45 protein-coding genes and 1 pseudogene (1 of these 46 running past the window's edge) are annotated in these 57,671 nt (G+C 70.6%); 33 read left to right on the top strand and 13 right to left on the bottom strand.

What is annotated here, in order from left to right; translation table 11 throughout:
• Both aceB and ACIQZO_RS37455 read right to left on the bottom strand, forming a co-directional pair.
• Positions 1–445: the 5' portion of a malate synthase A gene (gene aceB / locus ACIQZO_RS37460; RefSeq protein ID WP_403635454.1), read on the bottom strand. The gene continues 1,175 nt to the left of window position 1, outside the view; the window shows 445 of its 1,620 coding nt (coding positions 1–445); its start codon is at positions 443–445; its stop codon lies beyond the left edge, outside the window.
• Positions 446–697: 252 nt separating this feature from the next.
• Positions 698–1,312 carry an NTP transferase domain-containing protein gene (locus ACIQZO_RS37455; RefSeq protein ID WP_403635453.1) on the bottom strand — a complete coding sequence of 205 codons (615 nt, stop codon included), beginning with the start codon at positions 1,310–1,312 and terminating at the stop codon, positions 698–700.
• A gap of 291 nt (positions 1,313–1,603) precedes the next feature.
• Between ACIQZO_RS37455 and ACIQZO_RS37450 the strand changes: the two genes are divergently transcribed.
• Positions 1,604–3,091 (top strand): PLP-dependent aminotransferase family protein, encoded by a 1,488-nt coding sequence (locus tag ACIQZO_RS37450; protein ID WP_403635451.1) that lies wholly within the window; start codon positions 1,604–1,606, stop codon positions 3,089–3,091.
• A 230-nt stretch (positions 3,092–3,321) separates the two neighbouring features.
• On the opposite strand, the gene ACIQZO_RS37445 is transcribed toward ACIQZO_RS37450, so the two are convergent.
• Complete coding sequence (locus ACIQZO_RS37445; protein ID WP_403635450.1) at positions 3,322–3,954, bottom strand: response regulator; 633 nt, start codon at positions 3,952–3,954, stop codon at positions 3,322–3,324.
• Complete coding sequence (locus ACIQZO_RS37440) at positions 3,951–5,249, bottom strand: sensor histidine kinase (RefSeq protein WP_403635449.1); 1,299 nt, start codon at positions 5,247–5,249, stop codon at positions 3,951–3,953. The genes ACIQZO_RS37445 and ACIQZO_RS37440 overlap by 4 nt, the downstream gene beginning before the upstream one ends.
• A 134-nt stretch (positions 5,250–5,383) precedes the next feature.
• Here ACIQZO_RS37440 and ACIQZO_RS37435 point away from each other — a divergent pair, with 134 nt between their 5' ends.
• Entirely contained in the window at positions 5,384–6,469 is a 1,086-nt protein-coding gene (locus ACIQZO_RS37435) for an ABC transporter permease (protein WP_403635447.1), read from the top strand.
• Positions 6,466–7,176: an ABC transporter ATP-binding protein gene (locus ACIQZO_RS37430; RefSeq protein WP_403635446.1), complete on the top strand. Its 711-nt coding sequence runs from the start codon at positions 6,466–6,468 to the stop codon at positions 7,174–7,176. The genes ACIQZO_RS37435 and ACIQZO_RS37430 overlap by 4 nt, the downstream gene beginning before the upstream one ends.
• A gap of 75 nt (positions 7,177–7,251) precedes the next feature.
• Here the strand turns inward: ACIQZO_RS37430 and ACIQZO_RS37425 are convergent, their stop codons facing one another.
• The gene (locus ACIQZO_RS37425; protein WP_397733705.1) at positions 7,252–8,055 is read right to left on the bottom strand and encodes an IclR family transcriptional regulator; all 804 of its coding nucleotides are present in this window, start codon (positions 8,053–8,055) and stop codon (positions 7,252–7,254) included.
• A gap of 336 nt (positions 8,056–8,391) precedes the next feature.
• Between ACIQZO_RS37425 and allB the strand changes: the two genes are divergently transcribed.
• Positions 8,392–9,726, top strand: coding sequence for an allantoinase AllB (allB, locus tag ACIQZO_RS37420; protein ID WP_403635468.1), 1,335 nt, complete (start codon positions 8,392–8,394; stop codon positions 9,724–9,726).
• Positions 9,727–9,729: 3 nt separating this feature from the next.
• Entirely contained in the window at positions 9,730–10,848 is a 1,119-nt protein-coding gene (gene alc, locus ACIQZO_RS37415) for an allantoicase (RefSeq protein ID WP_403635444.1), read from the top strand.
• Between the two features lie 171 nt (positions 10,849–11,019).
• Here the strand turns inward: alc and ACIQZO_RS37410 are convergent, their stop codons facing one another.
• Positions 11,020–11,757, bottom strand: coding sequence for a 3-oxoacyl-ACP reductase family protein (locus ACIQZO_RS37410; protein WP_403635442.1), 738 nt, complete (start codon positions 11,755–11,757; stop codon positions 11,020–11,022).
• A 170-nt stretch (positions 11,758–11,927) separates the two neighbouring features.
• A complete protein-coding gene (locus ACIQZO_RS37405; protein WP_403635440.1) occupies positions 11,928–15,023 on the bottom strand; it encodes a DNRLRE domain-containing protein in 3,096 nt (1,031 codons plus the stop codon).
• Positions 15,024–15,601: 578 nt separating this feature from the next.
• Here ACIQZO_RS37405 and ACIQZO_RS37400 point away from each other — a divergent pair.
• The 3 genes from ACIQZO_RS37400 to ACIQZO_RS37390 all read left to right on the top strand — a co-directional run bounded on the left by ACIQZO_RS37400 (position 15,602) and on the right by ACIQZO_RS37390 (position 24,974).
• Complete coding sequence (locus tag ACIQZO_RS37400) at positions 15,602–22,948, top strand: polymorphic toxin-type HINT domain-containing protein (RefSeq protein WP_403635438.1); 7,347 nt, start codon at positions 15,602–15,604, stop codon at positions 22,946–22,948.
• A complete protein-coding gene (locus tag ACIQZO_RS37395) occupies positions 22,945–23,796 on the top strand; it encodes a hypothetical protein (protein ID WP_403635437.1) in 852 nt (283 codons plus the stop codon). The genes ACIQZO_RS37400 and ACIQZO_RS37395 overlap by 4 nt, the downstream gene beginning before the upstream one ends.
• A 563-nt stretch (positions 23,797–24,359) precedes the next feature.
• Positions 24,360–24,974: a dihydrofolate reductase family protein gene (locus ACIQZO_RS37390; protein ID WP_403635435.1), complete on the top strand. Its 615-nt coding sequence runs from the start codon at positions 24,360–24,362 to the stop codon at positions 24,972–24,974.
• A 304-nt stretch (positions 24,975–25,278) separates the two neighbouring features.
• Here ACIQZO_RS37390 and ACIQZO_RS37385 read toward each other — a convergent pair whose 3' ends face one another.
• On the bottom strand, positions 25,279–25,650 hold the full coding sequence (locus ACIQZO_RS37385; protein WP_403635433.1) for a hypothetical protein: 372 nt from the start codon (positions 25,648–25,650) through the stop codon (positions 25,279–25,281).
• A gap of 132 nt (positions 25,651–25,782) precedes the next feature.
• On the opposite strand from ACIQZO_RS37385, the gene ACIQZO_RS37380 reads away from it, so the two are divergent.
• The gene (locus tag ACIQZO_RS37380) at positions 25,783–26,697 is read left to right on the top strand and encodes a DMT family transporter (RefSeq protein WP_403635431.1); all 915 of its coding nucleotides are present in this window, start codon (positions 25,783–25,785) and stop codon (positions 26,695–26,697) included.
• 84 nt (positions 26,698–26,781) lie between these two features.
• Here ACIQZO_RS37380 and ACIQZO_RS37375 read toward each other — a convergent pair whose 3' ends face one another.
• On the bottom strand, positions 26,782–27,807 hold the full coding sequence (locus tag ACIQZO_RS37375) for a Gfo/Idh/MocA family oxidoreductase (protein ID WP_403635430.1): 1,026 nt from the start codon (positions 27,805–27,807) through the stop codon (positions 26,782–26,784).
• A gap of 262 nt (positions 27,808–28,069) precedes the next feature.
• On the opposite strand from ACIQZO_RS37375, the gene ACIQZO_RS37370 reads away from it, so the two are divergent.
• From ACIQZO_RS37370 to ACIQZO_RS37330, 9 genes are all read left to right on the top strand, one after another.
• The gene (locus ACIQZO_RS37370) at positions 28,070–29,050 is read left to right on the top strand and encodes a sugar ABC transporter substrate-binding protein (protein WP_403635428.1); all 981 of its coding nucleotides are present in this window, start codon (positions 28,070–28,072) and stop codon (positions 29,048–29,050) included.
• Positions 29,047–30,090 (top strand): ABC transporter permease, encoded by a 1,044-nt coding sequence (locus tag ACIQZO_RS37365; RefSeq protein WP_403635426.1) that lies wholly within the window; start codon positions 29,047–29,049, stop codon positions 30,088–30,090. Before ACIQZO_RS37370 ends, ACIQZO_RS37365 begins: the two co-directional genes overlap by 4 nt.
• Positions 30,057–31,034 carry an ATP-binding cassette domain-containing protein gene (locus ACIQZO_RS37360; RefSeq protein WP_403635425.1) on the top strand — a complete coding sequence of 326 codons (978 nt, stop codon included), beginning with the start codon at positions 30,057–30,059 and terminating at the stop codon, positions 31,032–31,034. The genes ACIQZO_RS37365 and ACIQZO_RS37360 overlap by 34 nt, the downstream gene beginning before the upstream one ends.
• Positions 31,031–32,203, top strand: coding sequence for an ROK family glucokinase (locus tag ACIQZO_RS37355; RefSeq protein ID WP_403635424.1), 1,173 nt, complete (start codon positions 31,031–31,033; stop codon positions 32,201–32,203). The genes ACIQZO_RS37360 and ACIQZO_RS37355 overlap by 4 nt, the downstream gene beginning before the upstream one ends.
• Complete coding sequence (locus ACIQZO_RS37350; protein ID WP_403635422.1) at positions 32,200–32,790, top strand: hypothetical protein; 591 nt, start codon at positions 32,200–32,202, stop codon at positions 32,788–32,790. The genes ACIQZO_RS37355 and ACIQZO_RS37350 overlap by 4 nt, the downstream gene beginning before the upstream one ends.
• A gap of 44 nt (positions 32,791–32,834) precedes the next feature.
• Positions 32,835–33,467: an MBL fold metallo-hydrolase gene (locus ACIQZO_RS37345; protein WP_403635421.1), complete on the top strand. Its 633-nt coding sequence runs from the start codon at positions 32,835–32,837 to the stop codon at positions 33,465–33,467.
• Between the two features lie 30 nt (positions 33,468–33,497).
• Positions 33,498–34,280, top strand: coding sequence for an exodeoxyribonuclease III (locus tag ACIQZO_RS37340; RefSeq protein ID WP_403635420.1), 783 nt, complete (start codon positions 33,498–33,500; stop codon positions 34,278–34,280).
• A 68-nt stretch (positions 34,281–34,348) separates the two neighbouring features.
• Complete coding sequence (locus ACIQZO_RS37335; protein WP_403635419.1) at positions 34,349–34,789, top strand: DUF6278 family protein; 441 nt, start codon at positions 34,349–34,351, stop codon at positions 34,787–34,789.
• A 168-nt stretch (positions 34,790–34,957) separates the two neighbouring features.
• Positions 34,958–35,701, top strand: coding sequence for an amino acid ABC transporter ATP-binding protein (locus ACIQZO_RS37330; protein ID WP_403635466.1), 744 nt, complete (start codon positions 34,958–34,960; stop codon positions 35,699–35,701).
• Between the two features lie 87 nt (positions 35,702–35,788).
• Here the strand turns inward: ACIQZO_RS37330 and ACIQZO_RS37325 are convergent, their stop codons facing one another.
• Together ACIQZO_RS37325 and ACIQZO_RS37320 are read right to left on the bottom strand one after the other, a co-directional pair.
• The gene (locus ACIQZO_RS37325) at positions 35,789–37,375 is read right to left on the bottom strand and encodes a CocE/NonD family hydrolase (RefSeq protein ID WP_403635418.1); all 1,587 of its coding nucleotides are present in this window, start codon (positions 37,373–37,375) and stop codon (positions 35,789–35,791) included.
• 136 nt (positions 37,376–37,511) lie between these two features.
• Positions 37,512–38,681, bottom strand: a complete 1,170-nt coding sequence (locus ACIQZO_RS37320) for an Ig-like domain-containing protein (protein WP_403635464.1) — start codon at positions 38,679–38,681, stop codon at positions 37,512–37,514.
• Positions 38,682–38,928: 247 nt separating this feature from the next.
• On the opposite strand from ACIQZO_RS37320, the gene ACIQZO_RS37315 reads away from it, so the two are divergent.
• The 6 genes from ACIQZO_RS37315 (at position 38,929) to ACIQZO_RS37290 (ending at position 45,909) form a co-directional block, all read left to right on the top strand.
• Positions 38,929–40,104: a lipid II:glycine glycyltransferase FemX gene (locus tag ACIQZO_RS37315; protein WP_403635416.1), complete on the top strand. Its 1,176-nt coding sequence runs from the start codon at positions 38,929–38,931 to the stop codon at positions 40,102–40,104.
• Positions 40,105–40,133: 29 nt separating this feature from the next.
• Entirely contained in the window at positions 40,134–41,822 is a 1,689-nt protein-coding gene (gene murJ, locus ACIQZO_RS37310) for a murein biosynthesis integral membrane protein MurJ (protein ID WP_403635462.1), read from the top strand.
• A 42-nt stretch (positions 41,823–41,864) separates the two neighbouring features.
• The gene (locus ACIQZO_RS37305; RefSeq protein ID WP_403635414.1) at positions 41,865–42,548 is read left to right on the top strand and encodes a response regulator; all 684 of its coding nucleotides are present in this window, start codon (positions 41,865–41,867) and stop codon (positions 42,546–42,548) included.
• A gap of 6 nt (positions 42,549–42,554) precedes the next feature.
• Positions 42,555–44,000, top strand: coding sequence for an ATP-binding protein (locus tag ACIQZO_RS37300; protein ID WP_403635412.1), 1,446 nt, complete (start codon positions 42,555–42,557; stop codon positions 43,998–44,000).
• Complete coding sequence (locus ACIQZO_RS37295) at positions 43,997–44,536, top strand: GerMN domain-containing protein (protein ID WP_403635411.1); 540 nt, start codon at positions 43,997–43,999, stop codon at positions 44,534–44,536. Before ACIQZO_RS37300 ends, ACIQZO_RS37295 begins: the two co-directional genes overlap by 4 nt.
• Before the next feature lie 113 nt (positions 44,537–44,649).
• Positions 44,650–45,909: a cytochrome P450 gene (locus tag ACIQZO_RS37290; RefSeq protein ID WP_403635409.1), complete on the top strand. Its 1,260-nt coding sequence runs from the start codon at positions 44,650–44,652 to the stop codon at positions 45,907–45,909.
• Here the strand turns inward: ACIQZO_RS37290 and ACIQZO_RS37285 are convergent.
• Positions 45,869–46,594, bottom strand: a complete 726-nt coding sequence (locus ACIQZO_RS37285) for a hypothetical protein (protein WP_403635407.1) — start codon at positions 46,592–46,594, stop codon at positions 45,869–45,871. The genes ACIQZO_RS37290 and ACIQZO_RS37285 overlap by 41 nt on opposite strands.
• A 101-nt stretch (positions 46,595–46,695) precedes the next feature.
• Here ACIQZO_RS37285 and ggt point away from each other — a divergent pair, with 101 nt between their 5' ends.
• On the top strand, positions 46,696–48,495 hold the full coding sequence (gene ggt, locus ACIQZO_RS37280; RefSeq protein ID WP_403635405.1) for a gamma-glutamyltransferase: 1,800 nt from the start codon (positions 46,696–46,698) through the stop codon (positions 48,493–48,495).
• Positions 48,496–48,516: 21 nt separating this feature from the next.
• Here ggt and map read toward each other — a convergent pair whose 3' ends face one another.
• Entirely contained in the window at positions 48,517–49,284 is a 768-nt protein-coding gene (gene map / locus ACIQZO_RS37275; RefSeq protein WP_403635404.1) for a type I methionyl aminopeptidase, read from the bottom strand.
• A gap of 64 nt (positions 49,285–49,348) precedes the next feature.
• Between map and ACIQZO_RS37270 the strand changes: the two genes are divergently transcribed.
• From ACIQZO_RS37270 to ACIQZO_RS37235, 8 genes and pseudogenes are all read left to right on the top strand, one after another.
• Positions 49,349–49,600, top strand: a complete 252-nt coding sequence (locus tag ACIQZO_RS37270) for a helix-turn-helix domain-containing protein (protein ID WP_403635402.1) — start codon at positions 49,349–49,351, stop codon at positions 49,598–49,600.
• 625 nt (positions 49,601–50,225) lie between these two features.
• The gene (locus tag ACIQZO_RS37265) at positions 50,226–50,606 is read left to right on the top strand and encodes a PPOX class F420-dependent oxidoreductase (RefSeq protein ID WP_403635400.1); all 381 of its coding nucleotides are present in this window, start codon (positions 50,226–50,228) and stop codon (positions 50,604–50,606) included.
• 99 nt (positions 50,607–50,705) lie between these two features.
• Complete coding sequence (locus ACIQZO_RS37260) at positions 50,706–52,166, top strand: hypothetical protein (RefSeq protein WP_403635398.1); 1,461 nt, start codon at positions 50,706–50,708, stop codon at positions 52,164–52,166.
• Between the two features lie 173 nt (positions 52,167–52,339).
• Complete coding sequence (locus tag ACIQZO_RS37255) at positions 52,340–53,182, top strand: nitrilase-related carbon-nitrogen hydrolase (protein WP_403635396.1); 843 nt, start codon at positions 52,340–52,342, stop codon at positions 53,180–53,182.
• Entirely contained in the window at positions 53,179–54,483 is a 1,305-nt protein-coding gene (locus tag ACIQZO_RS37250; protein ID WP_403635395.1) for an aspartate aminotransferase family protein, read from the top strand. The genes ACIQZO_RS37255 and ACIQZO_RS37250 overlap by 4 nt, the downstream gene beginning before the upstream one ends.
• Before the next feature lie 9 nt (positions 54,484–54,492).
• Positions 54,493–54,960: pseudogene (locus ACIQZO_RS37245) on the top strand (amidohydrolase family protein); the annotation flags it as partial.
• Positions 54,961–55,171: 211 nt separating this feature from the next.
• Entirely contained in the window at positions 55,172–56,560 is a 1,389-nt protein-coding gene (gene hydA, locus ACIQZO_RS37240; RefSeq protein ID WP_403635394.1) for a dihydropyrimidinase, read from the top strand.
• 18 nt (positions 56,561–56,578) lie between these two features.
• Positions 56,579–57,577 (top strand): TIGR03842 family LLM class F420-dependent oxidoreductase, encoded by a 999-nt coding sequence (locus ACIQZO_RS37235; protein WP_403635393.1) that lies wholly within the window; start codon positions 56,579–56,581, stop codon positions 57,575–57,577.
• The last annotated feature ends 94 nt before the right edge of the window (positions 57,578–57,671 follow it).

Below are 57,671 nucleotides of genomic sequence, written 5' to 3'. Positions count from 1 at the left end.
GGGGGTCGGTGAAGTCGATGCGACGCTCGTAGGCGTCGATGAGGTTCAGCTGGCCGAGGACGACGTTCTCCCAGGTGGGAGCCGAGGCGTCCTCGAAGTCGGCGAGCCAGACCTTGGCGCCCGAGTTCAGGGCGTTGATGGTCATCTTGCGGTCCGTCGGACCGGTGATCTCCACACGGCGGTCGTTCAGCGCGGCCGGGGCCGGCGCCACCTTCCAGTCGCCCTCGCGGACCTGTGCGGTGTCCGGGAGGAAGTCGAGGGTGGAGGTCCGGGCGATCTCGGCACGGCGCTCGCCGCGAAGGGCGAGGAGCTCGCCGCGGCGGGGGGCGAACCGCCGGTGCAGCTCGGCCACGAAGGCGAGGGCCGCTTCGGTGAGGACTTCGTCCTGCCGGGGCAGGGGCTCGGCGTCGACGATGGCCAGCGGGGACGGCGCTGGTGCGGACATATCTGTCACTCCTTCAGCGGCGGTGCCTGGCGGCCGCGGGGGAATGCTCGCGCGAGACGGCACGCAGTGCCGTCGGGTGTGGAGAGTTCCGGGATACGGTCGCGGGCGCCGTCTGTGGGTTCAGGGCGCTTCTGACCAGTGGATAGTAATTTCCTCATGGTGGAAGTTCAATGGTTTGTTGATGTCGAGATTCTCCGAGTCGACAGATTCCGCTTTCCGGTGGCCCTCAGTGCCAGCATCGTCACGCCGCGCTCAGAGGAGTCGTGCCAGGTCGGGCGGTGTGTCGATGTCGAAGGCCTCCGCGATGTCCGCACACTCCACCAGCATGAGCTCCTCGGCATGTCGCGCAAGATGCACCCGCGCGCCCTTGTCGCCGGTCGCCGTCGCCGCGATGTCGGCCCAGCGGTCCGCGCCGAACAGCACGGGGTGGCCGCGCTCCCCGTCGTACGCCGCCGCCACCAGGCTGGCGGGGGAGCGGTAGCCCTGGAGCACCCGGGCCACGGCCTCCGGGCCGATGCCCGGCTGGTCCACGAGCGAGACGAGCGCCGCGCCGGCCCCCGTACCGGCCAGCGAGGTCAGGCCCACCCGCAGCGAGGAGCCCATTCCCTCGGCCCAGTCCGGGTTGTCCACGACCACGCAGCCGGCCAGGTCCGCGCGCTCGCGCACCTCCGCGGACGAGGCGCCGAGCACCACGTGCACCGGGCCGCAGCCCGCCTCGCGCAGCACCCGTACGGCGTTCTCGACCAGCGGGCGGCCGCGGTAGGGGAGCAGGGCCTTGGGTCGCCCGCCGAGCCGGCGGCCGCCGCCGGCGGCCAGGAGCAGGCCCGCGATCAGGTGCGGGTCGGAAGGTGCGTCGTTGGCTGGCATGCCACCGATTCTCGCTCCTGACTCCGGTCCTGCGGGCGCCCCGGCGGCCGATCCTGTGACCCTGCGGGCGACCGCCGCGCCAGGGTGCGCCGCACGGAGGCCAGCGCGGCGCCGATCCGCAGTGGACGGCCGATCCGCAGTGGACGGGCGATCCGGTTTTCGGCGGCGGAAAGCAGGGCGCGCTCGTCACGGTCGGTCAACATCTCGCCGTCTCCTTGCCAATCGGGGGCCAATACGGCGAGTCTGGTCCTGGATTGGCCTGGCCGTCAGAGCCAATCAGGGGAGGTTGGCATGGCAAACGGGCGAGTGGTCCAGGCAGCGGACAGAACCATCGGCAGCCGCCAGCTCGCGGCCCTGCTGCCCGCCGACGTCCTGGCCCGCCCCGGCTACCGGGCCCTCGCCGACGCCGTCCGCACGCTGATCCTCGACGGCCGCGTCGCCCTGCACGTGCGCCTGCCCGCCGAGCGCGAACTCGCCGAGGCGGTCGGCGCCAGCCGGGCCACCGTCACCGGCGCCTACGACCTGCTGCGCGAGAGCGGCTACGTCCGCAGCCGGCGCGGCTCCGGCACCTGGACCGAGCTCCCCGAGGGCCACCGGCCGGTCGGGGCCCACGCCCTGCTCGGCGCCGGCGGCTACAGCGCCGACGGGGACCCCGGCGTCGACCTCGCCATCGCCGCCATGGGCGCCCCGGAGGGCAGTCTCGCCGAGGCCTTCGCATGGGCCGCGCCCCGGCTCTCACAGCTCGCCCGCGACCCCGGCTACCACCCCTTCGGCCTGCCCGACCTCCGCGGCGCCGTCGCCGACCGGTTCACCCGGCGCGGACTGCCCACGCGCCCCGAGCAGATCCTGGTCACGGCCGGGGCCCAGCAGGCCTTCGCACTGGTCGTCAGCCTGCTCTGCCGGCCCGGCGACCGGGTCGTGACCGAGAACCCGACCTACGCCAACGCCCTCGACGCCCTGCGCCACGCACGGCTGCGCACCGGATCCATCGCCGTCTCCGACGCGGGCTGGGACATGGAGATAGCCGAGTCCACGCTGCGCCAGACCGTGCCGAGGCTGGCGTACACCATTCCCGACTTCCAGAACCCGACGGGCGCGCTGATGCCGCCGGAGCAGCGGCTGCGGCTGCTCGCGGCGACCCGCACGACCGGGACCTGGCTGGTGGTCGACGAGACCATCGCCGACATCGCGCTGGACGTTCCCGCGCCCGCACCGCTGGCCTCCCTCGCCCCGCGCGGCGGCGCGGACCACGTGATCACCATCGGCTCGCTGAGCAAGACGCACTGGGGCGGGCTGCGCGTGGGCTGGATCCGGGCCACCGCCAAGATGATCACGGAGCTGACGGCCGTACGGGTCTCGGCCGACATGACCGGCTCGGTGCTCGACCAGCTCGTCGCCCTCCCGCTGATGGACGACATGGACCGGGCGCTGCCCGCGCGGCTCGCGCAGCTGCGCATCCAGCGCGAGGCCCTGGTGGGGGCGCTCCAGCGGCACACCCCGGAATGGTCCTGGCAGGTCCCGCCGGGCGGCCTCTCGCTCTGGGTCGACCTGGGCGAACCGGTCAGCTCCGCCCTGGCCGAGCGGGCCGCCGCGGCCGGGGTGCACATCGGCCGCGGCGCGCGCTTCGGGGTGGACCCGGGGACCTTCGAACACCGCCTGCGGATTCCGTACACACTCCCCGCCGACCGGCTCGACGAGGGCGTCCGCCGCCTGGCGGGCGCCTTCCACGACGGGATCCCGCTGGCGTCGGCGGTGGAGCGCCCGTACTGGGTCGCGTAGGCGTACGGGGGCCTACGCCGGCCCGCGGAAGTACCGGTTCGCCGTCGGGCGGAACATCAGCACCACCGCCGTCAGTACGCGGCCCGGTGCGCGGGGACGGACGGGGAGGGGGCAGGCATCACCAGCTCGCTCTCGCTGCGGGGCTCGGCAGTTCGACATCCCTGATGCTGCCGTCGGCGCGGCACGCGCACCCGCCTGCTGCCCCGCCTGTCGGCCCGGGGGCCGGCCCCCTAACCGGTGCGGATCAGGCGGCGGGTGGCGGCCGCCGCGACCGCCGAGGTGCGGGAGTCGACGCCGAGCTTCGCGTAGACGTGCACCAGGTGGGACTTGACCGTGGCCTGGCTGAGGAACAGCTTCTTGGAGATCTGCTGGTTCGACAGGCCGTCCGCGACCAGTTGCAGCACCTCCAGCTCCCGCTTCGTCAGCGCCTCCGCCGGGGTCCGCACCCGGTCCATCAGGCGCAGCGCCACCGCCGGGGCCAGCGCCGACTGGCCCGCCGCAGCCGTCCGTACGGCCGCCGCCAGCTCCTCCGGCGGGGCGTCCTTGAGCAGGTAGCCGGAGGCGCCCGCCTCCACCGCCGCCAGGATGTCCGCGTCCGTGTCGTACGTGGTCAGCACCAGCACCCGGGGGGCGCCCGGGCGGGCGGTGATCAGGGCGGTCGCCTCGCAACCGTGCATGCCGCGGCCGAACTGGAGGTCCATCAGGACCACGTCCACCGCGTCGCCGGAGGCGGCCAGCTCGACCGCCCGCTCGGCGGTCGCCGCCTCGGCCACCACCGCGAAGTCCGGTTCGGTGTCCAGCACCGCGCGCAGCCCGGCCCGCACCACCGGGTGGTCGTCGGCGAGCAGGAGACGGATGGTCACAGGGCCTCCACGGCGTCCGGCTGTTCCGCGTGCTGTGCGCGTTGTGTGGGCTGTGCGGGTTCTGCGTGCGGTGAGGGTTCGAGGTGTTCGAGGGGCAGCGGCAGGGTGACGGCCACGGCGGTGCCCTGCCCGGGATCCGACTCCACCGTGAACAGCCCGCCCAGGGTCTCGGCGCGCGAGCGCATGGCGGGCAGCCCGAAACCGCCGTCGCCGGAGCCCGAGGCGCCCGACGTCACCGACGACGGGTCGAAACCGTGCCCGTCGTCGACGATGTCGAGGGTGACCGAGGCGTCCATGAACGTCAGGGTGATCTCGGCGCGCCCGGCCCGCGCGTGCCGCACCACATTGGCCAGCGCCGACTGCGCGATCCGCAGCAGGGCCACCTCGTACGGGGTGGGCAGCACCCGCGGAACGCCGCTCAGCGAGAACCGCACCCGCGGCCCCGGAACCCCCGTACACAGCCGTTCCAGCGCCGCCGCGAGCGACCCGTGCTCCAGGTCCGGCGGGGTGAGGGCCCGTACGAAGCGACGCGCCTCGGCGAGGTTGTCCTGGGCCGCCTCCCGCGCCCGGGCGATGTGCTCCAGCGCCGGGGCCCCCTCGGGCAGCGCCCGCTCGGCGGCCCGCAGCAGCAGCTGGATGGAGGACAGCCCCTGGGCGAGGGTGTCGTGGATCTCCCGGGCCAGCCGCTCCCGCTCGGCCAGGATCCCGGCGCCCCGCTCGGCCGCCGCCAGCTCGGCCCGGGTCGTGATCAGCTCCTCGATCAGCTCCCGGCGGCGCTCGCTCTCCCGGTACAGCGCCTGGTAGCCCAGTACGGTCGCCACCGCCACCGCCCCGCCCAGCAGCGGCCCGAGGAATGCCCCGGGGGTCGCCGCGCCGCTGTGCGCGACGAACCCGCCGATGGCCGCGCACGCCGTCACCGCCACCGCCGCGACCCCCCAGCGCAGCCGTAGCAGGTGCAGCTCCAGGAAGTACAGCGGGAAGGCGATCCACAGCCCGTCGGGGGAGACCACGAGCAGGCCAGCCCAGGCCGCGCCGAGTCCGGTCAGCCACAGCGCCCCGGCGCGCGGTGAGCTGTGCACGGCGGGGGCCCGTACGCCGCCCGCGTAGACGGCGGCGAGCAGGGCGCAGGCGGCGATCACCGGGCCGGCCCCGGGCGCGGAGCCGGTGACGGCCCGCCCGGCGGCGAGCGCGAGCAGCCCGAAGAGCAGCGCGTGCAGGCACAGCCGCAGCACCTTCGAGACGGGGGTGAGGGCGCGCGCGGGTGGGGAGGCGGGAGGAGCGGGGGGAGGAGTCATGACCCGACCAGCGTAAGTGGGTGCGGACCGGCCCCGGTCAACCGAAAGTTTGATGTCCGGGCGCACCCTTCGATACGAGGATCGCTACTGTGGCGCGATGCCTTGTGTCCACGCGGACGACCAAGGTGGGGAACATGTTCGTCGCATGGAGAGATCTACGGTTCGCCAAGGGCCGCTTCGCCCTCATGGGTTCGGTCGTGCTGCTCATCACGCTGCTGGTCGGCCTGTTGTCCGGGCTCACCTCCGGACTGGCCCGGGAGAACATCTCGGCCATCACCGGCCTGCCCGCCACCCACCTGGCCTTCGCCGCGCCCACCGGGGACCAGAAGGTGTCCTTCACCAGCTCCCAGGTGCCCGAGCCCGCCTGGCTGGCCTGGCGGGAGCAGCCCGGGGTGAGGTCGGCGGAGCCGCTCGGCATCCGCACCACCAACGCCGTTTCGGGTGAGCGCACCGCCGCGGTCTCGGTCTTCGGTGTCGACTCCGCCGGCGGGCTCGCGCCGCGCGACGCCGGCCTCACCCAGGGGCAGGTGGTCCTCACCGAGAAGGCCGCGAAGGAGCTGGGCGGCCTGACCGCCGGGGCCAAGCTCAAGATCGGCCCGCTCGAGCTGACCGTGGCCGGCGTGTCGGGAACCGCCGCCTACAGCCACACCCCGGTCGTCTGGATGGACCTGGGCGACTGGCAGCGCGTCGGCAATCCCGGCACCTCGATCGACACCCTCGCCACCGTCGTCGCCGTGTCCGGCAGCGGTGTGGACCTCGCCGCGGCGGACAGGGCCGCCGCCACCAAGGCCCGGACCGTCGACGAGGCCCTGGGCGCGATCGGCTCGTACCAGGCCGAGAACGGCTCGCTCCAGCTGATGCGCGGCTTCCTCTTCGCCATCTCGGCCCTGGTGATAGGGGCCTTCTTCACGGTGTGGACGATCCAGCGCAGCGGGGACATCGCCGTGCTGAAGGCACTGGGTGCCTCCACCCCGTACCTCCTGAGGGACGCCCTCGGCCAGGCCGTCGTGATGCTCGCCCTCGGCACCGGGCTGGGCACCGCCCTCGCGGCCGGCTTCGGCGCGCTGATCAGCGGCGGCCCCGTGCCCTTCGTCCTCGACGCGGCCACGGTGCTCGTCCCCGCCGCGATCATGATCCTGCTCGGCGCGCTGGGCGCCGCCCTGTCCATCCGGCGGATCACCGCCGTCGACCCGCTGACCGCCCTCGGGAGCGCCCGATGACCCTCCTCGTCCACGACGTCACGCTGACCTACCCCGACGGCGAGAGCCGGCTCACCGCCCTCGACGCGGTCCGCCTGGAGGTCCCGGCCGGCACCCTGACCGCGGTCATAGGCCCCTCCGGCTCCGGCAAGTCCAGCCTCCTGGCGGTCGCCGCGACCCTCGTCACCCCGGACTCCGGCCGGGTCGTCGTCGCGGGCCAGGACACCTCGCTGCTCGGGCCCGCAGAGAAGTCGGCGCTGCGCCGGGAGAAGATCGGCATCGTCTTCCAGCAGCCGAACCTGCTGGCCTCGCTGACCGCCGCCGAACAGCTCCAGGTCATGGCGCACCTCTCCGGCCGGCCCGTGCGGGCCCAGCGCCGCCGGGCGCTGGAACTGCTGGAGGCGGTGGGCCTGTCCGACAAGGCCGACAAGCGGCCCCACCAGCTCTCCGGGGGGCAGCGGCAACGGATCAACATAGCCCGCGCCCTGATGAACGAGCCCGCCGTGCTGCTGGTCGACGAGCCGACCAGCGCACTGGACCACGAGCGGGGTGCGGCCGTCCTCGACCTGCTGGTCACCCTGACCCGGGAGCGCGGCACGGCCACGGTGCTGGTCACGCACGACCACGCCCACCTGGAGCGGATGGACCGTACGGCGACGATGACGGACGGCAGCCTGACGCCGGGCGCGGCGCAGGACGCGTCCCAGGAGCCGGCCCCGGCGTCCTGAACCGGCGTCCTGAACCGGGTACGCGAAGGCCCCGGCGGCCCCTCGGAGCGAGGGAGCGCCGGGGCCTTCGCAGGCCTACGCGGGGCTCTGGTTGGCCAGGGCGACGGAGAGCTCGGCGGCCACGCCCTGCAGGATCGGCACGAAGGACTCGGCCACGGCCTCGGTCACGCGGCCCGCCGGACCCGAGATGGAGATCGCGGCGGCGGTCGGCGAGTTCGGCACCGACACGGCGAGGCAGCGGACTCCTATCTCCTGCTCGTTGTCGTCGACGGCGTAACCGGCCCTGCGGACCTGCTCCAGCGCCTCCAGGAAGCCCTCGGGCGTGGTGATGGTCTTCTCGGTCGCCGCCGGCATGCCGGTGCGGGCCAGCAGGGCCCGTACCTCGTCGGCCGGGGTGTGGGCGAGGAGCGCCTTGCCCACACCGGTGGAGTGCGGCAGGACCCGGCGGCCGACCTCGGTGAACATGCGCATGGAGTGCTTGGACGGCACCTGGGCGACGTAGACGATCTCGTCACCGTCGAGGAGGGCCATGTTCGCCGTCTCCCCGGTCTCCTCGACCAGCCGGGCGAGGTAGGGGCGGGCCCAGGTACCCAGCAGGCGCGACGCGGACTCGCCGAGGCGGATCAGGCGGGGGCCGAGGGCGTACCGTCGGTTGGGCTGCTGGCGTACGTAGCCGCAGGCCACCAGGGTGCGCATCAGGCGGTGGATCGTGGGCAGAGGCAGACCGCTGGCGGCGGAGAGCTCGCTGAGGCCGACCTCGCCCCCGGCGTCGGCCATACGTTCGAGCAGGTCGAAGGCGCGCTCAAGGGACTGGACGCCGCCGCTGGCGGCGGGGGTCTTTGAGGAAGCGTCGGTGGTGCTGGCGCTGGACGTCGGCACGGCGCGGTCCTTTCGGTGCTGGCAGGCAAGGGAGCAGCCTACCCGGCGGTCGGCGTCGGCCCCAGTGCTGGGTCGGGGTCGTCGTCGCCGGTCAGAGAGGGTTTGTCCTGGTGGTGGACGTCCTCGGGAAGTTATCCGCCCGCATCCCGGTGGTGGTAGCTACATTCTGTATGGCGAAATCTTAATTCCATCCTGTGGAAACCTCCAATTGCGGTCCTGGTGTGTCAGCGGTCCGTCCGGCCGCTCTTGACTGGGTACGGATCGCCGGGAAGACTCCGTCAACAGAACGTTGAATTTCGCTCTGTGGAAGTAGATGGGGAGGTTCCGGTGGCCGACGTGGCTGTGGAACTGGTACTGCGCTCGACGCGCGTCATCACGCCCGAGGGGACGCGCGCCGCTTCGGTGGCCGTCGCCGGCGGGAAGATCACGGCCGTGCTGGCGTACGAGGCCGAGGTGCCGGCCGGAGCCCGGCTGGAGGACTTCGGCGACGACGTCCTGCTCCCCGGCCTGGTCGACACCCACGTCCACGTGAACGACCCGGGCCGCACCGAGTGGGAGGGCTTCTGGACGGCCACCCGCGCCGCGGCGGCCGGCGGCATCACCACGATCCTCGACATGCCGCTGAACTCCCTGCCGCCGACCACCACGACGGAGAACCTGCGCGTCAAGCAGGAGGTCGCCCGCACCAAGGCGCACGTGGACGTCGGCTTCTGGGGCGGCGCCCTGCCGGACAACGTCAAGGACCTGGCGCCGCTGCACGACGCCGGCGTCTACGGCTTCAAGTGCTTCCTGTCGCCCTCGGGCGTGGACGAGTTCCCCGAGCTCGACCAGGAGCAGCTGGCCACCTCCCTCGCCGAGATCACCGGCTTCGGCGGCCTGCTGATCGTGCACGCCGAGGACCCGCACCACCTGGACGCCGCCCCCGTCGTCCCCGGCCCCAAGTACGCCGACTTCCTCGCCTCCCGGCCGCGCGACGCCGAGAACACCGCGATCGGCAACCTGATCGCCCAGGCGAAGCGGCTGAACGCGCGTGTCCATGTACTGCACCTGTCGTCCTCCGACGCGCTGCCGCTGATCGCCGCCGCCAAGGCCGAGGGCGTCCGGATCACCGTCGAGTCCTGCCCGCACTACCTCACCCTCACGGCCGAGGAAGTGCCGGACGGCGCCAGCGAGTTCAAGTGCTGCCCGCCCATCCGCGAGGCCGCCAACCAGGACCTCCTGTGGGACGCGCTCGCCGACGGCACGATCGACTGCATCGTCTCCGACCACTCGCCCTCCACCGCGGACCTGAAGACCAGCGACTTCTCCACCGCGTGGGGCGGCATCTCCTCCCTCCAGCTGGGCCTTCCCGCCATCTGGACCGAGGCGCGCCGCCGCGGCCGGACGCTGGAGGACGTCGTCCGCTGGATGTCCGCGGCCCCGGCGCAGCTCGCGGGCCTCGCCCGGAAGGGGGCCATCGAGGCCGGCCGCGACGCCGACTTCGCCGTTCTGGCCCCTGAAGAAACGTTCACCGTGGATCCGGCCGAACTCCACCACCGCAACCAGGTCACGGCGTACGCGGGCAAGACCCTGCACGGCGTCGTGAAGTCCACCTGGCTGCGCGGCACGCGGATCGCCGACCACGGCACCCCGACCGAGCCCACGGGCCTCCTCCTCGAAAGGCAGAACTGACCAGTGGCGATTGAATCCTTCACCGGCAACGCGAACCCGTACGGAGGCGGCGACCCGTACGCGGACTACCGCACCGCGGACTTCCCGTTCACCCAGTACGCGAACCTCGCCGCCCGTGAGCTGGGCGCCGGTGTCATCGCCGCCAACGACGAGTTCTTCGCCCAGCGCGAGAACCTGCTGATCTCCGAGGCCGCGCACTTCGACCCGGAGGACTTCGGCCACAAGGGCAAGGTCATGGACGGCTGGGAGACCCGCCGCCGCCGCGGCATCTCCGCCACCCAGCCCTGGCCGACCCCCGAGGACCACGACTGGGCCCTCGTACGCCTGGGTGCCCCCGGCGTCATCCGCGGCATCGTCGTCGACACCGCCCACTTCCGCGGCAACATGCCGCAGGCCGTCTCCATCGAGGCCACCAACTGGGCGGGCGCCCTCGCGCCGACCCCGGAGGAGCTCCAGGGCGACGAGGTGAAGTGGACGACCATCGTCCCCCGCACTCCGGTCGGCGGCCACGCGGCCAACGGCTTCGAGGTGGACGCCCCGCAGCGCTTCTCGCACCTGCGCGTCAACCAGCACCCCGACGGCGGCATCGCCCGCTTGCGCGTCCACGGCGAGGTCCTGCCCGACCCGAAGTGGCTCGACGCCCTCGGCTCCTTCGACGTCGCGGCCCTGGAGAACGGCGGCTCCGTCCAGGACGCCTCCAACCGCTTCTACTCCCCGCCGACCAACACCATCAACCCGGGCCGCTCCCGCAAGATGGACGACGGCTGGGAAACCGCGCGCCGCCGTGACAACGGCAACGACTGGATCCGCTACCAGCTCGTCGCCGAGTCCGAGATCCGCGCCGTCGAGATCGACACCGCGTACCTCAAGGGCAACTCGGCCGGCTGGGCCTCGCTGTCGGTCAAGACGGGCGAGGAGGGCGAGTGGGCGGAGTTCCTGCCGCGCACCCGCCTGCAGCCCGACACCAACCACCGCTTCGTACTGGACGCCCCGGCGGTCGGCACGCACGTCCGGATCGACATCTTCCCGGACGGCGGCTTCTCCCGCCTGCGCCTGTACGGCTCGCTGACGGAGACCGGCGCGGCGGCACTGACGTCCCGCCACCAGGAACTGGGCGGCTAGTCACGCAGCGCGTGGAGCCCGCCCCGGGGGCCGACACCCCTGGGGCGGGCTCCGCCGCATTCAGCCTCGCCGGCGTTTGAGGCGCGGGGTCCGGGGCGGAGCCCCGTGGTACGGACCCGCACCGGCCCGCCAGGGGCACGCCCCCGCAACCGCCCGCACGCCCGGCGAGGGCTACGCGGCGTGGCCCCCGTCCACCGCGAACTCCGCCCCCGTCACGTACGCGGCCTCCGGCCCCGCGAGGAAGGACACCATCGCCGCCACCTCCCGCGGCGCACCGAACCTCCCGAGCGCCGTCATGGCCGCCTGCGGGCCCGCGTACGGTCCGTCCGCCGGGTTCATGTCCGTGTCCACCGGCCCCGGGTGCACGATGTTCGCGGTGATCCCGCGCCCGCCCAACTCCCGCGCGAGGGCCTTGGTCAGCCCGGTCAGCGCCGACTTGCTCATGGCGTAGAGCGTCCCGCCCGGACCCGGTACCCGCTGGGTCATGCAGCTGCCGATCGTGATGATCCGCCCGCCGGACCCGAGGTGCGCGGCCGCCGCCTGCGTCGTGAGGAACACCCCGCGCACGTTGACCGCGAGTACCCGCTCCACGTCGGCCGGGGCCAGCCCCTCCAGCGGCCCGAGCACGCCCACGCCGGCGTTGTTGACGAGCACGTCGAGCCGCCCGAACCGCCGTACGGTCTCCCCGACGGCGTTCGCGACCTGAGCGGCGTCCCCCGCATCGGCCCGCAGCGCGACGGCCCGCCGCCCGAGCGCCTCGACCTTCCCGACGACCTCGGCGGCCGCCTCCGCGTCGCTGACGTAGGTGATCGCGACGTCCGCCCCGTCCTCGGCGAGCCGCAGTGCGACGGCCGCCCCGATCCCCCTGCTCCCACCGGTCACCAGCGCCGCGGTGCTGTTGCTGTCCATGTCGTTCCTCCCGCATCGGTTGGTTGCGAGTTCAATGAAATCCCGGACGGATCAACGCCGCTGGCAGGAATCCGACCTGGCGTTCCCGCACCCACAGGGGGGAACGACGAACGCCCCGCCGGAGTCATATCCCGGCAGGGCGCTCGCAGTTGTCGTGCGTCAGGTCCTGACTATCCGATGGTCAGGAAGGTGTTCCAGCCGTCCTCGTCGCGTCCGAGGGGAGCGCCGACGGTGCTGGTTCCGCCCTGGATGATCCATTGGTTTCCGTCGTTCCCGACGGCCCAGATGTCGGGGATGCCGTCACCGTTCGCATCGGGGGTGCCCAGGACCTTGGGGTAGGCGGTCCTGCCCCAGCCGGTGGTGGCGTAGGTGTAGTCCTCGCCGCCCTCGGAGTTCGCCTTGGACTCCAGCGACGCGAGGTCGACTCCGCCGTTGACGCCCGGCTTGCCCTTGCGCAGGGCGAGGCCGCGGTTGGCGTTCGCGTTGTCCCGGAAGATCAGGTCCGCAACCTTGTCCCCGGAGACGTCCCGGACACCGACGATGTCGCGGGCGGCCCAGCCGGTGGCCATTTTCTTGTAGGAGGCGAAGCTGGAGCCGGTGTAGCCGGAGAACACCCAGAAGCCGTCGGCGTCCAGGGCGAACAGGTCGCCCAGGCCGTCGCCGTCGATGTCCTCGGTGACGACGAGCTGCCGGAAGACGGACGGGTCGGGTGCGCTGAGCGGCATCTGCATCTGCATGCGGCGGCCGACGTCGAACTGGCCGGTTCCGGTGCCGGGGTAGATGTAGAGCTTGCCGTCGGGCATCCGGGCGATCAGGTCGGTGAGGCCGTCTCCGGGGTACCAGTCGGTGGCGTGGGCGATGAGCGCGGACTGGCCGGTGGCCGGGTCCTTCCAGTAACCGGGAGCCACGGGCTGGCCGTTGTCGACCGCGCCGGGGATGTAGGCGTCGGTGTCACCGACACTGTCTCCCGCGTAGGTGCGCAGGTTGCCGTCCTTGTCGATGGCCAGGAGGTCGGGGTTGCCGTCTCCCGTGACATCGCCGGGCTTGTCCTGGCCGGGCCGCGGCCTGACGAGGAACCCGTAGACGCTCTGGGCGGAGATGTTGTTGGACTTGCTGACCGTGCGGACGTAGAGGACGTTGGGTCCGGAGGTGTCCACCTGGAGCGGCACGGTGGCCACGTCGCTGCCGGCGCCGGGCACGGCCTTCTGGTCGAAGGAGGGCCGGTTCAGGCTCCACTGGTACTCGCGGATGTCCTCCACCTTGGCGCCGTTGCCCTTGATGGTGAAGGTCTGGCCGGGCGTGCTGGCGGGCTCGGTGCTCCAGTCGCTGAAGGTGTCGCCCTGCGGCAGGAAGTCGGCGGAGGAGACGGCCGGGTTGGGCGGGACGGTGTGGCTGACCGTGAAGGTGCACCAGGCCCCGCTACCGGACTCGTGCGGCCCGCTGCCCGACCATGCGCCGTCCTTGTCCGTGGCGCGGGAGAGCCAGTAGTACGTCTGGCCGTCGGTGAAGGTGGTCAAGGGCACCTCGGCGCTGACGACGCCATCGATGTTGGGCGAAAGCCACTGGTCGAAGACCGTCCCACCGTTGCCCCACACCTCGATCTGGACCTTGTCGAGGTTGCCGTCGCGGTCGGTGCCCTTCACCTGGAAGGTGACGTTGGTCTTGCCGATACCGGTCCCGGGCCAACCGGTCAGGCACGGGCCGCCGGGGAAGGTCTGCATGTTCGCCGCGATCGGGGTGTCCGGGCGCGAGTTGTAGACGATCTCGATGTACGGGGCGGTCTCGCCGTTGGCGATGAACTTCTTCCAGTAGTACGAGTCCGACTCGTTCGGGGCGGTGAAACCGAGGGACAGTGCCCCCCAACCGGCGTTGGCGGCGTCGGTGACGAGCCCCTTGATGTCGGGCGCGATCCAGTTGTCCGGACAGGAGCTGTTGTAGCCGTAGCCGGCGAGCTCGGTCGCGACTTTCCTCGTCCAGAAGCCGCTGGTGTTGTTCCATGTGCTCGACGACGAGATGTACGGGGTCGAGTAGATGTCCGTCGGCTTCTGGGAACACGACCAGGAATACGTCTGCAGAGCCCGGACGTTGGCCGAGATGATGCCGGCCCCGTTCAGCTGGCTGCCGAAGTCGAAATTGAAGATGGAGCGGGAAGTGCCGCCGGAAGTGGATTCATAACCCACCCGGGCTTCGTTCGTGCCGCTCGCGTTGTAGTTCTGCCCGTTGTAGAAGCTTGAGTTACCTTCTGTTTTGTAGAGCAGGGTCCACGAGTGCTTGTGCCCCTTGAAGCTCGGGTCGATGAAGACCGGATACTTCGTATCGGCTCCGTTCAGGAGCGAACCGTCCGGAACCAGGGAAAGCGCATGGTCGGCAAGCGAGGCCTGGACGGGCTTCAGGCGCGCGCCCTCCGCGCCGGCGAGACCGGGCAGCGCGAGCGTCGGGTGCTTCTTGGCGACCGCGCTCGGTTTCCACGCCGGCTGGTCGTCGGTCGTGGTGACCTTGCCGCTGGAGTCCCACATCATCGGGGTCGGCGAACCGGCAATCTCTTCGCCCTTGGCGTCCCGGGCGCTCAGCGCGTCGGACGCGTCGTCCAGATGGAAGGTCATGTCCGCGCTGGCCAACCGGTACTTCAGTTGCCCGAGCAGGGGATCGGCCGCGGCCTGCCTGTCCTTGACGACGAGCAGGTGCGAGTAACCGCCGTCCTGCGCGGTCATCACCAGGTCGATGCCGGGGCGCACGTTCTCGTACAGCGCGCGCGGCCCGTCGATGACCGGCGCGGGCAGCGCGCCCGGCCAACTGACCACCATGTCATGGCCGTCGGTGTTCAACCGGACCAGGTCGGTCCACACCTCATCGGGCGTGTCCTGCCGCAGCGCCACTCGGCTCGCACCGCGCGCGGCACGTTCCCCGCCGTCGCCGGTCTGCTGCGCGGATCCCCCGCTGAAGAAGACGCGGCCGTTGACCGCCTTGGCCGCGTACCCGCCCTCGACCCGCTCCAGATCGGTGTTGATCGGCTTCCACTTGCCGGCCACGTTGGCCCGGAAGGCGGAGCTGAAGACCTGCTTGCGGAACGTCCCGTCAGGCCGGGCCCAGGTGGTCGTGTTCGCGCTGCGTGCCGCGGTGACCTCGACCTCCTCACCGGACTTCTCGGCCAGTCGCCGGGCCTGCGGCTCGGCGATCGGCGCCTCCTCGCCCGAACGGTTCTGCGGCTTCCCGTCGCCGATCACGTGCACGCCGACCGGTATCGCAACGGCGGCGGCGACCAGCACGGCCAGACCCCCCAGGGCCCGCCGGCGCCTGTACCACCGACGCGTGGGTGCGGGGACTTCAGTTGCCCCGGACCCGGTTGGCGGACTTTCGCCCGCGGAATCACTGACAGACACGACGTACTTCTCCCCCCTCGGGCGCCCGACAGGGCAGCCCTCGGCACTCACCAAATGATTTGGGTCCGCGGTCTCAACAACGCGAACGCTGGCTCTGCCCTTGCCTTTCAGGCGAAGGGCATGCGAGCCGAGCATGAACCATCCCTCCGACATCGTCACCCCTCGCACCGCCTGCCAGGTGTGCCGATAGTTGATGATTTGCGCTGATTACCCCAAGGTATACACCTGGCAAAGTGACAAAGCCCACACCAATTATCGGAACTGTGGCTTTTCCGGCTCACTGGCCACAGAATCACTGGCTAATTGTCAGTTTCCTGCCGGCCGTGTGCCATTGCCGTGGCGGCAGAGCGTGGGGGGTCCGCATGTCGCCGTTCTCGGCGAGCAATATCCGCCTGCCCGGAAGCAGAAAGAGGCGCGCAGCACGCGCGCGTCTTGCCGGGCGGGCAGGCATCACACTGTCCGTGGTGCTGGTCGCAACTCTTCTACCCGCCCAGGCCTGGGCGGCACCACCGGGCGACCGCAGCGGTGCCAACCTGCCGGGCCTTCAGCAGAATCCCGAGGCGAAGCTCGACACGGACGAGGCCGCGAAGCTCAAGGACTGGGCGGGCAAGCCGGCTCAACCGCCCGCCGAGTACGAGGCTTCTCGGAAGACCGCACCGGTCGCCGACTCCGGCCAGGTTTCGCTCTCGCCCACGAGCCCCGAACTCGTCCAGGTCGGCGCGCTCCCCGTCAGCATCGGTAAGCTCGGCGGCACCGGCACTGCCCCGACCGGAACCTGGTCGGCGGCCATCCAAGGGCGTACGCAAACCGAAGCGGCGAACATCGACGGCGCCCTCATCAAGATCACACCGCCCGGCGACGCCTCGACTCCCGTCGATGTCCAGCTGGACTACACGAAGTTCAGGGATCTCTACGGCGCCGAGTGGGCATCGCGCCTGCAGCTGCGGCAGTTGCCCGAGTGCTTCCTGACGACGCCGAACCTGCCCGCGTGCTCCGTCTTCAAGGACGTCCCGAGCACGAACGACCCGGTCAAGCAAAAGGTCGTCGCCACCATCGACCCGACTACCGCACCCGTTCAGGGGATGCGCACCATGACGGGTGGCGCAGCCGGCGCGGTGGTTCTGGCCGCATCCGACAGTGCGGCAGGCGCGGGTGGCACGTACAAGGCCACATCACTGTCCTCTTCGGGTTCCTGGAGTGCCGGCAGCAGCAGCGGCGGATTCTCATGGACCTACCCGCTGACAGTTCCTCCCGCCGCGGCGGGTCCCACGCCCGCCATCGCGTTCTCGTACTCGTCCCAGGCCGTGGACGGCAAGACGTCCGCGACCAACGGGCAGGCATCGTGGCTGGGCGACGGATGGGACTACCACCCGGGCTTCATCGAGCGCCGCTACCGTTCCTGCGCGGACGACCGTGAGGCGAAGCCGAGCAAGCCGAACAACGACAACGACACGGACAAGAAGAAGGGCGACCTCTGCTGGGTCGCCAACGGCGACAACATCGTTCTCTCCCTCGCCGGCTCGACGACCGAATTGGTCCACGACGCCGCCAGCGGGCAATGGATTCCCGCGTCCGACGACGGTTCCAAGGTCGAACGCAAGACGGGCGGCGCCAACGGCGCGAAGGACGGCGAATACTGGATCGTCACCACCCGTGACGGCACGCGCTACCATTTCGGCCGCCACGCCGTAGGTACCCACGGCGACGGCTCATCACCGCAGACGGTCACCGACTCCGTCTTCACCGTCCCGGTCTTCGGCAACCACCCGGGCGAACCCTGCTACAAGCCGGAGTACGCCAACTCCTCCTGCACCCAGGCGTGGCGCTGGAACCTCGACTACGTCGAGGACGTTCACGGCAATGCCATGGTCATCGACTGGGTGAAGGAAGAAAACCGCTACGCCAAGAACGAGAACTTCACGGAGAAGGACCGAAACAAGGTCGGATACACCCGCGGTGGCTATCCGACCCGTGTCCTCTACGGACTCCGCGCGGACAATCTCGCGGGAGCGCCGGCCGGCCGCGTCGACTTCACCGTGAAGGAACGGTGTTTCGAGGACCGCGACACCAAGTGCGAGAACGCTCAGTTCGACTCCAAGAACGCCGACGACAAGCGCGGGTGGTGGGACACCCCCACCACCCTGTACTGCAAGATGGAGGCGGAGAACTGCTACGTCTCCACTCCGACCTTCTGGTCGCGTAAGCGTCTGGCCGCCGTCACGACCTACGCGCAGCGAACCGAGGGGTCCACTGCGCTCTCCAAGGTCGACCAGTGGGCACTGAACCAGTCCCTGCCGCACCAGCGGACCGACACGCATCCGCCCTTGTGGCTCGAGTCCATCACCCGGACCGGATACGGACCCAAGGACGGCGCCAATGGTGTCGCCCTGCCGGCGGTCTCCTTCCTGGCCAACACCGTCGACATGCCCAACCGGGTGGCCAAGTCGGCCACTGAAGCGACGCCCGATTTCGACCGTCTCCGTGTGGAGACGATCCGTACCGAGACCGGCGGCGAGATCTACGTCGACTACTCCGATCCGTGCCCGGTCGGTACCGGCGGGCTGACGGAGAAGGGGAACACGACCCGATGCTTCCCGGTCCGCTGGTCCCCCGATCCGGACCTGGAGCCCGAGAAGACACCGATCGAGTGGTTCAACAAGTACGTCGTGGACAAGGTGGTCGAGAAGGACCGCGTTGCCCGGCAGCCCGACGTCACGACCGCCTACCGTTACGACGGTGGCGCCGCCTGGGCCCTCGAGGACGACGAGTTCACCAAGCCGGCCCTCCGTACGTACAGCCAGTGGCGGGGGTACGCCGAGGTGGTCACCACGCGCGGTGAAACCGCGCGTGCGGGCACGTCCACCGCGACCGAGCAGTCGCAGAAGCGCACCCGCTATTTCCGTGGCCTGTCCACCGACACGGCCAAGGTCGTGGTCAAGGACTCCACCGGAGCGGAGGAGCTCGGGGAGGACCTGCCCCAGTACCAGGGCCAGACCGCCGAGGTGATCAACTACACGAAGGCGGGCGGCAGCGTCGACAACCGTCAGCTGACCAAGCCGGCGAAGTTCGACCCGAGCGCCACGCGCACCAAGACCGATGGTTCCAAGCTGTACGCGTACCGTGGCGGTGTCGACCGCACGGACTCGATCCAGTCCGTCAGCGGTGGCAAGTCCCGTATGGTGCGAGTCTCCAACACCTATGAGGGCGCGGCAGGATACGGCCTGCTCAAGACGGCGCAGACCGATGTCCTGGAGGACAAGGGCACCGGCTGGTCCATCGTCAAGCAGTCGTGCAGCAAGCCCACATACGTCCACAACCCCGCGAGCAACCTGATCGGCCTGCCCGCGGAGAACCGCGAGACCACCGGCGACTGCGCCGGAGGCGGCACCGAACCCGGCACCCTGCTCAGCAAGACGCGTACCTCCTACGACGCGGTGAACGCCTTCGGCGCGGCGCCCACGAAGGGCCTCCCGTACCAGGTCGACACCGGTGACGCGGCGGGCACCGGCTGGATCACCTCCGCGCGCACCGAGTACGACGCGCTCGGCCGTGCCATCAAGAGCTACGACGCCGCAAACAGCCCTTCGAGCACCGCCTACGCTCCGGCGACCGGCCCGGCATTCGTCGTCACCACGACCAATGCGCTCGGGCACCAGGTGACGACCAAGCTGGATCCCGCTCGTGGCAGCGTGCTGGAGGCGAAGGACGCCAACGGCCGCAAGGTCACCACGGAGTACGACCAGCTCGGCCGCACCACCCAGGTCTGGACGCCTTCGCAGAAGCCGGCCACCGACAAGGCCGCGTACGCGTTCGAGTACCAGATAGCCGAGCACAAGGCCCCCGTTGTCATCTCCCGCACGCTGAAGGACAACGGCACCTACAACACGTCGATCGCGATCTACGACGGTCTGCTGCGCCCCCGTCAGTCCCAGGCGGAGGCAGCGGGCGGCGGCCGTGTGATCACCGACACCCTGCACAGTGCGAACGGGACCGCCAGCCAGGTCAACAACGGCTACCACGCCGAGGGTGCCCTGAGCACGACGCTCTTCGTCCCGCAGTCGGTGACCGAGGTGCCCAACTCGACCCAGACCGCGTACGACGGCCTCGGCCGCGCGGTGCGGATCACCACTCTGGAGAAGGGCGAAGCCCGGCAGTCCGCCACCAGCCAGTACGAGGGCGACTGGACCCTCACCCGTAGCGCCATGTCACCCACTGGGGCGACCCCGCTGGCGGGCAGCCGAGCCGTCAAGACCACGACCGACGCGCTGGGCCGTACCTCTCAGATCGAGCACTACACCGCCACCGACCTCACCACGTCGAGCAAGACCAGTTACACCTACGACGTGCGGGGCAAGCTCGCCAAGGTCACCGACCCCGCCAGCAACACCTGGAGCTACACCTACGACGCCCGCGGCCGCCTGACCGCATCGGACGACCCTGACGCGGGTACGTCGAAGTTCACCTACGACAACCTCGACCGGCAGGTCTCGACGACCAACGTCTACGACGTCACCCAGTTCACGACGTACGACGCCCTCGGCCGTAAGACCGCGCTGCGCGACGACACCGAGACAGCCGACCCCGTCGCCACGTGGACCTACGACACCCTCCCGGGTGGCAAGGGCCAGCCCGTCGCCTCCACGCGCAAGTGGGGTGCCGGCTCGTACAAGACGGAGGTGACCGGCTACGACAGCGAGTACCGGCCCACCGGATCCAGGATCACCGTCCCGGACCTGCCCAGCACGAAGGGCCTGGCCGGTAGCTACGCGTACACCACCACGTACACCCCCACGGGCAAGGTCCAGTCGACGACCCTCCCCGCGACCATCGGCGGTCTCGCCGCCGAGAAGCTGATCACCCGCTACAACGCCGACGGCATGGTGCAGACCATGTCGGGCCTGTCCTGGTACACCGCCGAAACCGTCTACAGCCCTTTCGGCGAAGTGCTGCGCACCGCTTCCGGCAACGCACCCCAGCGCGTGTGGACCACGAACACCTACGACCCCCACACCGGACGGATCACCACAGCATCCGGCCACCGCGAGACGCGCGACCCCGATTCCGAGTCCAACCTCCTCTCCTCCCTCACGTACAAGTACGACGCTGTCGGCAATCCCGTCTCGATCACGGACACCTACCCCGGTGCCACCAAGCAGTCCCCTGCTCGCGTCGACCGCCAGTGCTACACCTACGACGCGATGGGCCAACTCGTCCGCGCCTGGACGGGCAAGACAGAGGGCTGTCCCACCAGCCCCACAGGTCCTGCCCTGGCCGAGATCGCTTCCGGTACGCCGGGTGACGCCTACCGCCAGGACTACGCGTTCGACGCGATCGGAAACCGCACCAAGCTCACCGACTTCGACCCGGCCAACGGCGCACTCAACGACGAGACGACCTACACCTACGGCGTGGACGTCTCCGGCGGCGGCCAGCCGCCCGTCAAGAAGCAGCCTCATGCCCTGACCAAGGTCAACAAGACCACCAGGACGCCCGGCTCCACGGTCGACTCCCTGTCCACCTACACCTACAGCGCGGCGGGCAGCACCAAGACCCGCACCATCGACGGCGACACCCAGACCCTGAACTGGGACCGCCGCAGCAAGCTCCTCTCGGCCACCAGTCCCGGCATCGGTTCGGTCGCGGTCACCGGACTGTCAGGCAAGTGCCTCGATGTCCAGGACGGCAACACCGCTGACGGCACCCCCGTTCAGTTGCTGTCCTGCAACGAGACCAAGCCGCAGCAGTGGCGCATTACCGGCGACACCGTCCAGGCCCTCGGCAAGTGCCTCACCTCCGAGAACGGCAAGGCCGTCCTGAAGGCATGCGCGCCGGGCGCGCCCAGCCAGAAGTTCACCTACCGGGAGACGGACAAGGCCCTCGTCACCGGCACCAACCAGTGCCTCACCGTCCCCAACAACAATGACGCCGAGGGCAACGACCTGCACACCTCCACGTGTGCGAGCCCTGCCCCCACTCCGGCTCAGCAGTGGAGCTTCGGCAACCTCACCAATTACCTCTACGACGCCGCAGGGAACCGTGTAGTCCAGGAAACGGGCACCGCCCGCACCCTCTACCTCGGCGAAACCGAGATCACGGTCAACAAGGCCGGACAGGCCATCGACGCCGTCCGCTACTACAGCAGCCCCGGTGCCCCGACCACGGTCCGCCGGACCAACGGCAAGGCCACTGGCCATACCCTGTCGCAGCTGCTGACCGACCACCACAACACCGCGACCATCAGCGTCGAGCAGAAGGCCGGCCAGCCGGTCACCCGTCGAAAGTCGGACCCGTACGGCAACCCGCGGGGGAGCCAGCCCACAGGTTGGCCCGGTGAGCGAACCTTCCTCGGCGTCGGCACGGACGACAACAGCACGGGTCTTACCCACATCGGCGCCCGCGAATACGAACCGATGACGGGCCGCTTCATCACGGTCGACCCGATCATCGACATCACCGATCCGCTCCAGATGAACGGGTACACGTACTCCAACGGCAACCCCATCACCAACTCGGACCCCAGCGGCCTGAAGCTCTTCGAAGGCGACAACGACGGCGGTTTTGACAGCGGTGGGTGCGGCGGTTGCAATACGGCCGCCAAGAATTACACGCCGGGCCCGAATCTCAGCTACTACCTTGACGGCCCGATCACGCTCAAGCTCGGCGTAACCACGGTGGTCTTCAAGGATGTGCCAACATTCCAGGCGTCCACGAAGGCCTATTACAAGCACGCCCCGAATCAGGGTCGCTACAGCTACAACATCTACGCCGACTGCCTCAACATGGGGGACGGGGCTGGCTGTAACACTCCTCACCCCGGTTCCATGCTTGCCTACGGGGCTACGGACTTTCTGTGCGACCGCGAGGGGGTGTCATGCGAAAACCAGACCAACCTCGGTCATGTTGCGGCCGAACTTGCGATGACGAACCTTGCGTTCGAAGGAAGGCTGCTCAAGTTCTTCGGAGGGGGGAAGGGAGGCGCTCCGAAAGCCGGTCCCCCATGCCGCAACAGCTTCATCGCCGGCACGGAAGTCCTCCTTGCCGACGGATCCAGCAAGCCGATCGAAGAGTTGACGGCGGGCGACGAGGTCATCGCCACCGATCCGGAGACCGGTGAGACCGCGAAGAAGACAGTCGCGGCGACCATATACACAGAGGACGACAAAACCTACGTCGACCTCGGGATCAAGACACCCGAAGGCATCAAAACCATCACCGCGACGGGTCACCACCCCTTCTGGTCGGAATCCGACCAGGCGTGGAAGGACGCGGCGGACCTCAAGCCGGGCGCTGCCCTCCGCACCGACGAGGGCACCTTCGCAGAGTTGTCCACGGTCCGCGTCTACGAAGCGTTCGACAAGACCTACAACCTCACCGTTGCTGACCTGCACACGTACTATGTGCTGGCGGGGCAGACTCCAGTTCTCGTCCATAACGCAGGCGGAGCGGATTTTGATCTCAGCAAGATGGAACGTCCTGGGTACAGAAACTATGTACTGCTGGACAAGAACGATACGATCTACTACGCGGGAATGTTCGGCCCCGACGAAACTGAGGCGTCCGTCAAGCGACGTCACGGGAAAAACAATAATAGATTCAACCCCGCGAACGGTGACCGCTTGATACCTTATCCGGGGACCAGGACTTACGGTCAATCTCGCCTGCTGGAGCAGCGGATGACAGACGAATTTGGCACCTTCATTGGGAAGGATGGAGCCAATTACCGCGGAAACCGCCAGCAGCCTATGGATGCGGTGGAAAAGGCTCCGGGTTACCTCGCATACGAGAATTTCAAGAATGGCGGCTGCCGGTGAATAGTCAAGAGAGATTCAGTGCCGATCTGAAAGCACTCCTGCTTGAGCTCTGTGAGCAAATGGGTGGTTCTCCGACGCTCAGTGAATTTCTTGAGATCCTGGAATGGTCTTCGGATGACATCTATTCAGGACCTTTGAAGTTTGAGGCTGTTCTAGCAGATCGAATCGTCACTTCTGAATCGAATCAGACCCGCGTGCCCGAATTGAGTGATTCGATCTTTTCGGACGTGGCGTCGGCTCTTTCTGTCCTGGTCAATGGTTCCGGGAGTCACGTCACCCCTCAGGAGCTCGCCAGCATTCTCTTGATCTTTGTTAACGATCAAGAGGGAAATCTGCTGGACGTAACGAGGGGGGATGTTGCGTCCCTCTCGGTAATGCTGGCAGGGAGTGTTGTGGAGGTGGCAGTGGGGGATGTCCTAGGAATTCCTGCAGCGGATGGCAGCTGGTACGCGGCGGTTGTAGTGGCGCGCAATAGATTCGGTCTGGCGCTTGGGCTATTTCGGACAAGGTTTGAAATGTGTCCGTCGATGCACTCCGAGGGTCTTGCTCCCCATGGATTTCCGATCTACACCGACGATGCTATGGTGTCAAATGGCTCATGGGAGGTAATAGGGCATGGCGATGCTCGGGTTGCCCAATTCCCGCCTGAGCCGGAAATCTATCATTCCCCAGGCTTTTGGCCAGGCGTTGATGCTGGGGAATTTGGTGCCGCAGAGAGCCCGTCAGGAGGCATCAGATTGATCGGGAGTGAGGAAGCGTGCGCTGTAGGTCTTGCGGACGGCACCTATCAGCATTCATACATGAGTGAGTTCCTGGGTCAGTCATTGGGTGCTTTGATGGACCGCTGAGCGAGTGGGATGATGAAAGGCAGTCGCGCACGGAATTCCACGCTTGCGGAATGCTTCCGAGTCGTAGATTGCTTGTTCGGCAGCACGGCCTGATGTCCCGCCAAATATGCAGGTGGGGCATCAGGCTTTGTTTGATAGCAACATGACCAGCCGCCTGACAGTGGGAGTACCCCCGGTCGGTGAATTGGGGAATGCCAGGCGTATTCATTGATTCTCTGGCTGCCTTGGGAAGAGTGAGGGGCAGTGTAAAAAAATTTGAGTGAGCGCTATAGTCTTTGTGAATACATCAATTTGAGTACCGGTGGGCCGATCTTGCGTTAGTTCGCCTTGTGGATTCCCGTGCGCCGGGCGAGTGCACCCGGTTGGAGTAGGTCGCGACGATGTGCCGGCGCGCTTTCGTTCACTGTCAGGGGCTGGAAGCGTCTGAGCCGGGGCGTGCCTACGAAACATGCGTCTGGTTCATTGCAACGGGGCCGAGGGGTGTGCGTGGCGTCGCGATGAGATTCCGTGGGTCCGGGAGTCTGCATTCGTGCAGGGACGGACCTAGCGAGGAGCGCGGAGACATGGGGAAGCTGACGCTGACCACCTTTGTGACGCTGGACGGCGTGATGCAGGCGCCCGGGGGGCCTGAGGAGGATCGGAGTGGGGGGTTCGAGTACGGGGGGTGGGTCGCGCCGTTCGCCGATGAGGGGATGGGGGAGTTCATCACCGAGGTGTTCGGGCGGGCCGAGGCGTTTCTGCTCGGGCGGCGGACGTACGAGATCTTCGCCGCGTACTGGCCCGAGCACGACGACCCCGCCGACCCCGTCGCGGGCAAGCTGAACCGGCTGCACAAGTACGTGGCCTCCACCACCCTCAAGGATCCGGCGTGGGGGCCGGCCACCGTGCTCGACGGGGAGCACCTGCCGAGCGAGATCGTGCGGGCGAAGGACGCGATGGAGGGGGAGTTGCAGGTGCACGGCAGCGGTGTGCTCGCGCAGTGGCTGCTGGCCCGCGACCTCGTCGACGAGCTGAACCTGCTGGTCTTCTCCGTGGTCCTCGGCACGGGGCAGCGGCTGTTCCCGACCGGCGGGCTGCCGACCGCCTATGCGTTGACGAGCTCCCGTACGACGTCGGCCGGGACGGCGCTTCAGACCTACCGGCCCACGGGCCGGGCCGCCTTCGGCACGGTCGGCTGACCGGCCGGACGGCCGACCGCTGTACCCCGCCTCGCCGGCGGGTCGCCTCCCCTCGCCCGCCGGGTGCCGATCGCCGCTGCGGCGGGCAGTCGGCCCGGCTCTGCGGGCGTGGACGCCGCCGTGCCGGATGCCGCGCCCTGCCGGGCCGCGCCGCCTGGCGCTCCGGCACCACTGTTGCCTCCGCATGGCGGCGGGGCGCGGGTCCGCAAGTAGTGCCGTTGCCGTCAGGCCCGGCCCGGCCCGGCCCGCGCCCGGTGTACGTCCCGTACACCGGGCTCCTCCGGCACGAGCCCCAAGAGGGGGCCTACCGCCGGTCCAGCGCCAGTTGGACCACGCGGCCCTCGCGGAGGACCAGGAGGTCCGGGGCCTCGTGTTCGTAGAAGCGGAGCCGGCCGACCGGGCCCGGTGGGCGGATGTGGGGGGCCAGGAGCAGCAGGAGGTCCTCCACCTCCGGGAGCTGTTCCTCGTGGACCTCCTGGCGGGAGGTCAGGGCCCAGCCGCCGCGGTCCGTCGGGGCGAACTCGCCCACGAGTATTCCGCCGACGCGCCATGCCGGGCCGCGGCCCGCGAGGAGGCCGTCCGGCGAGGCGAGCTGGCGCCGGACCTCCGCGAGCACGGCGTCCGGTGTGCCGTCGAGCAGGTCGAAGGCCAGGTCCAGGGCGTAGAGATCAGCCATGCCGCCGATGCTACGGGCTCGCCGCCCACGGCCCGGAAAGGAGTCGCTCCGCATGATCGGCTCCGGTACGGTGTGCCCGCACCCGTGCGAGCCGCCGAAGTCTCCACCTCCCCGTGACGTCGGAGACCTCCGTTGACCGTGATCTCGCCCGCCCTCGAAGCTCCCCGCCGGGCCTGGCTCGCCGATCTGCCCGTGCTGGCCGTCGCCGTCGTCTGGGGCGGCAGCTACCTCGCCGCCAAGGGCATCACCACCACCCACACCGTCGTCGCCGTGCTCGTGCTGCGGTTCGCGCTCGTGCTGCCGGTCCTGGTCGTCGCCGGGTGGGCGCGGCTGCGCGCGCTGAGCCCCGCCCAGCTGCGCGGCGCCGGGCTGCTGGGCCTCGTACTCGGCGGGATCTTCCTCCTGGAGACCTACGGGGTCGTCCACACCTCCGCCACCAACGCCGGGCTGATCATCAGTCTCACCATGATCTTCACCCCGCTCGCCGAGGCCGCCGTCAGGAAGCAGGCGCCCTCCGCCGGGTTCCTCGGCGCCGCCGCCGTGTCCGTCGCGGGTGTCGTGCTGCTGACGCAGGGCGCCGGTTTCACCGCGCCCGGCCTCGGCGACCTGCTCATTCTCGGCGCCGCTCTCGCCCGGACCCTGCACGTGCTGCTCATGGCCCGCATCAAGGCCGTCCAGGACGCCGACTCGCTGTCCCTGACCACCGTGCAGCTCGGCGCCGCCGTGCTCGTCTTCGGCCTGCTGGCCGCCGCGCCCGGCACCGGCGACAGCCCCTGGGCCGCCGCCGCCGACTTCGGGCCCGCCGAGTGGGCCGGGCTCGCCTTCCTCTCCGTCTTCTGCACCCTCTTCGCCTTCTTCGTACAGATGTGGGCCGTACGGCGCACCTCGCCCTCCCGGGTCAGCCTGCTGCTCGGCACCGAGCCCCTGTGGGCCGCCGTCGCCGGCATCGCCATCGGCGGGGAAGAGCTCGGACTCCTCGGGTACGCGGGAGCCCTCCTGGTGCTCCTCGGCACCGCGTGGGGGCGGCGTGCCGTCACCGCCGCCTGAGGGTGGCCGGAAAGCGCCGCAGCCACGGGTGATCGCCCGCCGTACTGTGGCCCGATGCCCTTCCCGACGTCCCTCCCGACGCCCTTACGGAGCCGGAGCCGGAGCCGGCAGGTCCGGGAGCTCCTCCAGCCGCACCCGGCGCCGCTCCCTGCGCGAGAGTTCGCACGCCTCCGCGATCCGGAACGCCGCCAGCGCCTCGCGGCCGTCGCACGGGTTGGGCCCCTCGCCCCGCACCAGCTGGATGAAGGCCGCCAGCTCGGCCTCGTAGGCCGGGGCGAAACGTTCCAGGAAGCCCGTCCACGGCTTGCTCGCCGGGGGCGGGCCGTGCGGTTCGGTGGAGGCGATCGGCGTCCGGTCGTCCAGCCCGACCGAGACCTGGTCCCGCTCGCCGGCCAGCTCCATCCGTACGTCGTACCCGGCGCCGTTGCACCGCGTGCCGCTGGCCGTGACCAGGGTCCCGTCGTCCAGCGTCAGGACGGCCGCGGCCGTGTCGATGTCGCCCGTCTCCCGGAACAGGGCCGGCCCCGCGTCCGACCCGGCCGCGTACACCTCGACCACCTCGTGGCCGGTCACCCAGCGGACCATGTCGAAGTCGTGCACCAGGCAGTCCCGGTACAGCCCGCCGGAAGTCGCCAGGTACGCGGCGGCCGGCGGCGCCGGATCGGCCGTCATCGTCCGGACGGTGTGCAGCCGCCCCAGGGCACCCGAACGGACCAGCCCGCGCGCCGTGCCGTAGCCCGCGTCGAAGCGGCGCATGAAGCCCACCTGGAGCAGTCCGCCCGAGGCCGCGACCTCCCGCAGCGCCGCCAGGGTCCGGTTCAGTTCCGGGGCCAGCGGCTTCTCGCAGAACACCGGGAGCCCGCCGCGGACGGCCCGTACGACGAGGTCCGCGTGCGCCTCGGTCGCGGACGCGATCACGACGGCGTCCACGCCCCAGGTGAAGACCTGCTCCACGGAGGGCGCGGCGGTGGCCCCGAGCCGGTCGGCGAGGCGCGCCGCCCGCGCGGGATCGGCGTCCGCCAGCAGGAGCGAGCCGGCTTCCGGGTGGCGAGCCAGTACCGCCGCGTGGAAGGACCCGATCCGGCCCGTTCCGATGAGCCCGATGCGCATGCACTCAACCTGACCCCGTACGGGGGACCTGTCAATCTGCCCGCGCATGTCAACCTGCGCAGGAGTGCCCCGATGACCCTTCATGGTCGACTGTGGCGGATACTGAGCGGCTGGACCGGAATGGAGCCGGAATGACCGGATTGATGACCGGACTGATGACCGGACTGATCCCCGGACCGGACGACCGGCTCGACGACGGACCGAATTGGTGACGAGGGAAGGGCACGGCGACGTGGCTAGGGTTCGGACAGGGGTACGCGTCGTGGGCGCCGTGCTCGCGGCGGTACTGGGGGCCTCGCTCGCGGGCTGCAGCAGTACGGGTGGCAAGCGGGCCGAGGAGCGCGCGAAGGCCGAGCAGGCGGGCCGGCCGGCCGTCTCCACCCCGCGCTGGACCTTCGCGATGGTCACGCACGCGGGCGACGGCGACACCTTCTGGGACATCGTCCAGAAGGGCGCCAAGGAGGCCGCGGCGAAGGACAACATCAACTTCGTCTACGCCCACGACGACCAGGCACAGCAGCAGGCGCAGTTCGTGCAGAACGCCATCGACCAGAAGGTCGACGGGATCGTGGTCAGCCTGGCCAAGCCCGAGGCCCTCAAGGACGTGCTCGCCAAGGCCGTCAAGGCCGGTATCCCGGTGATCACGGTCAATTCCGGTTCCGCCCAGTCCGCCGAGTACGGGGCGCTGACCCACATCGGCCAGGACGAGGAGATCGCCGGCGAGGCCGTCGGCGCCGAGCTGAACAAGCGCGGCAGGAAGCGGGCCGTCTGCGTCCTGCACGAGCAGGGCAACGTGGGCCACGAGCAGCGCTGCGCCGGGGCGAAGAAGACCTTCTCCGGCACCATGGAGAACCTCTACGTCGAGGGCACGAACATGCCCTCCGTCCAGGCGTCGATCCAGGCGCAGCTCCAGGCGGATCCCTCCATCGACGCGATCCTCACCCTCGGCGCGCCCTTCGCGCCCACCGCCGTCAAGGCGAAGGACGCGGCGGGCAGCAAGGCCGAGGTGGACACCTTCGACCTCAACGCATCGGTGGCCCGCGACCTGAAGACCGGCGCCCTCGGCTTCGCCGTCGACCAGCAGCCCTACCTCCAGGGCTACGAGGCCATCGACCTGCTCTGGCTCTACCGCTACAACGCGAACGTGCTCGGCGGCGGCCGCCCGGTGCTCACCGGCCCGCAGATCGTCACCGCCGACGAGGCCGCCGAGCTGGAGGAGTACATCAAGCGGGGCAGCCGATGAGCGCGGCCGGTCCCGCGGACGGGCTCGACGAACGCCTCGCCCCCACCTCCGCCCTGCGCAAGCTGCTCGGCCGCCCGGAGCTGGGCTCGGTGGTCGGCGCCGTCGCCGTCTTCGTCTTCTTCTCCCTCGCCGCTCCCAGCTTCCTGCAGGCCTCCAGCCTCAGCACGATCCTGTACTCGGCCTCCACCATCGGGATCATGGCCGCCCCGGTGGCCCTGCTGATGATCGGCGGCGAGTTCGACCTCTCCGCGGGTGTCATGGTCACGACCTCGGCGCTGGTGAGCTCGATGTTCAGCTACCAGATGACCGCGAACGTCTGGGTCGGCGTCGGCGTGTCCCTGCTGATCACCCTGGCCATCGGCTTCTTCAACGGGTTCATGCTGACCCGCACCAAGCTGCCCAGCTTCATCATCACGCTCGGCACCTTTCTGATGCTGACCGGCCTGAACCTCGGCTTCACCAAGTTGATCACCGGCACGGTCTCCACCAAGACCATCGCGGACATGGAGGGCTTCTCCTCCGCCCGCGCCCTGTTCGCCTCGCAGTGGAACATCGGCTCGGTCACCCTCAAGGTCACCATCCTGTGGTGGTTCGCGATCGTCGCCGTCGCCACCTGGGTCCTGCTGCGCACCCGCGCCGGGAACTGGATCTTCGCGGTGGGCGGCGGGGCCGACGCGGCCCGCGCCACCGGCGTGCCCGTGGTGAAGACCCGTATCGGGCTCTACATGGGCGTCGCCCTGTGCGCCTGGGTCTCCGGACAGCACATCCTCTTCTCGTTCGACGTGGTCCAGTCGGGCGAGGGCGTGGGCAACGAGTTCCTCTACATCATCGCGGCCGTCATCGGCGGCTGTCTGATGACCGGCGGCTACGGCTCCGCCATCGGCTCGGCGGTCGGCGCCTTCATCTTCGGCATGACCAGCAACGGCATCGTGTACGCCCAGTGGAATCCGGACTGGTTCAAGTTCTTCCTCGGCGCGATGCTCCTGCTGGCCACGCTGCTCAACGCATGGGTCCGCAAGCGGGCGGAGGCGACCAAGTGACCACGACCGACAAGTCCACGACCACCCCCGGGCCCGGGGCGGCACCCGCCCTGGTGAAGCTGAGCGACGTCAGCAAGTTCTACGGGAACATCCGCGCCCTCCAGGGGGTCTCCCTGGAGGTCTCCGCGGGCGAGATCACCTGTGTCCTCGGCGACAACGGCGCCGGCAAGTCCACCCTCATCAAGATTATCGCGGGGCTGCACCGGCACGACGCCGGCACCTTCGAGATCGAGGGGGAGGAGACCGTGCTCGCCAACCCGCGCGCGGCCCTCGATCACGGCATCGCCACCGTCTACCAGGACCTCGCCGTCGTCCCGCTCATGCCCGTCTGGCGGAACTTCTTCCTCGGCTCCGAGCCCACCCGCGGCCGCGGCCCCTTCCGTCGCCTCGACGTGGACCTCATGCGCGAGACCACCCGCGCCGAGCTGCTGCGCATGGGCATCGACCTGCGCGACGTGGACCAGCCCATCGGCACCCTGTCCGGCGGTGAACGCCAGTGCGTGGCCATCGCGCGCGCCGTGTACTTCGGGGCGAAGGTCCTCGTACTCGACGAGCCCACCGCGGCCCTCGGGGTCAAGCAGTCCGGAGTGGTCCTCAAGTACGTCGCGGCCGCCCGTGACGCGGGCCTCGGCGTGGTCCTGATCACTCACAACCCGCACCACGCGTACCTGGTGGGGGACCGTTTCGTCCTCCTCAAGCGCGGCACCATGGCGGGCAGCCACACCCGGGACTCGATCACGCTCGACGAGCTCACCCGGCAGATGGCGGGCGGCTCGGAGCTCGACGAGCTGAGCCACGAACTGGAGCGAGTGGCAGAATCAGGGGCAGGCACCCCACAGACCACGGCCGCCACGGACGGCGCAGCCGGTCGGAGCGACCCGGCCGGCGCGTCCGACCCGGCCACCCGACCCACCGCACCCAAGAGGGACGACACGACTCGATGAGCACGTACCGGGACCTCACGCTCACCCATCGGGGGTCGGCGCGGAGCACCGTCCTGCGGACCATCGGGAGCCGGGAGCGCCGCTCGCACCTGACGGCCCCGAGGGTCCCGACGGTCGGCATCGACATCGGCGGCACCAAGGTGATGGCCGGGGTCGTCGACGCCGACGGGATCATCCTGGAGAAGATCCGCACCGAGACCCCGGACAAGTCCAAGAGCCCCAAGGTCGTCGAGGACACCATCGTCGAGCTGGTGCTGGACCTCTCCGACCGGCACGACGTGCACGCCGTCGGCATCGGCGCGGCCGGCTGGGTCGACGCCGACCGCTCCCGCGTGCTGTTCGCACCCCACCTGGCCTGGCGCGACGAGCCCCTGCGCGACGCGCTCCAGTCCCGGCTCGCGGTCCCGGTCATGGTCGACAACGATGCCAACACCGCCGCCTGGGCCGAGTGGCGCTTCGGCGCCGGTCGCGGCGAGGACCACCTCGTCATGATCACGCTCGGCACCGGCATCGGCGGCGCCATCCTCGAAGGCGGCCAGGTCAAGCGCGGCCGGTACGGGGTCGCGGGCGAATTCGGCCATATGCAGGTCGTCCCCGGCGGCCACCGCTGCCCCTGCGGCAACCGCGGCTGCTGGGAGCAGTACAGCTCCGGCAACGCCCTGGTCCGCGAGGCCCGCGAGCTGGCCGCCGCCGACTCGCCGGTCGCGTACAACATCATCGCCAAGGTCGGCGGCAACGTCCACGAGATCACCGGGCCGCTCATCACCGAGCTGGCCCGCGAGGGCGACGCCATGTGCGTCGAACTCCTCCAGGACATCGGCCAGTGGCTGGGCGTCGGCATCGCCAACCTCGCCGCGGCCCTCGACCCCTCCTGTTTCGTCATCGGCGGCGGGGTCAGCGCCGCCGACGACCTGCTGATCGGCCCCGCCCGCGAGGCCTTCCGCCGCCACCTCACCGGTCGCGGCTACCGCCCCGAGGCCCGTATCGCCAAGGCCCAGCTCGGGCCCGAGGCGGGCATGGTCGGCGCCGCCGACCTCGCCCGGCTCGTCGCCCGCCGCTTCCGCCGCGCCACCCGCCGACGGGTCGAGCGCTACGAGCGGTACGAGCGCTACGCGCAGCAGCTGGGCCGGCGCGACCCCGTCGGCCCCGAGGACCAGGACAAACAGTGAATCCGCCCACCCTGCCCCACCAGGCCTCCGCGCCCGACGCGGAAGGCCCGCCGCCCACCGCCGAGGACCGCCGGCACGTCGTCAAACGCCGCTGGATCACCGCGATCATCATCCTGCTGCTGGTCGGCGTCCCCGCGGGCTACCTGGCCGTCTCCACGCAGCAGAGCCGCGAGAGCGGCCGCGACAAGGCCGCCCGGGTCGGCGCGTCCAAGGTGCGCCCAGGCTGGCCCTCCAAGGTGCAGCGCAGCATCTACGAGGTGCCGATCCCGCCGAAGGCCTGGCGGGTCGGGTTCCTGGAGACGAACAACTGGCGCACGAGCCGGCTGTTCACCCAGTTCGCGGTGACCCCGGAGGACCTGGACGCCTTCCTCACCGCCGTCGGCACCAGCCGGGCCGCCCTGAACGCGGGCGAGGTGGCGATCTCCCCGCACGACTCCGAGGTCGCGGGCTGGAGCTGGAGCCCGAAGTCCCTCTGGTACGGAACCAGCCTCGAACAGGCGGACCCGCGCCCCGGCCGGGACATCACGGTGGACCTCACGAACCCCGAGAAGCCCCGGGTCTACGTGGTCTCCACCACCACCCCGTGACGGCCCCCGTCCCGGTCCCGCAGGAAACGCCCTAGCCTGGGATCATGAAGCTCACCAAGCGGCTGCATTCCTGCGTCCAGTTGGAGAAGGACGGGCGCACGCTCGTCATCGACCCGGGCGCCTTCAGCGAACCGGACGCGGGCCTGGGGGCGGACGCCCTGCTGGTCACGCACGAACACCCCGATCACTTCGAGGAGGGCCGGCTGCGGGCCGCCCTCGACGCCGATCCGGCGGTCCGGCTGTGGACCCTGCGCAGCGTCGCCGAGAAGCTCGCCCCCGCCTATCCGGGCCGGGTGCACACGGTCGGCCACGGCGACACCTTCACCGCGGCCGGGTTCGAGGTCCAGGTGCACGGGGAACTGCACGCGGTGATCCACCCGGACATCCCGCGCGTCACGAACATCGGCTTCCTCGTGGAGGGTTCCCTCTTCCACCCCGGGGACGCGCTGACCGTTCCCGGAGTCCCCGTCGAAACGCTGATGGTCCCGGTGCACGCCCCCTGGAACAAGGTCTCCGAGGTGATCGACTACCTGCGCGAGGTCAAGCCCCGCCGGGCCCTCGACATCCACGACGCCTACCTCTGCGACCTCGCCCGGCCGATCTACGACAACGCCCTGGGCGCCCTCGGGGGCACCGACCACGGGCGACTCACCGCGGGGGACTCCGCCGAACTGTGACTGTCGGTGCCGGGCGGTAGGTTGGCACGTATGCGTATCGCCACCTACAACGTCAACTCCATCACCGCCCGGCTGCCGCGGCTGCTGGCCTGGCTGGAGAGCTCCGGCACGGACGTCCTGTGCATCCAGGAGACCAAGTGCTCGGCGGAGCAGTTCCCGCACGACGCGCTGCGCGAGCTGGGCTACGAAGCGGCGGTCAATGCCACCGGCCGCTGGAACGGCGTGGCCCTGCTCTCCAAGGTCGGCCTGGAGGACGTGGCCCTCGGCCTGCCCGGCGGCCCGGACTACGAAGGCGTCCAGGAGCCCCGCGCGATCTCCGCGACCTGCGGCGGCGTGCGGATCTGGTCGGTGTACGTGCCCAACGGGCGCGAGGTCGAGCACGACCACTACGGCTACAAACTGGACTGGTTCCGCGCCCTGACCACGGCCGTCGCCGCCGACGCGGCCGGCGAGCGCCCCTTCGCGGTCCTCGGCGACTTCAACGTGGCCCCGACCGACGAGGACGTCTACGACCCGGCCGTCTTCGAGGGCCTCACCCACGTCACCCCCGCCGAGCGGGCCGCCCTGGAGGCGCTGCGGGCCGCCGGGCTCTCCGACGTGTTCCCGCGCGCGCTGAAGTACGACCGTCCGTACACCTTCTGGGACTACCGGATGCTCGCCTTCCCCAAGAACAAGGGCATGCGCATCGACCTGGTCTACGGGAACGAGGCCTTCACCAAGGCCGTCACCGACTCCTACGTCGACCGCGAGGAGCGCAAGGGCAAGGGCGCCTCCGACCACGCGCCCGTCGTCGTGGACCTGGATCTCGGGTAGCCATCCGTGCCGAAGGATCCAGGCGCGCCCTGTGGCCAGCGGCGGATCCTGGTGCCACGCTGGGCGGTATGAACATCCCTTTCCTGGACAACTGGCTGAACAGACGCGAAACGGAACAGGGTGCGGGACTCGGCGCCGCCCTCGCGGACGACCCCGAGGGTGTCGCAGAGTTGTTCTCCGAGTGCGAGATGCTGCGCGTCCAGGCACGGGCGGCCGGGCTCGAACTCGACGAGACCCAGGTCTCGTTGGAGGCCCTGGACCAGCTGATGCCCCGCTGGCGCCGGGACCCCGAGGCGGTGCCCTGGCTCGGTAACGACGCCGGCTTCTACCTCGGGACGGTGATCATCCGGACCATTCCGGGGGCCGCCTGGCGGGTGTGGCCCAACGGCCAGCCGGTGATCGGGCTTGCCTCGGGCCGGGAGCTGAACGTGATCGAGTCGGGGGTGTCCTGGGCGATGACCGGATCCCCCGAGCTCAGCCAGGCCTACGCGGAGGCATCCGAGGGCTGAGACCCGGACTCCCGGCGTGTCGGAGCCCGCATCGCACGCGAAGTGCCCTTCCGGCGCTGGATAGTTTGCGCTGACCGCGGTCGCACCGGGAACGACGCCGACGCCGATGCCGACGCCGAGATCTGGACCCGGACCGACACCGAGACCGACAAGTGGGCAGGGCAGCGCATGGCCGTCGAACCGTTGATCGAGCTGCGGGACGTCAACAAGCACTTCGGAGCACTGCACGTACTGCGGGACATCAACCTCACCGTCGGCCGCGGGGAGGTGGTGGTGGTCATCGGCCCCTCCGGCTCCGGCAAGTCCACCCTGTGCCGCGCGATCAACCGGCTGGAGACCATCGAATCGGGCACGATCCTGCTCGACGGGGAGCCGCTGCCCTCCGAGGGCAAGGAGCTGGCCCGGCTGCGCGCCGAGGTGGGCATGGTCTTCCAGTCCTTCAACCTCTTCGCGCACAAGACCGTCCTCGCCAACGTCTCGCTCGCGCAGGTCAAGGTCCGGGGGCGGCGGAGGGGCGAGGCGGAGCAGCGTTCCATGGAACTCCTGGAGCGCGTCGGCCTCGCCGACCAGGCCCCGAAGTTCCCGGCCCAGCTCTCCGGCGGCCAGCAGCAGCGCGTGGCCATCGCCCGCGCCCTCGCCATGAGCCCCAGGGCCCTGCTCTTCGACGAGCCCACCTCCGCCCTCGACCCGGAGATGATCAATGAGGTGCTGGAGGTCATGCAGCAGCTCGCCCGCGAGGGCATGACCATGGTCGTGGTCACCCACGAGATGGGCTTCGCCCGCTCCGCCGCGAACCGTGTGGTCTTCATGGCCGACGGGCAGATCATCGAGGACCGCACCCCGGAGCAGTTCTTCACCGACCCGGAGAGCGACCGGGCCAAGGACTTCCTCTCCAAGATCCTCAAGCACTGACCGTCCCCGGAAGCCGCTGCCGGGCCGGGGAAGGGGAGACACCCTCCGTCGGCTTCGAGTGGCGCCCCGCCCGGCAGCAGCCGTGGATCACTGCTCGCGCAGCGGCACCGACACGTAACTGGGATCGGTGCGCGGTGAGGAGAAGGTCAGCTGCGCGCCGATGGGGTTGTGCTCGATGTAGAGCGGGTCCACGGTGTCGACGACCAGCGCGAGCCGGTGGCCCGCTGGGACGTCGTAGGCGGTGGAGAACAGCTCCAGGTCCACCCCGAAGGCCCGGCCCGGTGTCTTCCCGTGGAAGGTGTACGGGGCGTTGCTGATGAGCTTGCCGATGCCGAGCGGGCCGACGTCGTAGAGGTACGCGACGAAGGTGCCGTCGGCCTTGGTGGGGGTGAGCGTGGTGTGCAGCTTCGCCGTGCCGCGGACCCGGCGGGCACTGTCGTAGCGCTCCGACTGCCAGACGGCGGCGAAGGCCCGGGGGAGCAGCGGGACGGAGGCGATCGGCGGGGCCTTGACGAACTGGTCGAGGATGCTGGAGAGGAAGATGACCCCGCCGTTGGCGCCCGAGTCGACGTTCGCGAAGAGGTGCTCGCTGTCGGAGAGCGCGAGCTTCTCGGTGCCCCCCGAGCCGACCGACTTCCAGTCGGCGTAGCCCTCGTACCCGTTGTCGCTACGGGACTTGATCTGCACCGGGGCCTCGGTGTCGATGCCGTTGCGCTCGCCCTTGAGGTAGCGGTCGAACCACCGGTGCGCGTTGGTCCAGGTGTCGTTGGGGAGCCCCAGCAGGCCGGTGCCCTCGGCGGTGGCATGGTCACCGGGCCGGAACTCCAGCCGCTTGGGGCCGGTCAGCCGCTCGTAGAACTTCGCGTACTGGTTGGGCGGGAAGATCGTGTCCCCCCAGGCGTTGCCGAGCATGATCGCGGCGCCGTTGGCGTTGATCCGGTCCACCTGCTCGGCGGCCGAGCGCCCCCGTCCCCACTCGATCATCTGCTGCTCCCGGTCCAGCCGGGAGCCGAGGAAGTCGCTGAGGATCGACTGGAGTTCGGGCCCGGGGCGGCCCGTGAGGAATCCGGCGGCGCCGAGCATCCCGGCGGCCTGGAGGTGCTGGGTGCGGCCGGAGTAGATGGACTCGATGAGGTCGGCCCAGCCGCTCATCGCGACCACGGCCTTGACGCGCGGATCGTGCGCGGAGGCCAGCAGGCTGATGCCCGCGCCGTACGAGACGCCGCCGAGGCCGATGCGGTCCGCGTCGGCGGGGGAGTTGGCGAGGGCCCAGTCGATGACGGCGCTGACGTCGGCGGTGTCCGGCGGGCTGGCCACCTCGATGCTGCCTCCGGAGAGCCAGAAGCCGCGGGAGGTGTAACTGACCACGACGTAGCCGGAGTCGGCGAGCTTCTTTGCCTGGGCGATGTATTCGATCTGCGGCAGGCCCCAACTGGTGGGCAGCACGATCAGCGGGTATTTCCGGCCGCTCTCGGCGCCGGCCGGAGTGAAGACATTGCCCTTGAGGGTGATGCCGCCGGAGCCGGGGATGTCGTGGAAGCGCACCTGTGACGAGGCGTCGGCGGCGGCTGTCACGGTGGTGGCGGGAGCCGCCTGGGCCTGGTGGGGGGCCAGGCCCAGGGCGGCTGCCGCCAGCAGGGTCGCCACGGCCGCGGCGGTGGTGGTGCGTTGCATCTATCGCTCCTCGCGTACGCCGGGGTTGTCAAAGTGACCCGACGGTAACGGGAGGGTGTTACCGAAAGTAACCCATGAGTAAGTTACGCGCTGGTAACGATTGGATGATTGCGGTGGACCGGCCGCGGTGCCTCCGTCAGCCGTTCTGCGGGGCGGCGGACAGGGCGCTCTTGGCCTTCCACTCGTCCCACGACAGATTCCACTCGCCGTAGCCGTTGCCGATGTCCGCGTTGCCCTTGGAGCCCGATCCGACGACCTCGAACGGGTCGCCGACCTGCACCTGCTCGTAGAAGGCCGCGGCGTTCGCGTCGCTCATCCCGACGCAGCCCGAGCTGCTGTTGGTGCGGCCGAAGGCGCCGCTGTTCCAGGGGGCCGCGTGCGCGTACATGCCCGACCAGGTCAGCCGCATCGAGTAGTCGACCATCTTGTCGTAGGCGTCGCCCAGGCCCACCGACTGGGAGTCCATCCGGATGGTGCCCTCCTTGGACATCAGCACCATCTTCCCGGACCAGGAGGCCTTCTGGCCGCCGGGGGTGCCGGCCGAGATCGGGATGGTCTTGACCGTCTGGCCGTCCTCGGACACCGTCATCTTCTTGGTGTCCAGGCTGACCTCCATCCGGCGGTCCTTGCCGATCTTGAAGTCGGTGTTGTAGTCGCGGGCGAAGAGCCCGCCGCCCTTGCCGGAGTCCACACCGTTCAGGTTCAGGTCGACCTTCACCTCGGTGCCGGACTTCCAGTACTCCTTGGGCCGCCAGTCCAGGCGGTCGCTGCCCGAGTAGTCCTTGAACCAGCCCCAGGAACCCTCGGCGCTGTTCGAGGTGGTGACCTTCAGGGCCTTCTCCACCTCGGCCTTGTTGGCCACGGGGTTGTCGAAGACGATCGAGATCGGCATGGCCACGCCGACCGTGCTGCCCTTCGGCAGGTTGATCTTGATCTTGTTCACCTTGTCGGCGGCGCCGGTCTTGAACTGGGCGGCCGCGCTCTGGCTGTCGGTGTTCTGCGCCTCGACCTTGTAGTCCGTGCCCGGAGCCGCGTTGCGCTCCGAGGTCCACGTCCTGCCGTCGGCGGCTATCTGGCCGGGCAGTTCCCCGCCCTTGCCGTCCGTCACCTTCACCAACGCGAGCTTGCCGTCGGCGAGGGTCACCTTGACAGGCTCGCCGGCCTTGACCTGATCGCCCGTGAGGTTCACCGATATCGCCATGTCCGACTTCGGCTTCAGCTCTGCCTTGGCCCCGTCCTTGCCGTCGCCTCCGCCTCCGCCCGAACAGGCGGTCAGCGAGGCGGCCAGGAGCGCGGTGCCCGCCATGGCGGTGCGGCGTATACGGCTCAACGAAGGGCCCTTTCCAGGAGTGGTGGTGGGAGACGTTCGCAAAAGAGGATGCGAACGACTCGACTTCAGGTTCCGCATTCGGGGGAAAAAGTCGTCTTTTCTCTTGTGACGTCGACCGCAGCGAAACGGTCATCGTCCGGTCACAAACGCCGCGCACAGCGGTCACGGTCGGCTGTGACTCTCCTGTGAGAGCCCGTCAGGACCAACAGGAAGGACAACTGCCGTGTGTGCACTGCTCGTGAACCCCGCCCAGCAGGACCATGACCACGACCAGGACCGGGAGCTCCGCGTGCGCACCCTGTCGGTCGCCGAATACCAGGCGTTCCTTTCCCGGCACGGCGGGGCGAGCTTTCTCCAGTACCCGTCCTGGGCCCGCGTAAAGGACCTCTGGCGCTCGGAAAGGGTCGGATGGCACTATCCGGACGGTGAGATTCAGGGTGCCGGTCTGGTTCTCTACCGGCAATTCCCGGGGACGCGCAAATACTTCGCCTACCTCCCCGAGGGCCCCGTCGCCGACTGGTCCGATCCGCACATCGACCGCTGGCTCACCCCGCTCATGCGCCACCTGCGCGGCGCCGGCGCCTTCGCCGCCCGCATCGGCCCCACCCCCGCCTACCGCCGCTGGGACGCCGCCGCCGCCAAGGCCGGTGCCGGGCCCGGCCGGCAGATATCCGACGTCCTCGCCACCGAGGTCGACCCGGTCGGCGCCGCCCTCGCCGACCGGCTGCGCACCCGCGGCTGGAAGCGGTGCGGCGGCGAGGACGACGGCGACGCACAGCCCCGCCACGTCTTCCGCGTGCCGCTGGCCGGCCGCTCCCTCGACGACGTGTGGGCCGGCCTCAACCAGGAGTGGCGGCGCAATGTGCGCAAGGCCCAGAAGGCCGGCGTGGAGACGGTCATCGGCACCTTCGAGGACCTGCCCGAGTTCTACCGGCTGCTGCGCATCACCGAGGAGCGCGACGGCTTCCGGCTCGGCCGCTCGCTCGCCTACTACGAGCAGCAGTACCGGGTCCTGAACGAGGAGGAGCCGGGCCGCATGCGGCTCTACCTGGGCATCTACCAGGGGGAGATCCTCGCCGCCCACACGATGATCACCGCCGGCAAGCGGGTCTGGTACCAGACCGGCGCCTCCGCCGACCACCGGCGCGAGGTACGGCCCAGCAACGCCCTGCAGTGGCGCATGATGTCCGACGCCCACGCCCTGGGCGCGCAGGAGTACGACATGCGCGGGGTACCCTCCACCCTCGACCCCTCGGCGCGTTCGTACGGTCTGCTGCGCTGGAAGCTCGGCACCGGCGGACAGGTCGTCGAGACGCTCGGAGAGTGGGAGATACCGATGGACGGAGTCGCCAACACGGCGCTCTACAGGGCGTTCCAGGCATACCTGGCCCGCCGGTGACGGCCACCGACACAGGGCCCGGCACCGAGATCGGGCCGGGCACCGACACCGATGCCGGCAGTGCCACCGCGGCGGCCGCGCGCCAGCCCACCGCCGCGTCGCCGGCGAAGACCTCGGTGCTGCGCAGCGGTGTGCTCATGGCGGCCGGTTCGATCGTCTCCCGCGCCACCGGCTTCATCCGCTCCGCCGTCGTCGTCGCGGCCCTGGGCACCGGTCTCCTCGGCGACGGCTACGCCGTCGCCAACACGGTCCCGAACATCATCTACATGCTGCTCATCGGCGGCGCGCTCAACGCCGTCTTCGTCCCCGAACTGGTCCGGGCCGCCAAGGAGCACGCCGACGGCGGATCCGCCTACACCGACCGGCTGCTCACCGCCTGCACCGCGGCCCTCGTGGCGCTCACCGCCGCTGCGGTCCTCGCCGCGCCCCTGATCGTCTCGGCGTACACCGACTACAGCGGCGCCCAGGCGAGCACCACCGTGGCCCTGGCCCGGTACTGCCTGCCGCAGATCCTCTTCTACGGGCTCTTCACCCTGCTCGGCCAGGTGCTGAACGCCCGCGGCCGGTTCGGCGCCATGATGTGGACCCCGGTCCTCAACAACCTGGTGATCATCGGCGTCTTCGGGCTCTTCCTCTACGTCTCCCACGATGCGGCGGACGGCCTCACCGCCGCCGAGACCCGGCTGCTGGGCCTCGGCACCACCGCCGGCATCGTCCTGCAGGCCCTCGCCCTCGTCCCCTCGCTGCGCGCCGCCCGCTTCCGCTGGCGCCCCCGCTTCGACTGGCGCGGCAGCGGCCTCGGCCGCCCGCTGCGCAACGCGGGCTGGCTGGTGATGCTCGTCCTCACCAACCAGATCGCCTACTGGGTCGTCACCCGGCTCTCCACCACCACCGGGCAGCACGCCGTCGAGGCGGGCCTCGCGGGCGGCGCCGGCTACACCGCCTACAGCAACGCCTACCAGCTGTGGATCGTCCCGCAGGGCATCATCACCGTCTCCCTCGTGACCGCCCTGATGCCCCGGATGAGCTCGGCCGCCACCGAGGGCGACCTCGCCGCCGTGCGCCGCGACGTCTCCTACGCCCTGCGCTCCAGCGCCGCCCTCGTCGTGCCGGCCGCCGCGCTGTTCGCGGCCCTCGCCCCCTGGGTGATGGGCAGCGTCTTCGAGTACGGCCGCACCGGCGCCGCCGACATCGAGGTCATGGCGGGCATGCTCGTCGCCTTCGCACCCGGCCTGATCGCCTTCTCCGCGCAGTACGTCCTCTCGCGCGGCTTCTACGCCCTCTCCGACACCCGGACCCCCTTCTTCCTGAACCTGGTCATCGCCGGGCTCAACGCCGCTCTGTCCGCCGCCGCGTACTTCCTGCTGTCCCCGCGCTGGGCGGTCACCGGCATGGCCGCCGCCTCCTCCGTCGCCTTCCTCGCGGGCGCCGCCGTCACCGCCCACACCCTCGGCCGCAGGCTCGGCCCGCGCACGGGGACCCGTACCGAACGGCGCGCGAGTGCAGTACGGACCCACCTCCGGCTGCTGGCCGCCTGCGCCCCGGCGGCCGTCGCCGGGTACGCCGCCGCCCGCGCCGCCGACCCCTTCGGCAACTTCGCCGCGGTCGGTGCGGGAACCGTCGCACTGGCGCTGGTCGTCGTACTCCTCGCCGGGCCCTTGCGCCTGACGGAGATCACCGACCTGCTGGACTCCCTGCGGCGCAAGACCGGCCGGTAGCGGGGGGCAAGGCGCCACGCACCACCCTGGGATACTGACCGGATGCCACGCGTACTGCTGATCGAGGACGACCCTTCCATCCGGGAAGGAGTGGGCCTCGGCCTGCGCCGCCGCGGCCACGAGGTGAGTTCCGCCGAGACCGGCGAGGAGGGGCTCGCCCTGATGGGCGGCTTCCGGCCCGAGCTCGTCCTGCTCGACCTGATGCTGCCGGGGATCAACGGCGTTCAGGTCTGCCGCCGCATCCGCGAGAACAGTCAGGTACCGATCATCATGCTCACCGCACGCGGCGACGACTTCGACATCGTCGTCGGCCTGGAGGCCGGCGCCGACGACTACATCGTCAAACCCGCCCGCACCGAGGTCATCGAGGCCCGCATCAAGGCCGTGCTGCGCCGGCTCAGCGACCCGGTGGGCGCCCGCCCCGGGCTCGAGCACCACGGCGAGCTGACCATCGACCGCGCCGGGCTGAGCGTCGCCAAGAACGGCGAACGCGTGCCGCTGGCCCCCAGCGAGATCAAGCTCCTGCTGCACCTGTCGGCCTCGCCCGAGCAGGTCTTCTCCCGCCAGCAGCTCCTCGAGTACGTCTGGGACCACAGCTACCACGCCGACGCCCGGCTGGTGGACGCCTGCGTCCGCCGGCTGCGCACCAAGGTCGAGGACCCCGAGGCGAGCCCCCGCTACATACAGACCGTGCGCGGCTTCGGCTACCGCTTCGGGCCCCTGTAGGCCCGGGTGCGACGCATAGCCCCGCTGGGCCTGCGCACCCGGCTGATCGCCGCCTTCCTGCTGGTCGCCGCCATCAGCGCGGTGACCACCGCCGCCCTCACCTACCAGCAGGCGCGCAACGCGATCCTCAAGCAGACCCAGGACACCGCCGTCAGCACCCTGCGGGACCAGGTCGAGCAGCAGGAGATACGCCTCCCGCTGGACCAGGCGGAGCTCCAGCGCATCGTCATCGAACTCGGCAAGCGCGGCAAACCGCACCCGTGGATCGTCTTCGGCGAGTACGGCAGCCTGCGCGTCTCCACCAACCCGGGCACACCCACCTCCGGCGTGATCACCGACAACCTGCGCCAGAACGTCCGCCGCAACGACTACACCGCCTTCCAGCGGGTCGAGGACGCGCGCGGCAACTCGTGGCTCACCATCGGCGTCCCCGCCGTCTTCGAGCACAACGGATTCAAGGAATCCACCGGGGTCGTCTTCTTCGCGAGCGTCCCGCTCTCCACGGAGAAGCAGACCGTCGAGGCCATGGTCGACGCCGCCAAGCAGGGCGCCGTCCCGGGCCTGGCCATCGCGATCGTGCCCGCGCTGCTGGCCGCCCGCAGCGTGCTGCGCCCGGTCCGCGACATGCGCCGGGCCGCCCAGCGGCTGGGCAGCGGCCGCCTCGACACCCGTATCGAGGTCCGGGGCGCCGACGAACTCGCCGGACTCGCCCGCACCTTCAACGAGACGGCCCGCGCGCTGGAGCAGTCCGTGCGCGAGCTCCAGGACGCGGAGACCCGCGCCCGCCGCTTCGCCTCCGACGTCTCCCACGAACTGCGCACCCCGCTGGCCGGGATGCTCGCCGTCACCGAGGTCCTCGACGAGGACGCCGAGCGGCTCGACGCCGACACCGCGAAAGCCCTGCGCCTGGTAAGCGCCGAGACGGGCAAGCTCGCCGTCCTCGTCGAGGACCTGATGGAGATCTCCCGCTTCGACGCCCGGGCCGCCGAGCTCAACCTCGACGACGTGGACATCGCCGAAGCCGTGCGCAAGACCCTGGAGCGCCGCCACTGGGTCGACGACCGCGTCGTCACCGAACTCCCGGACGGGGTGCGCGCCCGGCTCGACCCGCGCCGCTTCGACGTGATCCTCGCCAACCTCGTCGGCAACGCCCTGCGGCACGGCGGCGCGCCCGTACGCGTCACCGTGCGGACCGCACCGGGCCAGGGCGGCGAACGGCTGCTGATCGACGTCGCCGACAGCGGCCCCGGCATCGCCCCCGAGGTGCTGCCGCACATCTTCGACCGCTTCTTCAAGGCCGACGCGGCCCGCACCCGTTCCGCCGGCAGCGGTCTCGGCCTCGCCATCACCCTGGAGAACGTCCGCCTGCACGGCGGCACCCTCCTCGCGGGCAACGGGCCGTCCGGGGGAGCCGTCTTCACCCTCGACATGCCGCTGGAGGCCCGCGTATGACACGGCGGAGAACGAGATACCGGGCCGCCGCCGCGGCGACGGCGGTGCTGGCGGGCTGCGCCCTGCTGCTCGGCGGCTGCGGGATCAAGCGCACCGGGGTGATCGAGAGCGGCCACGCTGCGAACATCAAGGTCCCCGGCGCCGGCAAGAGCACCGTCCTCTACTTCATCTCCAAGGAGGGCGACCGGCTCGTCCCGGCTCCCTTCACCCTGTTCGACGGCTACACCATCGCGCCCGCGGCGCTCGTGCGCCTGCTGCTGGACGGCCCCATCGGCCGGGCCGGGGAAGCCGGTCTCACGACGGCGCTGCCCCGGCTGCCCGGGGGGAAGTCGGACGCGGTGACGGTGAGTCCGTACGCGCAGGAGCGGGGGATGACGGTCCGTGTGCCGTTCGCCGTGGGCGACCTGTCGCCGCTGGCCCGCAAGCAGCTGGTGTGCACCGTCGGCGTCTCCGCCGTCCCGGACACCCTCAGCCCCGTCGTCCTCCAGGGCACCGACACCACGCTTCCCTCCGACGAGTGCGACCTGAACCGCTGAACCGCTGAACCGCTGAACCGCTGAACCGCTGAACCGGTGAGGCGGGCCGCGGGCGGCACGCGGGGTCGGCCGTGCTCTTGCGGGCGGGGCCGCACACCCGTCACGGTGACCCCATGGATCACGCCGCGGACGTCCCCGACGTCTTCGACCCCCGTATCTACGCCTCCGGCATCCCGCACGAGCGCTACCGGCTGCTGCGCGAGCGGCACCCCGTGGCCCGGCAGGCCGAGCCCGAGATCCAGGGCTGGCCCGCCGGGCCCGGCTTCTGGGCGGTCACCCGGCACGCCGACGTCGTACGGGTCCTGCGCGACCACACGACGTACTCCTCCTGGGTGGGCGCCACCCAGATCCGCGACCCCGACCCGGCCGACCTGCCGTTCCTGCGCCGCACGATGCTCAACCAGGACCCACCGGAGCACGGCACGCTGCGGCGGCTCGTCTCCCGGGCCTTCACCCCCGCCCGCGTCGACGCCTTCGCCGGGCGGGTGCGGGAGCGCGCCCGCACCCTGCTCGCCGCCGCCCGGGAGGGCGCCGAGGACGGCGCCGCCGACCTCGTGCGCACCGTCACCGACGAGTACGCGCTGCTGAACCTCACCGACCTGCTGGGCGTCCCGGCCGCCGACCGGGCCCTGCTGCTGGAGTGGACCGTACGGATCATCGGCTACCAGGACCCCGACGACGCCCCGGCCCCGGTCCTCGGCCCGGACGGCAGACCGCTCAACCCGCGCTCCCCGGCCCTGCTCGGCGAGATGTTCGCGTACGCCCGGGACCTGGCCGCCCACAAGCGCGAGCACCCCGGCGACGACGTGATGACCTCCCTCGCCCAGGCCGGACTCGCCCCGGCCGAACTGGAGATGTTCTTCTTCCTGCTCACCGTCGCGGGCAACGACACCGTGCGCAGTGCGGCCCCCGGCGGCCTGCTCGCTCTGGCGGGGGACCAGGACTCCTACCGCCGGCTCGCCGCGGGAACCGTCCCGATGGAGCGGGCCGTCGACGAACTCCTGCGCGTCCACCCTCCGGTGCTCAGCTTCCGCCGCACGGCCGCCGTCGACACCGAACTGGCCGGGCAGGCCATCCGCGCCGGGGACAAGGTGGTGGTCTTCCACGCCTCCGCCAACCACGACGAGCGCGTCTTCGCCGACCCCCACCGCCTGGACCTGGCCCGCACGCCCAACCCGCACGTTTCCTTCGGGGACGGCCCGCACGTCTGCCTCGGCGCCCACTTCGCCAGGCTCCAGCTGCGCGTCCTCTACGAGGAGTGGTGCGCGGCCATGCCCGCACCGGAACTGGCGGGCCCGCCGCGCCGGTTGGTGTCCAACTTCATCAACGGGATCACGCGGCTGCCACTACGGGTGTCAGGGCGGCCCGGGTGACATCGGCGACGAGCTCGGTCACATCGGGGCCGTAGGCCTGGGAGTTGACCACCTTCAGGACCAGGCAGAAGGCTTCCGTACCGTACTTGCGGGCCAGCTGCTTGTGGTTGCGGGCCAGATAGCGGGCGGCGGCCTGGTTGCTGACCGCGGTCTGCCCGGACAGCAGGAACACCGGCCGGCCGCCCTCCCCGCCCGCCAGCCTGGCCAGCACCACGTGTTCGACCCGCTCCTTGACCCACCGGTAGCTCTCACCGCCCACCTGGATCGCGCCCCGGTCCTCGTGCTCCTGGCTGTCGGTGTTGACCTGAACCCCCGGCAGCATCGAGGCCAGGTGCGCGACCGTACGGGTGTTGGACGTCGGGCCGCCGACGCAGAACTCGGCGCGCTCGCCGAAGCCCTGACGCGCCTCGTCGTGCGTGACGATCTGGACGTTCGCCCCGCAGTCCTTGATCAGCGCGGAGATCTCCAGCAGCGCGAAGGCGTCGTTGCGGTGCACCGACGATTCCTTGCCGCCCATCTGCCGGTTGACCACGAACAGGCAGTCCGAGCCGGTCGGCAGGCCGAAGAACACCTGCTTGCGGCGCAGCGTGCGGCGCCACAGATAGGTCCGGGAGAACCAGCCGAACCCGCCGCTCAGGGCGGTGGCTATCACCCCGAGCACGATGTTGCGCACGTCGTCGTTCATGCGGCGGATGGTAGCGGCCCTCCGGCCTTCCTGACGCGGGGGGTGCGGTGAAGTTACGCTGCGCGGGCCAGGCCTGACCGGCCGTCGACTGGAGGAACCGGATGCGTGGTCCCGCCGCACGTCAGTTAGCGCTCGTCGCCCTTGCCGGAGCGCTCGTCTCCACCGGGGCCGCGGCCCCTCCCACCCCGAAGACCCCACCGGCCAAGGTGCCGGTCGCCGTCGGCCACGGCGGCGCGGTCGCCAGCGTCGACGTCGACGCCTCCGCCGCGGGCATCGCCGTCCTGCGCTCCGGCGGCAACGCGGTGGACGCGGCGATCGCCACCGCCGCCGCGCTCGGAGTGACCGAGCCCTACTCGGCGGGCATCGGCGGAGGCGGCTACTTCGTCTACTACGACGCGCGCACGCGCCGGGTGCACACCATCGACGGGCGCGAGAGCGCCCCCGCCACGGCCACCGAGACCCTGTTCCAGGAGAACGGCCTCCCGATCCCCTTCGCGGAGGGCCAGACCAGCGGACTCGGCGTGGGCGTCCCCGGCACCCCCGCCACCTGGAAGAGCGCCCTGGACGCCTGGGGCTCCCGCCCGCTCGACAAACTGCTGAAGCCGGCCGAGAAACTGGCCCGCGACGGCTTCACGGTGGACAGCACCTTCCGGGCGCAGACCGAGCTCAACCAGGACCGCTTCAAGGACTTCCCGGCCACCTCGAAGCTCTTCCTGCCCGGCGGCGCCCTGCCGGTGGTCGGCTCCACCTTCAAGAACCCCGACCTGGCCGCGACCTACGCCGAACTCGGCCGCAAGGGAACCGGCGCGCTCTACCGGGGCCCCCTCGCCGAGGACATCGTCCGGGCCGTGCGCACGCCCCCGGTGGACCCGGCGGCCACCCGCAAGGTCCGCGCCGGCGACCTGACCACCGGTGACCTGCGCGCGTACGCCACCAAACGGCAGGACCCGACCCGGGTGGGCTACCGCGGCCTGGACGTCTACAGCATGGCGCCGTCCTCCTCGGGCGGCACCACCGTCGGCGAGGCCCTGAACATCCTGGAGCGGACCGACCTCTCGAAGCTGTCCGAGACGCAGTACCTGCACCGCTTCATCGAAGCCTCGCGGATCTCCTTCGCCGACCGAGGCCGCTGGGTCGGCGACCCGGCGGCGGTGAGGGTACCGACGCGCGAGCTGCTGTCCCAGCGCTTCGCCGACGCGCGCGCCTGCCTGATCGCGCCGGACCGCACGCTGACCAGCCCGCTCGCCCCCGGTGACCCGCGCAACCCGGCGCCCTGCGCCACCACCGGCAAAGCCGCCCCGACCACCTACGAGGGGGAGAACACCACGCACCTGACGGCCGCGGACCGCTGGGGCAACGTGGTGTCCTACACCCTGACCATCGAGTCCACCGGCGGCAGCGCGATCACCGTGCCGGGACGCGGCTTCCTGCTCAACAACGAGCTCACCGACTTCTCCTTCGCCCCGGCCGCACCCGGCGTCCCCGACCCGAATCTGCCCGGTCCCGGCAAGCGGCCGCGCTCCTCGATGGCCCCGACCATCGTGCTGGAGGACGGCCGACCGGTGCTCGCGGTGGGCTCCCCGGGCGGTGCCACCATCATCACCACCGTGCTCCAGACCCTGACCGGCCACCTGGACCGGGGCCTGCCGCTCGTCGACGCGATCGCCGCGCCGCGGGCCAGCCAGCGCAACCAGGCCACCACCGAGCTGGAGCCGGGTCTGTGGAACAGCCCGCTGCGCGCGGAGCTGGAGGCGATCGGCCAGGGCTTCCGGCAGAATCCGGAGATCGGCGCCGCGACCGGTGTGCAGCGGCTGCCGGACGGCCGCTGGCTGGCGGCGGCCGAGACCAGCCGCCGGGGCGGCGGCTCGGCGATGGTGGTCCACCCGCACGGAAGGCCGTAGCACCACGGCCGGCACCGCTGCCTAGAGGGCGGTCAGGATCCGCGGACCGTCGGCGGTGATCGCCACCGTGTGCTCCGAGTGCGCGGCCCGGCTGCCGTCGACCGTGCGCAGGGTCCAGCCGTCCCGGTCGCAGGTGTAGTCGTCCGTACCGCCCGCGATCACCATCGGCTCGATGGCGAGGACCATGCCGGGGCGCAGCTTCGTACCGCGTCCCGGCGGGCCCTCGTTGGGCACGCCCGGGTCCTCGTGCATGGCGCGGCCGATGCCGTGACCGCCGAAGCCGTCCGGGACGCCGTACCCGGCGGCGCGGCAGGTGGTGCCGATGGCGTGGGCGATGTCGCCGATCCGGTTGCCGGGCACGGCGGCGGCGATCCCGGCGGCGAGGGCCGCCTCGGAGGTCTCGATCAGCCGGACGTCCTCGGGGCGGGCCCGGCCGACGGTGAAGCTGACCGCCGCGTCCCCGGCCCAGCCGCCGAGCAGCGCCCCGAAGTCGGCGCTGACCAGGTCGCCGTCCCGCAGCCGGTCCTCGCCGGGGATGCCGTGCACGATCGCATCGTTCACCGAGAGGCACAGCACGGCGGGGAAGGGCACCGGCGCGAACTGCGGCCGGTAGCCCAGGAAGGGCGAGGTGGCGCCGGCCTCGCGGAGCACCTCGTGGGCCACCTTGTCCAGGTCCAGCGGGGACACCCCCACGTCGGCGGCCTCCCGCACGGCGGCCAGGGCGCGGGCGACCACCCGGCCCGCGGCGCGCATCTCGTCGATCTCTCGGTCCGTCTTCAGAATCACCATGCCAATAACTATACCGGTATAATAATGACGGGATAGTTATTGGCGTGCGGGGTAGGATGAGGGCATGGTCCGTACCCCTCTCACCCCCGAAGAGCGCGAGCGCGGCGAGCGGCTCGGCGCGCTGCTGCGCGAAGCCCGCGGCAGCCGCAGCATGGTCGAGGTCGCCGCCGGCGCCGGGCTCTCCGCCGAGACCCTGCGCAAGATCGAGACCGGCCGCGCGCCCACACCCGCCTTCTTCACGGTCGCCGCCCTTGCCGGGGCGCTCGGCCTCTCCCTGGACGACGTACTGCGACGCTGCGCGTTCGTCCCGGCCTGACGCCGGGACGCCCGCCCTCCCGCGCCCGCATCCAAGCGGGTCGGTTTCGCCCTCCTCGGCGCCCTCCTCGCGGGCGGCCTGCTGCTCGCCGCGTGCGCTGTCCCCGAGGACCGCCCGCACGCGGGTGACGTGGTCTTCCGCCATCCCGGCGACGTCGTCGGCCATGACCGGCTCCGGGAGGCGAGGCAGGCGGTCACGGTCGGCAGGGAACCCTGACTCTCGGCGTACCGGGCGCTGCCCGGGACCCGCTACGCGTCGCTCGACTGCACCCCGCACCCCGCCGATGTGGTGCCCTGCCCCTTCAGCAGCGGACCGCATGCCCTGCTCCGGTCGGTCAACGGCCGCACCGCCCACGCGCGCAAGGCCGTGCAGATCATGGACGCCAGGTCGGCCGTGTGTCCGCCGCCGTCGAAACGGCCGCTCAGGTCAGGCGTACTGGTTCGACCAGGGCACCTACGTCGACGGCATCGCCCAGGAGACCTGCCGCAACCTCATGCACGTCGGCTACGCGCTCGCCGCGTCCGCGCACATCGCCGGGACGAGCTGTTCGTGGCCCGGGAGACGGTCAGCCGCGGAGAGGCCCACCGGCCTGACACCGCCCACGGGACGCGCCTAGGGTGCCGGTATGGATCTCGAGGAGCTCGGCAGAGCGCGCTACATCAGTCTCACCACCTTCCGCAAGGACGGCACGCCCGTGGCGACCCCGGTGTGGGCCGTGGTCGACGGGGGCGAGCTGTACGTATGGACGCGCACCGAAACGTGGAAGGTCAAGCGGATCCGCAACAACGGGCGGGTCATCGTCACGGCGTGCGACGTGCGAGGGCGCGTCCAGGAAGGGGCCCGGGCGTACGAGGGCGAGGCCCGGCTGCTAGACGAGTCGGGGCTGCGGCGGGTGCGCAAGCTGATGTCGCGCAAGTACACCTGGCAGTACTGGCTGGTCGACGTGCCCGCCACCCTGGCGCGCCGGGGCAAGCGTCCGCACACCGCGATCGCCGTCAAGCTTTGAGGCTCCCGTAGCCCGCCCGTAACACAGGTGGGATCCAATGCGGTCATGGAGACCGCGACTTCACTGGCGATCAGTCAACTCTCCGGGTATTTACGGGGGTTGACACAGAGGCTGGATTCCGGGGCAGGCTGGTACGGGGAGTTCCTGCGCCGGGACCCGGACGGTGTGCGGGCCTGTCTCGACGGGACGGCGATGCCCCCGTGGGACCTGGTGGAATCGCTGCTGCGGGACCTGGCCGGAGCGCGGGGCGCGGAGTTCGCGACGCGCGAGACGGTGTACGCGGCCCAGCTGCGGGCCGTGGCCGTCACCGCGTGGGACCGGCTGCCGGGCGGCGAGGAGGAGCTGCGGACCCTGCTCGCGGCGGCGATCGACATGCGGGGCGAGGCGCAGAGCGCCCTGCGGAGCCTGACGGTACGGCTCGCCGGGGCCACCGACCGGGCGGAGACGGACGCCCTCGCCCGGGAACTGGCCTGGGCCCAGGACGATGTGGCCCGCGCAGCGGCCCGCCACGAGGACCTGGCCGCCCGGCTTCGGGCCCTGCACGCCGGCCCCGACGGGCTGTGGCCGAAGCGGCCGGAAGGGGCGCAGTGGCTGCCCGGGGTACCCCGGCAGCGGACGGTTCGGCGGGTCGAGCCATCCGCCGCCTCGCATGCCGAATCGCCCGCCGCCTCGTACGCCGAACCTTCCGCAGGCCGGTCGGCCGCCGGGCGGGGCACGGCCGAGGAGGCCCCCGCGCGGGCCGAGGAGCCGGTCGGCCGGGCCGAGGGGCGGTGGCTGCGCGGTGCGCGCCGCGCCGGAGGCGCCCGGTACGCGGGGTCGGCGGCCCCCGCCGCCGCCCCGGTCTTCACCCCGCCGCCGGGCCACCCGGACGGCGACGGCGCGCCGGATTCCGGTCCGGGCGGGGCGCTCCCCGCGCCGCGCGGGGCCCGCTTCGGCAGCCGGGACCCCGAACCCCGCACCCCGGACGGCCCCGCCGCCCACCACCCGGCGCACCGCCCCCCGCCCCGGCCCGCGTCGCCGGCAGGGCCTCCGGCCGGCGCCCCCGGGGCCGTTGCCGCCGCTCTCCTCGCCCTGCGCGCGCAGGGCCGCAGCGGCGAGGCGCACGCCCTGCTGTGCGAGGCCGCGGCCCGGCCCGCCGACCAGTTGCCGGGACTCGCCGTCGAGCTGACCCGGGCCGGCCTCGCGGCCGACTGGGCCACCCTGCTGTGGGAGGCGGCCTCGCTCCCACCCGAGCGGCTCGCGGCGGCCGCGGCCGCCCTCGGCGCCGCGGACCGGGAGGCCGACTGCGACGCCCTGCTGCGCCAGGGAGCCGCCCGCCCCGCGGGCGAGGTCGCGGACGCCGCCCTCGCCCTCGGCGGGGCCGGCCGGAGCCGCGAGGCCGACGCGCTGCTCGGCGCCTTCGTCCGGGTGCGCACCGCGGAGGAGGCGGCGGGGCTGGCCCGGCGCGACCCGCAGTGGTTCGCCCCGCGCCTGCTCCAGGTGGCCCGGGCCCTGCCCGGAGCCCGCTACCGCGACCTGGTCCACGCGCTGCGGGTGGCGGGTATCGCCGGTGCCCAGTAGTGCCATCCCGCTCGTCTGCTGACCGCATTCGATCACCTGGCGACGTAACGTGATCGACTACTCCAACCGCGCACGGCGCTCTTGCCCCAGGCGTTGACGAGGCCTACGTTCGACTCCCTACGCACACCGTCTACGTGCGTAGAACCCGGCGTTCCCGTCGCGAGGAGCAGCTCATGGCCCAAGTCGTCCGCGCCGCGCTGGTCCAGGCCACCTGGACCGGAGACACCGATTCGATGATCGCGAAACACGAGGAGTACGCCCGCAGGGCGGCTGCCGAGGGCGCGAAGATCATCGGCTTCCAAGAAGTCTTCAACGCCCCCTACTTCTGTCAGGTCCAGGAGCCCGAGCACTACCGCTGGGCCGAGGCGGTCCCCGACGGCCCGACCGTCCGGCGGATGCAGGACCTCGCCCGCGAGACCGGCATGGTGATCGTCGTACCGGTCTTCGAGCTGGAGAGCGAGGGCTTCTACTACAACACCGCCGCCGTCATCGACGCCGACGGCAGCTACCTCGGCAAATACCGCAAGCACCACATCCCCCAGGTCAAAGGCTTCTGGGAGAAGTACTACTTCCGTCCGGGCAACCTCGGCTGGCCCGTCTTCGACACCGCCGTCGGCCGGATCGGCGTCTACATCTGCTACGACCGCCACTTCCCCGAGGGATGGCGCCAACTGGGCCTGGCCGGAGCCCAGCTGGTCTACAACCCGTCCGCCACCTCCCGGGGCCTGTCCGCGCACTTGTGGCAGCTGGAGCAGCCCGCCTCGGCCGTCGCCAACGAGTACTTCATCGCCGCCATCAACCGCGTCGGCCAGGAGGAGTACGGCGACAACGACTTCTACGGCACCAGCTACTTCGTCGACCCGCGCGGTCAGTTCGTCGGGGAGGTCGCCAGCGACAAGGACGAGGAACTCGTCGTCCGCGACCTCGACTTCGACCTGATCAAGGAGGTCCGCGACCAGTGGGCCTTCTACCGCGACCGCCGTCCCGACGCCTACGGAGGACTCGTACAGCCGTGACCAACCCGACCCCGCTCCACAGTCGCCACCGCACCGTGCTGCCCGACTGGCTCGCGCTCTACTACAAGCACCCCATCGAGCTCACCCACGGCGAGGGCCGCCACGTCTGGGACGCGGACGGCAACCGCTACCTCGACTTCTTCGGCGGCATCCTCACCACGATGACCGCCCACGCCCTGCCCGAGGTCACCAAGGCCGTGTCCGAGCAGGCCGGACGGATCATCCACTCGTCCACGCTCTACCTCAACCGGCCGATGATCGAGCTGGCCGAGCGGGTCGCCGCCCTGTCCGGCATCCCCGACGCCCGGGTCTTCTTCACCACGTCCGGCACCGAGGCCAACGACACCGCCCTGCTGCTCGCGACGACGTACCGCCGCTCCAACCAGATCCTGGCGATGCGCAACAGCTACCACGGCCGGTCCTTCTCCACCGTGTCGATCACCGGCAACCGCGGCTGGTCGCCGACCAGCCTCTCGCCGCTCCAGACGTACTACGTCCAGGGCGCCGTCCGCACCCGCGGCCCGCTCGCCCACCTGGACGACGCAGCCTTCACCGCGGCCGCCGTCGCGGATCTGGAGGACGTACTCGGTCAGGCCCGCGGGGGAGTGGCCGCCCTCATCGCGGAACCCATTCAGGGAGTCGGCGGCTTCACCTCCCCGCCCGACGGCCTCTACGGAGCCTTCCGCGAGGTGCTGGACCGCCACGGCATCCTGTGGATCAGCGACGAGGTGCAGACCGGCTGGGGCCGCACCGGCGAGCACTTCTGGGGCTGGCAGGCGCACGCCCAGAACGGCCCGCCGGACATCCTCACCTTCGCCAAGGGCATCGGCAACGGCATGTCGATCGGCGGGGTGGTGGCCCGCGCCGAGGTGATGAACTGCCTCGACTCCAACTCCATTTCCACCTTCGGCGGCTCTCCGGTCACCATGGCGGCCGGCGTCGCCAACCTCGCCTACCTGCTGGAGCACGACCTCCAGGGCAACGCCCGGCGCGTCGGCGGCCTGCTCCTGGAACGGCTGCGCGGGATCGCCGCCACCGTGCCCGCCGTACGGGAGGTCCGCGGCCGGGGCCTGATGGCAGGCCTCGAACTCACCAGGCCGGGCACCGACGAGGCCGACCCGGACGCGGCCGCGGCCGTTCTGGAAGCCGCTCGCGAAGGCGGCCTGCTGCTCGGCAAGGGCGGCGGTCACAACACCAGCGTGCTGCGCATCGCGCCGCCGCTCTCCCTCACCGTCGCCGAGGCGGAAGAGGGCGCCGAGATCCTCGAACAGGCACTTCACCAGCTGCGCGGTACCCAGTAGGGGGATCACATGAGCATCCGCACCCTGATCCGCGGCGGCCTCGTCGTCACCGCCGCCGACGAAGTGCACGCGGACGTCCTGATCGAGGACGGCCGCGTGGCGGCGCTGGCCGCGCACGGCTCGGCGGCCGCCGGGGCCTGGACGGCCGACCGCACGATCGACGCCACCGGGAAGTACGTCATCCCGGGCGGGGTCGACGCGCACACCCACATGGAACTCCCCTTCGGCGGCACCGCCGCCTCCGACACCTTCGAGACCGGCACCAGAGCCGCCGCCTGGGGCGGCACCACCACCATCGTCGACTTCGCCGTGCAGAGCGTGGGCCACTCCCTGCGCGAGGGGCTCGACACCTGGTACGCCAAGGCCGACGGCAACTGCGCCATCGACTACGCCTTCCACATGATCCTCTCGGACGTCAACGAGAGGACCCTCAAGGAGATGGACCACCTCGTCGGCGAGGGGGTGACCTCCTTCAAGAGTCTCATTGGCTCGCGTGACCAGGAATTTCCACGGCGACTCGCCCACCTAGTGGGCATGGACGCCACGTGGTGAACGATGCGCGGCATTGCATCGCGGGATGCCAGCATCCCGCTGGCTGCCATCGCCGACCGGGGTACCGCCTTCATTACAGTATTCCGGTCGGCGGCCCTCCGACTCCGGCATTCCGACGGGAAGGGATTCCTCAGGTATGACCAGAACTCTCATTACCGGTGGCCTTATGATCACCGCTGCCGAAGAGCTGCACGCGGATGTTCTGATCGAGGATGGCCGCGTTGTCGCCATGGCGACCACGGGCAGCCAGGACTGGACTGCCGATCGGGTGATCGATGCCTCGCAGAAGTATGTGATCCCGGGTGGGGTGGACGCGCACACGCACATGGAGCTGCCGTTCGGTGGCACCTTTGCGTCGGACACGTTCGAGACCGGGACGCGAGCCGCCGCTTGGGGCGGCACGACGACAATCATCGATTTCGCCGTGCAGTCACAAGGGCAATCACTGCGGGCCGGCTTGGATACCTGGTACGACAAGGCCGACGGCAAGTGCGCGATCGACTACGCTTTTCACATGATCGTGTCGGATGTCAATGAACACACGCTCAAGGAGATGGACAAACTCGTCGAAGAAGGCGTAAGTTCGTTTAAACTGTTTATGGCATATCCGGGTGTCTTTTTCTCGGATGACGGGCAGATCCTGCGCGCGATGCAGCGCGGCGCCGCCAACGGCGGGCTGATCATGATGCACGCCGAGAACGGCATCGCGATCGACGTCCTCGTCGAACAGGCCCTCGCCCGCGGGGAGACCGACCCCCGCCACCACGGCGAGGTCCGCAAGGTGCTGCTGGAGGCCGAGGCCACCCACCGTGCCATCCAGCTGGCGCGGGTCGCGGGCGCACCGCTCTACGTGGTCCACGTCTCGGCGGAGGAGGCGGTCGCCGAGCTGGCCGCCGCCCGCGACAAGGGCCTCCCGGTCTTCGGCGAGACCTGTCCGCAGTACCTGTTCCTGTCCACCGACAACCTCCAGGAGCCGGACTTCCAGGGCGCCAAGTACGTCTGCTCCACCCCGCTGCGCCCCCGCGAGCACCAGGCGGCGCTGTGGCGGGGCCTGCGGACCAACGACCTCCAGGTGGTCTCCACCGACCACTGCCCGTTCTGCTTCCGGGGCCAGAAGGAACTGGGCCGCGGGGACTTCTCGAAGATCCCCAACGGGCTGCCGGGCGTGGAGAACCGGATGGATCTCCTCCACCAGGCCGTCCTGGACGGGCACATCAGCCGCCGCCGCTGGATCGAGATCGCGTGTGCGAGCCCGGCCCGGATGTTCGGCCTCTACCCGCAGAAGGGCACCATCGCCCCGGGCTCCGACGCCGACATCGTCCTCTACGATCCGCACGCCGAGCAGGTCATCTCCGCCGAGACGCACCACATGAACGTGGACTACTCGGCGTACGAGGGCAGGCGGATCACCGGACGCGTCGACACCGTGCTCTCGCGCGGCGAACTCGTCATCGACCAGCGCGAATTCACCGGCCGGGCCGGCCACGGGGCCTTCGTCCCCCGCTCCACCTGCCAGTACCTGTAGAGCTCAAGGAGCCGCCCCATGGACTTCGGCCTCGTCCTGCAGACCGACCCGCCCGCCTCCCAGGTCATCAGCCTCATGAAGCGCGCCGAGCGCAACGGCTTCCGCTACGGCTGGACCTTCGACTCGGCGGTGCTGTGGCAGGAACCGTTCGTCATCTACAGCCAGATCCTCGCCAACACGCAGAATCTGCACGTCGGCCCCATGGTCACCAACCCGGGCACCCGCACCTGGGAGGTCACCGCCTCCACCTTCGCCACCCTCAACGACATGTACGGCAACCGCACCGTCTGCGGGATCGGCCGCGGCGACTCGGCGATGCGGGTCGCCGGCCGGGCCCCCAACACCCTGGCCCGCCTGGGCGAGGCCATCGACGTCATCCGCGACCTGGCGGAGGGCCGTGAGGCCGAGGTCGACGGCAAGCCGCTGCGGCTTCCGTGGATCAAGGACGGGAAGCTGCCCGTCTGGATGGCCGCGTACGGGCCGAAGGCGCTCGCCCTCACCGGCCAGAAGGCCGACGGGTTCATCCTCCAGCTCGCCGACCTCTACCTCACCGAGTGGATGGTCAAGTCGGTGCGCGAGGCCGCCGTCGCGGCCGGCCGCGACCCGGCGGAGATCACCATCTGCGTGGCGGCCCCCGCGTACGTGAGCGAGGACCTCGCGCACGCCCGCGACCAGTGCCGCTGGTTCGGCGGCATGGTCGGCAACCACGTCGCGGACCTCGTCGGCCGCTACGGCGAGCACTCCTCGATGGTCCCCGACGAGCTCACCGAGTACATCAAGGCCCGCCAGGGCTACGACTACAGCCACCACGGGCGGGCCGGGAACCCGTCCACCGACTTCGTCCCCGACGAGATCGTCGACCGCTTCTGCCTCCTGGGCCCGGCCGAGGCCCACATCGAAAAGCTGCGGGCCCTGCGCGACCTGGGCGTCGACCAGTTCGCCCTCTACAACATGCACGACGCCCGGGAGGCCACGATCGACGCGTACGGCTCCGACGTCATCCCGTCGTTCGGCTGAGTGCGTTGTGGCAAAGGGAGTCCCTGTTCGACGAACCGGGACTCCTTCGTGTGCGGAGCATGATCGCGACGGGGTGGGGGCAGGCAGCGGACGG

The sequence above is a fragment of the Streptomyces sp. NPDC097617 genome (assembly GCF_044761485.1).
Lineage (GTDB): Bacteria > Actinomycetota > Actinomycetes > Streptomycetales > Streptomycetaceae > Streptomyces.
This window is presented reverse-complemented; position numbering and strand designations above follow the sequence as displayed.

Bases quoted from the DNA above. Each gene is read 5' to 3' on its own strand.
- ACIQZO_RS37455 (WP_403635453.1), bottom strand. From the start codon at position 1,312: ATGCCAGCCAACGACGCACCTTCCGACCCGCACCTGATCGCGGGCCTG.
- ACIQZO_RS37450 (WP_403635451.1), top strand. From the start codon at position 1,604: ATGGCAAACGGGCGAGTGGTCCAGGCAGCGGACAGAACCATCGGCAGC.
- ACIQZO_RS37440 (WP_403635449.1), bottom strand. From the start codon at position 5,249: ATGACTCCTCCCCCCGCTCCTCCCGCCTCCCCACCCGCGCGCGCCCTC.
- ACIQZO_RS37435 (WP_403635447.1), top strand. From the start codon at position 5,384: ATGTTCGTCGCATGGAGAGATCTACGGTTCGCCAAGGGCCGCTTCGCC.
- ACIQZO_RS37430 (WP_403635446.1), top strand. From the start codon at position 6,466: ATGACCCTCCTCGTCCACGACGTCACGCTGACCTACCCCGACGGCGAG.
- ACIQZO_RS37410 (WP_403635442.1), bottom strand. From the start codon at position 11,757: ATGGACAGCAACAGCACCGCGGCGCTGGTGACCGGTGGGAGCAGGGGG.
- ACIQZO_RS37390 (WP_403635435.1), top strand. From the start codon at position 24,360: ATGGGGAAGCTGACGCTGACCACCTTTGTGACGCTGGACGGCGTGATG.
- ACIQZO_RS37385 (WP_403635433.1), bottom strand. From the start codon at position 25,650: ATGGCTGATCTCTACGCCCTGGACCTGGCCTTCGACCTGCTCGACGGC.
- ACIQZO_RS37375 (WP_403635430.1), bottom strand. From the start codon at position 27,807: ATGCGCATCGGGCTCATCGGAACGGGCCGGATCGGGTCCTTCCACGCG.
- ACIQZO_RS37365 (WP_403635426.1), top strand. From the start codon at position 29,047: ATGAGCGCGGCCGGTCCCGCGGACGGGCTCGACGAACGCCTCGCCCCC.
- ACIQZO_RS37360 (WP_403635425.1), top strand. From the start codon at position 30,057: ATGGGTCCGCAAGCGGGCGGAGGCGACCAAGTGACCACGACCGACAAG.
- ACIQZO_RS37355 (WP_403635424.1), top strand. From the start codon at position 31,031: ATGAGCACGTACCGGGACCTCACGCTCACCCATCGGGGGTCGGCGCGG.
- ACIQZO_RS37345 (WP_403635421.1), top strand. From the start codon at position 32,835: ATGAAGCTCACCAAGCGGCTGCATTCCTGCGTCCAGTTGGAGAAGGAC.
- ACIQZO_RS37340 (WP_403635420.1), top strand. From the start codon at position 33,498: ATGCGTATCGCCACCTACAACGTCAACTCCATCACCGCCCGGCTGCCG.
- ACIQZO_RS37335 (WP_403635419.1), top strand. From the start codon at position 34,349: ATGAACATCCCTTTCCTGGACAACTGGCTGAACAGACGCGAAACGGAA.
- ACIQZO_RS37330 (WP_403635466.1), top strand. From the start codon at position 34,958: ATGGCCGTCGAACCGTTGATCGAGCTGCGGGACGTCAACAAGCACTTC.
- ACIQZO_RS37325 (WP_403635418.1), bottom strand. From the start codon at position 37,375: ATGCAACGCACCACCACCGCCGCGGCCGTGGCGACCCTGCTGGCGGCA.
- ACIQZO_RS37320 (WP_403635464.1), bottom strand. From the start codon at position 38,681: ATGGCGGGCACCGCGCTCCTGGCCGCCTCGCTGACCGCCTGTTCGGGC.
- ACIQZO_RS37305 (WP_403635414.1), top strand. From the start codon at position 41,865: ATGCCACGCGTACTGCTGATCGAGGACGACCCTTCCATCCGGGAAGGA.
- ACIQZO_RS37295 (WP_403635411.1), top strand. From the start codon at position 43,997: ATGACACGGCGGAGAACGAGATACCGGGCCGCCGCCGCGGCGACGGCG.
- ACIQZO_RS37290 (WP_403635409.1), top strand. From the start codon at position 44,650: ATGGATCACGCCGCGGACGTCCCCGACGTCTTCGACCCCCGTATCTAC.
- ACIQZO_RS37285 (WP_403635407.1), bottom strand. From the start codon at position 46,594: ATGAACGACGACGTGCGCAACATCGTGCTCGGGGTGATAGCCACCGCC.
- ggt (WP_403635405.1), top strand. From the start codon at position 46,696: ATGCGTGGTCCCGCCGCACGTCAGTTAGCGCTCGTCGCCCTTGCCGGA.
- map (WP_403635404.1), bottom strand. From the start codon at position 49,284: ATGGTGATTCTGAAGACGGACCGAGAGATCGACGAGATGCGCGCCGCG.
- ACIQZO_RS37270 (WP_403635402.1), top strand. From the start codon at position 49,349: ATGGTCCGTACCCCTCTCACCCCCGAAGAGCGCGAGCGCGGCGAGCGG.
- ACIQZO_RS37265 (WP_403635400.1), top strand. From the start codon at position 50,226: ATGGATCTCGAGGAGCTCGGCAGAGCGCGCTACATCAGTCTCACCACC.
- ACIQZO_RS37255 (WP_403635396.1), top strand. From the start codon at position 52,340: ATGGCCCAAGTCGTCCGCGCCGCGCTGGTCCAGGCCACCTGGACCGGA.
- hydA (WP_403635394.1), top strand. From the start codon at position 55,172: ATGACCAGAACTCTCATTACCGGTGGCCTTATGATCACCGCTGCCGAA.
- ACIQZO_RS37235 (WP_403635393.1), top strand. From the start codon at position 56,579: ATGGACTTCGGCCTCGTCCTGCAGACCGACCCGCCCGCCTCCCAGGTC.